The 57,671-nt window shown below is 38.2% G+C and carries 51 protein-coding genes (2 of these 51 cut by a window edge); 21 read left to right on the plus strand and 30 right to left on the minus strand.

Translation table 11 applies throughout. The annotated features are described in order from the left end of the window. The 6 genes from celB to EKM65_RS01400 all read left to right on the plus strand — a co-directional run. Positions 1-176, plus strand: partial view of a PTS cellobiose transporter subunit IIC gene (gene celB, locus EKM65_RS01375; RefSeq protein ID WP_125604743.1) — the 3' portion only. The gene continues 1,096 nt to the left of window position 1, outside the view; only the last 176 of its 1,272 coding nucleotides appear in the window; its start codon lies off the left edge, out of view; its stop codon occupies positions 174-176. A 97-nt stretch (positions 177-273) separates the two neighbouring features. Next, positions 274-990, plus strand: coding sequence for a GntR family transcriptional regulator (locus EKM65_RS01380; protein WP_191987308.1), 717 nt, complete (start codon positions 274-276; stop codon positions 988-990). 400 nt (positions 991-1,390) lie between these two features. Then, positions 1,391-2,317: an AAA family ATPase gene (locus EKM65_RS01385; protein ID WP_164506766.1), complete on the plus strand. Its 927-nt coding sequence runs from the start codon at positions 1,391-1,393 to the stop codon at positions 2,315-2,317. A gap of 29 nt (positions 2,318-2,346) precedes the next feature. Continuing rightward, entirely contained in the window at positions 2,347-3,030 is a 684-nt protein-coding gene (locus EKM65_RS01390) for a type 1 glutamine amidotransferase (RefSeq protein ID WP_125604749.1), read from the plus strand. Positions 3,031-3,496: 466 nt separating this feature from the next. Further along, positions 3,497-4,282, plus strand: a complete 786-nt coding sequence (apf, locus tag EKM65_RS01395; RefSeq protein WP_125604751.1) for an aggregation-promoting factor — start codon at positions 3,497-3,499, stop codon at positions 4,280-4,282. 335 nt (positions 4,283-4,617) lie between these two features. Continuing rightward, positions 4,618-5,475: a GRP family sugar transporter gene (locus EKM65_RS01400; protein ID WP_125604753.1), complete on the plus strand. Its 858-nt coding sequence runs from the start codon at positions 4,618-4,620 to the stop codon at positions 5,473-5,475. Positions 5,476-5,549: 74 nt separating this feature from the next. On the opposite strand, the gene EKM65_RS01405 is transcribed toward EKM65_RS01400, so the two are convergent. Further along, positions 5,550-6,530, minus strand: a complete 981-nt coding sequence (locus EKM65_RS01405) for a ribose-phosphate diphosphokinase (protein WP_125604754.1) — start codon at positions 6,528-6,530, stop codon at positions 5,550-5,552. A gap of 235 nt (positions 6,531-6,765) precedes the next feature. Between EKM65_RS01405 and lepB the strand changes: the two genes are divergently transcribed. Next, positions 6,766-7,335, plus strand: a complete 570-nt coding sequence (gene lepB / locus EKM65_RS01410) for a signal peptidase I (RefSeq protein ID WP_125604847.1) — start codon at positions 6,766-6,768, stop codon at positions 7,333-7,335. A 106-nt stretch (positions 7,336-7,441) separates the two neighbouring features. Here lepB and efp read toward each other — a convergent pair whose 3' ends face one another. From efp to EKM65_RS01435, 5 genes are all read right to left on the minus strand, one after another. Beyond that, positions 7,442-8,008 carry an elongation factor P gene (efp, locus tag EKM65_RS01415; RefSeq protein WP_263853602.1) on the minus strand — a complete coding sequence of 189 codons (567 nt, stop codon included), beginning with the start codon at positions 8,006-8,008 and terminating at the stop codon, positions 7,442-7,444. A 192-nt stretch (positions 8,009-8,200) separates the two neighbouring features. Then, complete coding sequence (locus tag EKM65_RS01420) at positions 8,201-9,373, minus strand: MDR family MFS transporter (RefSeq protein ID WP_125604756.1); 1,173 nt, start codon at positions 9,371-9,373, stop codon at positions 8,201-8,203. Between the two features lie 330 nt (positions 9,374-9,703). Then, a complete protein-coding gene (locus tag EKM65_RS01425; protein ID WP_125604758.1) occupies positions 9,704-10,267 on the minus strand; it encodes a ferritin-like domain-containing protein in 564 nt (187 codons plus the stop codon). A gap of 28 nt (positions 10,268-10,295) precedes the next feature. Beyond that, a complete protein-coding gene (locus EKM65_RS01430) occupies positions 10,296-10,526 on the minus strand; it encodes a heavy-metal-associated domain-containing protein (RefSeq protein WP_125604850.1) in 231 nt (76 codons plus the stop codon). Between the two features lie 127 nt (positions 10,527-10,653). Continuing rightward, the gene (locus EKM65_RS01435) at positions 10,654-12,528 is read right to left on the minus strand and encodes a heavy metal translocating P-type ATPase (protein ID WP_125604760.1); all 1,875 of its coding nucleotides are present in this window, start codon (positions 12,526-12,528) and stop codon (positions 10,654-10,656) included. 399 nt (positions 12,529-12,927) lie between these two features. Here EKM65_RS01435 and EKM65_RS01440 point away from each other — a divergent pair, with 399 nt between their 5' ends. After that, positions 12,928-13,152 carry a P8 family protein gene (locus EKM65_RS01440; RefSeq protein ID WP_225420359.1) on the plus strand — a complete coding sequence of 75 codons (225 nt, stop codon included), beginning with the start codon at positions 12,928-12,930 and terminating at the stop codon, positions 13,150-13,152. Positions 13,153-13,285: 133 nt separating this feature from the next. On the opposite strand, the gene EKM65_RS01445 is transcribed toward EKM65_RS01440, so the two are convergent. After that, complete coding sequence (locus tag EKM65_RS01445) at positions 13,286-14,218, minus strand: DUF7916 family protein (RefSeq protein WP_125604764.1); 933 nt, start codon at positions 14,216-14,218, stop codon at positions 13,286-13,288. A gap of 66 nt (positions 14,219-14,284) precedes the next feature. Next, a complete protein-coding gene (gene trhA / locus EKM65_RS01450; protein ID WP_125604766.1) occupies positions 14,285-14,950 on the minus strand; it encodes a PAQR family membrane homeostasis protein TrhA in 666 nt (221 codons plus the stop codon). 177 nt (positions 14,951-15,127) lie between these two features. Here trhA and EKM65_RS01455 point away from each other — a divergent pair, with 177 nt between their 5' ends. Continuing rightward, positions 15,128-15,685 (plus strand): NADPH-dependent FMN reductase, encoded by a 558-nt coding sequence (locus EKM65_RS01455; protein WP_125604767.1) that lies wholly within the window; start codon positions 15,128-15,130, stop codon positions 15,683-15,685. Between the two features lie 65 nt (positions 15,686-15,750). Here the strand turns inward: EKM65_RS01455 and EKM65_RS01460 are convergent, their stop codons facing one another. Next, on the minus strand, positions 15,751-17,415 hold the full coding sequence (locus tag EKM65_RS01460) for a peptide ABC transporter substrate-binding protein (RefSeq protein ID WP_125604769.1): 1,665 nt from the start codon (positions 17,413-17,415) through the stop codon (positions 15,751-15,753). Positions 17,416-18,406: 991 nt separating this feature from the next. Next, positions 18,407-19,453, minus strand: coding sequence for an oxidoreductase (locus EKM65_RS01465; protein WP_125604771.1), 1,047 nt, complete (start codon positions 19,451-19,453; stop codon positions 18,407-18,409). A gap of 355 nt (positions 19,454-19,808) precedes the next feature. Here EKM65_RS01465 and EKM65_RS01470 point away from each other — a divergent pair, with 355 nt between their 5' ends. Further along, positions 19,809-21,251 (plus strand): amino acid permease, encoded by a 1,443-nt coding sequence (locus EKM65_RS01470; RefSeq protein WP_125604773.1) that lies wholly within the window; start codon positions 19,809-19,811, stop codon positions 21,249-21,251. A gap of 670 nt (positions 21,252-21,921) precedes the next feature. Here EKM65_RS01470 and EKM65_RS01475 read toward each other — a convergent pair. Further along, positions 21,922-23,076, minus strand: a complete 1,155-nt coding sequence (locus EKM65_RS01475) for a cation:proton antiporter (protein WP_125604775.1) — start codon at positions 23,074-23,076, stop codon at positions 21,922-21,924. Between the two features lie 296 nt (positions 23,077-23,372). Here EKM65_RS01475 and EKM65_RS01480 point away from each other — a divergent pair, with 296 nt between their 5' ends. After that, positions 23,373-23,696 (plus strand): ArsR/SmtB family transcription factor, encoded by a 324-nt coding sequence (locus EKM65_RS01480; protein WP_125572183.1) that lies wholly within the window; start codon positions 23,373-23,375, stop codon positions 23,694-23,696. A gap of 196 nt (positions 23,697-23,892) precedes the next feature. Here EKM65_RS01480 and EKM65_RS01485 read toward each other — a convergent pair whose 3' ends face one another. Beyond that, positions 23,893-25,122 carry an IS110 family RNA-guided transposase gene (locus EKM65_RS01485; protein ID WP_125572182.1) on the minus strand — a complete coding sequence of 410 codons (1,230 nt, stop codon included), beginning with the start codon at positions 25,120-25,122 and terminating at the stop codon, positions 23,893-23,895. A gap of 299 nt (positions 25,123-25,421) precedes the next feature. After that, on the minus strand, positions 25,422-25,586 hold the full coding sequence (locus EKM65_RS01490) for an HAD family hydrolase (protein ID WP_125572181.1): 165 nt from the start codon (positions 25,584-25,586) through the stop codon (positions 25,422-25,424). Between the two features lie 106 nt (positions 25,587-25,692). Here EKM65_RS01490 and EKM65_RS01495 point away from each other — a divergent pair, with 106 nt between their 5' ends. After that, positions 25,693-26,571: an AraC family transcriptional regulator gene (locus tag EKM65_RS01495; RefSeq protein WP_125572180.1), complete on the plus strand. Its 879-nt coding sequence runs from the start codon at positions 25,693-25,695 to the stop codon at positions 26,569-26,571. Between the two features lie 171 nt (positions 26,572-26,742). On the opposite strand, the gene EKM65_RS01500 is transcribed toward EKM65_RS01495, so the two are convergent. Then, entirely contained in the window at positions 26,743-27,288 is a 546-nt protein-coding gene (locus EKM65_RS01500) for a helix-turn-helix domain-containing protein (RefSeq protein WP_125572179.1), read from the minus strand. A 378-nt stretch (positions 27,289-27,666) separates the two neighbouring features. Between EKM65_RS01500 and EKM65_RS01505 the strand changes: the two genes are divergently transcribed. The 3 genes from EKM65_RS01505 (at position 27,667) to EKM65_RS01515 (ending at position 30,418) form a co-directional block, all read left to right on the plus strand. Next, positions 27,667-28,947, plus strand: coding sequence for a replication initiation factor domain-containing protein (locus tag EKM65_RS01505; RefSeq protein ID WP_125604777.1), 1,281 nt, complete (start codon positions 27,667-27,669; stop codon positions 28,945-28,947). A 77-nt stretch (positions 28,948-29,024) separates the two neighbouring features. Then, positions 29,025-29,288 (plus strand): DUF3173 family protein, encoded by a 264-nt coding sequence (locus EKM65_RS01510; protein WP_225420360.1) that lies wholly within the window; start codon positions 29,025-29,027, stop codon positions 29,286-29,288. Then, entirely contained in the window at positions 29,285-30,418 is a 1,134-nt protein-coding gene (locus EKM65_RS01515; RefSeq protein ID WP_125604779.1) for a site-specific integrase, read from the plus strand. Before EKM65_RS01510 ends, EKM65_RS01515 begins: the two co-directional genes overlap by 4 nt. A gap of 354 nt (positions 30,419-30,772) precedes the next feature. Here the strand turns inward: EKM65_RS01515 and EKM65_RS01520 are convergent, their stop codons facing one another. From EKM65_RS01520 to dnaA, 16 genes are all read right to left on the minus strand, one after another. After that, positions 30,773-31,846, minus strand: coding sequence for a M42 family metallopeptidase (locus tag EKM65_RS01520; protein ID WP_125604781.1), 1,074 nt, complete (start codon positions 31,844-31,846; stop codon positions 30,773-30,775). Positions 31,847-32,333: 487 nt separating this feature from the next. Continuing rightward, positions 32,334-32,645, minus strand: coding sequence for a hypothetical protein (locus tag EKM65_RS01525; RefSeq protein WP_125604783.1), 312 nt, complete (start codon positions 32,643-32,645; stop codon positions 32,334-32,336). 87 nt (positions 32,646-32,732) lie between these two features. After that, positions 32,733-35,405: a TOTE conflict system archaeo-eukaryotic primase domain-containing protein gene (locus EKM65_RS01530; RefSeq protein ID WP_125604785.1), complete on the minus strand. Its 2,673-nt coding sequence runs from the start codon at positions 35,403-35,405 to the stop codon at positions 32,733-32,735. An 861-nt stretch (positions 35,406-36,266) separates the two neighbouring features. After that, on the minus strand, positions 36,267-37,574 hold the full coding sequence (locus tag EKM65_RS01535; RefSeq protein ID WP_125604787.1) for an adenylosuccinate synthase: 1,308 nt from the start codon (positions 37,572-37,574) through the stop codon (positions 36,267-36,269). Between the two features lie 163 nt (positions 37,575-37,737). Beyond that, positions 37,738-39,132, minus strand: a complete 1,395-nt coding sequence (gene dnaB / locus EKM65_RS01540) for a replicative DNA helicase (RefSeq protein ID WP_125604788.1) — start codon at positions 39,130-39,132, stop codon at positions 37,738-37,740. 82 nt (positions 39,133-39,214) lie between these two features. Next, the gene (rplI, locus tag EKM65_RS01545; protein ID WP_125604790.1) at positions 39,215-39,667 is read right to left on the minus strand and encodes a 50S ribosomal protein L9; all 453 of its coding nucleotides are present in this window, start codon (positions 39,665-39,667) and stop codon (positions 39,215-39,217) included. 32 nt (positions 39,668-39,699) lie between these two features. Continuing rightward, positions 39,700-41,712 (minus strand): DHH family phosphoesterase, encoded by a 2,013-nt coding sequence (locus tag EKM65_RS01550; protein ID WP_125604792.1) that lies wholly within the window; start codon positions 41,710-41,712, stop codon positions 39,700-39,702. 350 nt (positions 41,713-42,062) lie between these two features. Continuing rightward, positions 42,063-42,299: a 30S ribosomal protein S18 gene (gene rpsR, locus EKM65_RS01555; RefSeq protein ID WP_057756309.1), complete on the minus strand. Its 237-nt coding sequence runs from the start codon at positions 42,297-42,299 to the stop codon at positions 42,063-42,065. A gap of 39 nt (positions 42,300-42,338) precedes the next feature. Beyond that, the gene (gene ssb / locus EKM65_RS01560; protein ID WP_125604794.1) at positions 42,339-42,839 is read right to left on the minus strand and encodes a single-stranded DNA-binding protein; all 501 of its coding nucleotides are present in this window, start codon (positions 42,837-42,839) and stop codon (positions 42,339-42,341) included. Between the two features lie 28 nt (positions 42,840-42,867). Beyond that, positions 42,868-43,170: a 30S ribosomal protein S6 gene (gene rpsF, locus EKM65_RS01565; RefSeq protein ID WP_125604796.1), complete on the minus strand. Its 303-nt coding sequence runs from the start codon at positions 43,168-43,170 to the stop codon at positions 42,868-42,870. A gap of 206 nt (positions 43,171-43,376) precedes the next feature. Further along, complete coding sequence (gene gyrA, locus EKM65_RS01570; RefSeq protein WP_125604798.1) at positions 43,377-45,986, minus strand: DNA gyrase subunit A; 2,610 nt, start codon at positions 45,984-45,986, stop codon at positions 43,377-43,379. 20 nt (positions 45,987-46,006) lie between these two features. Further along, positions 46,007-48,019 (minus strand): DNA topoisomerase (ATP-hydrolyzing) subunit B, encoded by a 2,013-nt coding sequence (gene gyrB / locus EKM65_RS01575; protein WP_125604800.1) that lies wholly within the window; start codon positions 48,017-48,019, stop codon positions 46,007-46,009. 5 nt (positions 48,020-48,024) lie between these two features. Then, positions 48,025-49,143: a DNA replication/repair protein RecF gene (gene recF, locus EKM65_RS01580; protein WP_125604802.1), complete on the minus strand. Its 1,119-nt coding sequence runs from the start codon at positions 49,141-49,143 to the stop codon at positions 48,025-48,027. A 1-nt stretch (position 49,144) separates the two neighbouring features. Next, positions 49,145-49,360, minus strand: coding sequence for a S4 domain-containing protein YaaA (gene yaaA / locus EKM65_RS01585; RefSeq protein WP_125604804.1), 216 nt, complete (start codon positions 49,358-49,360; stop codon positions 49,145-49,147). A 306-nt stretch (positions 49,361-49,666) separates the two neighbouring features. Then, a complete protein-coding gene (dnaN, locus tag EKM65_RS01590) occupies positions 49,667-50,803 on the minus strand; it encodes a DNA polymerase III subunit beta (protein WP_125604806.1) in 1,137 nt (378 codons plus the stop codon). Between the two features lie 163 nt (positions 50,804-50,966). Next, the gene (gene dnaA / locus EKM65_RS01595; protein WP_125604808.1) at positions 50,967-52,301 is read right to left on the minus strand and encodes a chromosomal replication initiator protein DnaA; all 1,335 of its coding nucleotides are present in this window, start codon (positions 52,299-52,301) and stop codon (positions 50,967-50,969) included. A gap of 512 nt (positions 52,302-52,813) precedes the next feature. On the opposite strand from dnaA, the gene rpmH reads away from it, so the two are divergent. From rpmH to mnmG, 6 genes are all read left to right on the plus strand, one after another. Next, entirely contained in the window at positions 52,814-52,954 is a 141-nt protein-coding gene (gene rpmH / locus EKM65_RS01600; RefSeq protein WP_057756286.1) for a 50S ribosomal protein L34, read from the plus strand. Between the two features lie 66 nt (positions 52,955-53,020). Beyond that, the gene (gene rnpA, locus EKM65_RS01605) at positions 53,021-53,377 is read left to right on the plus strand and encodes a ribonuclease P protein component (protein WP_125604810.1); all 357 of its coding nucleotides are present in this window, start codon (positions 53,021-53,023) and stop codon (positions 53,375-53,377) included. 93 nt (positions 53,378-53,470) lie between these two features. Then, the gene (gene yidC / locus EKM65_RS01610) at positions 53,471-54,262 is read left to right on the plus strand and encodes a membrane protein insertase YidC (protein WP_125604854.1); all 792 of its coding nucleotides are present in this window, start codon (positions 53,471-53,473) and stop codon (positions 54,260-54,262) included. A gap of 23 nt (positions 54,263-54,285) precedes the next feature. Then, positions 54,286-55,119 (plus strand): RNA-binding cell elongation regulator Jag/EloR, encoded by an 834-nt coding sequence (jag, locus tag EKM65_RS01615; RefSeq protein WP_164506767.1) that lies wholly within the window; start codon positions 54,286-54,288, stop codon positions 55,117-55,119. 231 nt (positions 55,120-55,350) lie between these two features. Beyond that, positions 55,351-56,658 (plus strand): tRNA uridine-5-carboxymethylaminomethyl(34) synthesis GTPase MnmE, encoded by a 1,308-nt coding sequence (gene mnmE, locus EKM65_RS01620; RefSeq protein WP_404803117.1) that lies wholly within the window; start codon positions 55,351-55,353, stop codon positions 56,656-56,658. Positions 56,659-56,673: 15 nt separating this feature from the next. Next, positions 56,674-57,671, plus strand: the 5' portion of a protein-coding gene (mnmG, locus tag EKM65_RS01625; RefSeq protein WP_125604856.1) for a tRNA uridine-5-carboxymethylaminomethyl(34) synthesis enzyme MnmG. It continues 904 nt past the right edge of the window; the window shows 998 of its 1,902 coding nt (coding positions 1-998); the start codon lies at positions 56,674-56,676; its stop codon lies off the right edge, out of view.

Here is a 57,671-nt window from a genome sequence, read left to right on the forward strand (position 1 = left end):
CTGCTCCAACTGGTGTCTCTGTTCCTTGGACCGTTCCCGTATTTGCCAGCGGTATTTTAGCAACCAATTCAATTTGGGGTGGCGTTTTACAATTGGTCGATGTGGTCATTGTTGGTCTACTATGGTTCCCATTCATGAAGTCATTAGATAAACAAGCGTTGATGAGTGCAGAATAGCCAGTTTCTTCCTTATCAAATATCAAAGTAGAATCGACTGTCAAATAAGAGGTATAATAAATCAGGTAAATATAAAGATTAGATTAAGGAAATAATGATGACAAAATATGAATCAATCGCTGGAGTACTCAAGCAACGTATTCAAGATAACATCTACAAAACTGGAACACTACTTCCTAATCAAACTGATTTAGCGACCGAATTTGGCGTTAGTCGCATGACGATTAACAAAGCGATTAACATTTTAACAATGGAAGGCTTCGTTTCTTCTCAACGTGGTTTTGGAACTAAAATTTTAAATCACCCACTTTGGAACAAAGACGTCTCACCTGTCAATGAATACCGCGGCCTCTCATTTCAAATGGGCCAACAGCAACGCAAAATTACTAGCCAAGTCATTTCTTTTACCGTTGCCTTTCCAGATTCAGATATGCAAAAGCGACTAATATTAACGGCTCAACAACCCGTTTATCAAATCGCGCGGTTAAGAATTGTTGATGACGAACCCTTTATTCTTGAACGCACTATTATGCCGGTTGACTTGATTCCTAATTTAACTGACAGTATTTTAAAAAAATCAATTTATCGGTATATTCAAGTTGATTTAGGTCTACAAATTGCGGGTGCTTATCGAAATATTCAAGCATCGCGTGCAGACGACTTTGATATTAAATATTTAGATTGCCAACCAACGGATCCTGTTCTAGAAGTTGAGCAAGTTGCCTATCTCAAAAATGGTCGTCCCTTTGAATATTCACGCAGTCGCAATCGCTATGATAAACGCGGCTACACTGAACTAGATATGCGAAATTAAAACAATTATAAAAAAGGACCGTTCAATTAGTAATGCACACTTCCATGTGCTAATTGAACGGTTCTTTTTAGAACAGTTGCTTGATTGCTAACTACTTACTGAATCTTTAGTTCTGATTTTTAAATTGCGCTTATTTACACGGATAAATACTTTGGATCATGTCCACACGGGCAAACACAATAACGTTGTTCTCCTGAAAAATAGTTGTAATTGATAACCGCTACCCAGTCCTTTGGCGGATTAACAACAACCATTTAACGACTTTTCCTGACTTACTATATATTCTGACTACTAATTTGTGTAAAATAGTAATGAGTTTATTTAATTGCCGACACCTTTTGCACCGATTAAATCATGTTTTTAATCTAGGTTGCACAACTTTTATTTAGGAGTTCTAATTTTGAAGAAAATATACGTGTTGCGTGGCGTTCCCGGTTGCGGTAAGTCAACTTTTATACGTCACTACCATTTGGAACCTTACACAATCTCAACTGACAATCTCCGTTTACTTTACGGAAATCTGAAGTACATTTACGATGAAAAACAGGAGAAGATGCGACAGGTTATTCCCCAGAAGTATAATGAACAAACTTTTAAGCTACTCTATAGTTTAATTGACAATAAGATGCAACGGGGCGAAACAATTTTCGTTGATGCAACTCATCTTTACCCTGATGCTTTTGAAGCCTATCATGAATATGTTGAAAAGTACCACTACGAAATGATTTGCATTGACTTTACGAAAGAAATTAATCTAAACGAATTATTAAAACGTAACTTGACACGAATTGATTTTCGCTGGGTTGATCCAGAGGTGATCAAACGTATTTACAAGTTCGCCAAAAGCCACCCTCGCTTACCACGTTGGGTCCACCAAGTTACACCCAACCAATTTGCCAACACGTTATATATAGGAGAAACTGATCTTTCCACTTATCGAAGCATTGCCATTATTGGTGAAGATGCTGATTTCCGTGGTTCCTTGAAACCCCACGAATTTTATATTAGTTATAATCACGATTTTGCCCGTAAACATCATCATTCAAAAGATGTCATCTTCATTAATCGCGATCTTTCCACTTGCCGAGATCGCAATGCTTACACTGTTTTTCCTTTTAATTTTAAAGAAACCCATTACCTAGCAACTAGTCGAACCCTACGCGATGAATTTATTGGTTATATCAAGAATATCCACGGTCGCAATCTTTACAACTTTGGCTTAGCTAACTTAACCGACTTCATGCAAGAATTTCCAGTGAATTCATCACGGATTAAGCAGATATCTTTGAATAACTTTAAACAAAGTAGTATTAATAGACTAGCGTAATTGACGGAACAATAACTAAGGAGTTAATCATGTCAGAACCAGTTAAAATTGCTTATCTATATGAAGATCTTATGAATACTTACGGCGACAGTGGTGACGTTAAGATTCTACGTTACCTACTTGAAACCGACGGCTATCAAGTTCAAGTTGACAATGTGAGTCTCGGTGATGAATTTGACAGTAATGATTATGACTTTATTTTCTTTGGTGGTGGTCAAGATTTCGAACAAACGATTGTTGCTAAAGATTTACAACGTCATCAAGCAACCTTGCGTGATTATATCGAGGCTGGCAAACCGATGCTAGCTATTTGTGGCGGTTATCAATTACTTGGCGATTATTACATGACCAGTGATGGCGGCACGATCAAAGGATTAAGCATTCTACCCCTACACACCATCTTTAAAGCGGATAGTCGAATGATTGGTAACACTAAAATCAAAACGCCCTGGGGCGAAATGACAGCTTTCGAGAATCATAGTGGCCGTACTTATTTCGATAAAGACTCTGATTTACAACCACTTGGTCAAGTAATTGAAGGTTACGGTAACAATCCTGAAGATAAACAAGAAGGTGTTCATTACAAGAACACTATTGGTAGTTATTCTCATGGTCCAATATTACGTAACCAAAATGTTGCTGAAGCAGTTAAAAAGATGATTATCGTCAATCATCAAACTCGGATTACCATTCCAACCATCAAAAATAATTAAATGACAACTCGTTAATAGCTTAAATTAGTTTAAACGCAGGTTTCAATATGTGGTCAAACTAATTTAGGTTATTTTTTTGACATTGAAGCAAATATTTCCGGTAATATGACAAGCTATTTTTTAAAAAAGCTAAGTTTTAAGTCTTTTTTTCTAAAAAAATGTAAATATAATGTTATTTCTTCAAGAAAAGGTCTCGAAACAATAAAATTATTTTACGAAAATAGTTGAATAAAAAGTCTGTATGCGCTTTAATAATGAATATTCCAAAAAAATACGCCATTTTATGCAGTTTAGTAATGATTTCGATTTCTATCATTACAGAATCATGTCTTTTCTTACAACGGTCTCTAATTTTGTAACTTAACTGAAACCGGATAAGCATAGTCGTATGTTAATCTATAAACATCGATAAATTGATAAGCGCGCAGCAATCAATTAAAAAAATAAAAGGCAGGTTCTTCAATCTATGAAATTCACTAGTACACTCAAGAGAAACTTTGCATTAGGTTTAGGCGCAGCAGTTCTTGCAGCTAGTATTGCATTCTTGAATCCAGCACAAACTCACGCCGCAACTATTACTGTTAAAGCTGGCGACACAGTTTCTGCATTGGCATCAACATACAAGTCAACTATTTCAAAAATCGAAAAAGACAACAAAATTAGCTCTAACCATATGATCTATGTTGGTCAATCATTATCTATCAATGGTACAACTAATTCAGCTTCACAAGTCACTGTTAAAGCTGGCGATACTGTCAGCGGATTAGCTGCACAATATGGCACAACTATTGCTAACATTGAAACTTTAAACAACATTGTTGGTCATGTGATCTATGTTGGTCAAGTACTGAACATCTCTAAATCAGCTACTACAGCAGTTCCTGCTAAGACAGCTACCGTTGCTAAAACAACTTCTACAAGTTCAGCTCGTACTACTACTACGGCACGTACCACTACAACACGCTCAACCGCTGCTGCTAAAACAACTACTTCTACTCGTAGTACTACTTCATCTTCATCCGTATCTGGCTCTGAAGCAAGTGCACGCGCAGTTATCGCTGCACGCGAATCTGGCGGTAGCTACACTGCTCGCAATGGTCAATACATTGGCAAGTACCAATTAACTTCAAGTTACTTACATGGAGACTATTCAGCAGCTAATCAAGAACGTGTCGCTCAACAATACGTTACTTCACGTTACGGTTCATGGACTAAAGCATTGGCATTCTGGAATGCTCATGGCTGGTACTAAGATATAGTCATCTTATAAATTTCAATCTAGTTTCGAAGCATACGAGATAAATAGCTCGTATGCTTTTTTGTTGTTTTTTAATCATTAGATAGCAATTCTCATATCGACGTTATGACTAACTATTAATGTACTTGCTTGTTCTTATCACACACTGTGCTCGAAGCGCTATAACGACTCACTATTTAAAGTCGCTCTATCTTATTCATTTCAGTACCAACCCATCTGAACAATTCATCAAAAAGTTTTTAAAAATTTAACCCACAGTGGCCTAAACCAATATTTTCTGATAAAATACGTTATTCTAGTATTTAGTTTAAAATTATCGGAGGATTTTTATGACAATCGTTTGGCTTTTCGTACCAGCACTCGCTTGGGGTATTCTGCCACTAGCAATTGCCTACATTGGTGGTAATGCAAAGAATCAAATTTTTGGGACTGCTATCGGAACATTAATTACTAGCTTTTTCGTCTTAGCCTTTAATGGTTTTAATATTTCAGCACACAATTTTATACTCGCCATGCTAGCTGGTGCCTTTTGGATTGGTGGGCAAATCGGCCAATATACGGCGTATCAAAATATCGGTGTATCAAAAACTATGCCCGTCTCAACCGGTCTTCAATTAATCGGAACGTCATTAATCGGTGTACTTATTTTTGGCGAATGGTCAACGATAGCTGCTAGAATTCTTGGCTTCATTGGTATTGCACTCTTAGTTGCGGGTGTCTTTTTAACCGCCTATACTGAAAATAAAAATAATGCCAACCAGAAAAACTCGCGCCAAACTTACCTCGTTTTAATATCGACAACGATTGGTTATTTGATTTACAATACACTTCCCAAGGCGATGTCAGCCTCCGGACTAGCAATCTTCTTCCCTGAGTCCATTGGGATGGTCTTAGCCGTTTTGAGCTATTTGCTCAGCACAAAAAGTCTTAGAATTGTTACTGAGAAAAAGAGTTGGTTAAACGTTATTTCTGGCTTAATCTTCTCGATCGCTGCTATTACTTATATTTTCTCCGTTCGAGATAATGGTGTTAACACTGCTTTTGTTGTTGGTCAGCTCTCGGTTGTCCTTTCAACAATTGGTAGTATGATTCTGTTAAAAGAGCATAAAACAAAACGTGAGCTATCTGCAACCATCCTAGGATTAATCGTCATTGTGACCGGCGCGATTATTACAACGATTGGCTAAGCCATTACAAAAAGAGGTAGCGCTGAAATTTTCATCTCAGTGCCACCTCATTTACTATCTAAAACTGTTTTTGTTTAGTCTTCCTGGTTCCCTGAAGTGAAGAGCGAGTGAATTGACTCGTTGTTATAGATTCGTTTAATTGCGTTAGCTAATAAGCTGCTGACAGATAAACGAATAAGTTTAGGAAATTGCTTTTCTTCAGGAATTCGAATTGAATCTGTCACAATAACTTCTTTCAGTACAGAATCTTGTAGCTTCTCAGCTGCACCCTTAGAGAAGATGGCATGAGTTGCACAACCGTAAATTGCTTTAGCACCGGCTTCATGTAAGGAATTAGCAGACCAGACCATCCGACTTGCTGTATCGATTAAATCATCAGCAATAATACAAATCTTACCGTCAACATCGCCGATAATATCAAGTGGATCAACACTAGGGTTGCTATCACGTTTATCGACGATAGCAATTGGACAATTAAAATATTCTGCTAATGCGCGAGCACGTTTCGTTGAACTATGATCAGGTGCAACAACCACAATCTCGTCAGCAGTTCCTAGCTTTTTATCCAAGAAATACTGCGCTAAAATGGGTAAAGCTTGTAAGTGATCAACCGGGATATCAAAGAAACCTTGAATTTGATCAGCATGTAAATCAAGCGCCACCACGCGATCAGCACCACCGATTTCAATCAGGTTAGAAACTAACTTAGCTGTGATTGGTTCCCGTGAACGTGTCTTGCGATCAGCCCGCGAATAGGCAAAGTAAGGTAGAACAACGTTAATTGTGTGCGCACTTGCACGTCGTAAGGCATCTAACATGATCATCAGTTCCATAAAATTCTCGTTAACCGGATCATTAATTGATTGGATAACGAAGATATCATCACCACGAACAGTTTCATCAATATTAATTTGAATTTCACCGTCTGCGAAATGTTTAACTGATGTTGTTAAGAGCGGCACATTTACATGCTCAGCGACCGATTTTGCCAAATCAAAATTACCATTTAACGCGATTAATTTCATTGGATGACTATTATTACATCTAGTTGCCATTTGTTCCTCCAAAAGTTTTATCTATTTAATTTACTTAAATCGTTGTTGTTACTCTTATTATAGTTGAAAGCGCCAGCGCTGACCACAAAAAATCTCTTCTCTTAACGAATTACTCGATTAATCAAACTTATTTTGCTAATTATTACTATTTTGAAAAGATAATTCTTAATAATTGCTTTTTCTTATACAAAAATAGACAATTGAACATATTAAGATTAAATTTCGAGGTTGAATGATGGGTAAACAACAAGCAAAACAGCAAACTGAGACTAGTTTCGGTAAATGGCTCATTGAGATGATTATTCTCGCCGCCATTTTATTCACTGGGGTGCAATTGATTTTTTATTTTGTCTTAGCAAAAGACGTTGTCTCTGGTCCATCGATGGAAACTTCTTTCAATGATGGTGATCGGCTCATTACTTATCGGCTCGGTAAGATTAAACGCGGTTCTGTCGTCGTCTTAGACGCACCAGATGAACCAGGTACATTGTATATCAAACGGGTAATCGGCTTACCAGGTGACACTATAGAGGCCAAAAATGACACTTTATACGTGAATGGACAGAAAGTTAACGAATCTTATTTGACAAAATACGCTACTGGTCAAAACTTCACTGAAGACTTCTCTCTTAAGTCAAAATTAGGCGTCAATAAAGTTCCTGCGAATAGTTATTTCGTCATGGGGGATAATCGACCGATCTCTAAAGACAGTCGCCGCATTGGATTTATTAAGAAATCAGCAATTAAAGGCGTTGTGCGTTTGCGTTATTGGCCATTGAATAAAATTCAAATTTTCACCAATTAATTAAATTAGCTAGACAAAAAGGAGCCGGGCAAAAACCCAGCTCCTTTTTTGGTATTGTTGATTATCGGACGTAATCCCATTTTTGTTTCACATTTTTTTGCTACTTTTAATTAGCCGCACGGCCTTTATATTCACCATTTGAAGTATTAATGACTAACTTCTCACCAGCTTGAATAAAGTCAGGAACGCTAACAATTAAGCCAGTTTCCATAGTAGCTGGTTTACCACCACCGGTAACTGAACCACCTTTAATTGAAGGCTGCGTTTCAGTTACCGTTAATTCAACCATGCTTGGCAACATAACGCCGATTACTTCTGCACCATAGAATTGAATTTGAACATTCGTATTTGGTAACAAGAATTTCAATTCCTGTTCAATACTGTTCGTAGCAATTTCATATTGATCATAAGTTTCTAGATCCATGAAATAAGCCAATTCATCCTGCGTATAAAGATATTGCGCTTGTTTCAAATCGATAATTGCTAATTCGATTTTTTCACTCGGACGCATCGTTGTTTGTACAGTAGAACCTGCCCGAACATCGTATAATTTCATTTGCATAACGGTATTGCCTTTGCCGGGTTTATGATGATTACTCTCCAAAACCTTGATCAACTTGCCATCCTTAATAAACGTCATACCAGCTTTTAACCCAATTGCTTCCAAAAGTATCGCTCCTTTTAATCACTTATTTATCTGCGTACAAAATAATCTTTCGTTCAAATCACCGATTAGTTCTTACTTTTACTAATTTTCAATTATTTTTAAACGCTATCAATTGTCATTGTAACATATAATGTAAGTGGAACCTATTAACTCATAATAACCGTAATTGGTAATATGTTTTAGACAAAATTGTCAGAATTATAATTTTACCTTTTTAGAATCAGAGCTCGCAAAAATTAGCGCGAATACTGCAATTAAAACCGCACAGAAGATAAACAAAATTGGATACGAGAACGACTCAATGATCAATGCACCAATTAAAGGTCCGATTGCACGACCGGCAGAAGCAGCAATTGTCACCATGCCTTGATAACGCCCCTTCTCTTTGAAAGACGCCCGTTCATTAACAAAAGTGGAAACCGCGGGAAATGCAATAATTTCACCAATTGTCAATACTGCCATGCCTAAAACAAACCAGGAAAACTGATGTGCAAAAATCAAAATTAGAAATGAACTGCAGAAAAAGGCAAATCCTGTATATAAACGACCTCTTAAATGTTGCAAGAGATAATCATCGAAATGGGTCAATAACGGCTGCAATAACACAATTAAAACCGCATTGATCGTCCACAGGTGACTGTAAAGTTTAACATCCATCCCTAAGTGCAGCATATAGGCAGAAATATTACTTTGCCACTGCTCATATGCAATCCATGCAACAAATAACGTTAGTAATAGTAATAGAATTGGCAATTTATCGCGAGTTTTTTGATGATCATCAGCAATAACTTTACTCTTACTAATATTTTGCTTGGCAGCATCCAAGTTATGAAACGTTATAGCGGCCATCATAAAAAAAGCGACAAACATGCTAAAAGCAATTGCAAAAATATATTCGATACCCAAAGGTAAAATATAACCAACAATTAAAGAACCAAATACCAATCCCAGGTTACTAGTAAAATAGAGAACATTAAAAACATAACTAGGTTGTTTACTGCGAATTAAAGTCGCAATGGAATTAATACATGTCGCTACCACGCCGTTGCCCAGACCCAATAGCACTAACAAAACAGCATAGATTGGCCAGCCATGCCAAAAAATTAATAGTCCAGCTGAGACAGTCGCAGTAAAAATACCAATTAGAATTGTCGGGTATGGTTTCCAGTTGTCAAACAACCAACCGCCCAAATAATTCCCGATAATTGTAAAAACTGAATTAATCAACAAAACAATCCCCGCAATTGTTAATGTTTCATGTAAATACTCATGCATATAAATTGTTGTCAATGGCCAAATAAAACTAATACCTGTGTTGGTAATCAATGAACCTAAAAAGAGCCATTTTAACTTAATCGGATCTCGTCGCAACCTGTTACACTCTCCCTCATGAAATCTTATAATCTAGCCTATCACGAGTAGTAGTATAAAAGCAACCCCTTTTTACGACGTATATAACATTCATTGTCCCCTTAACAAACATTTAGTTGCTAGCCATATTTAACTTTTCCTTTAACAAGTGCCGCATAGCGACGTTATAAACAAAAAATAACAGGAACTAGGATTTCTGTCCTTGTTCCTGTTATTTTTATTGTTGTGAACTAAAGGTCCAAGCATCAATGTCGTAACTAGCAATGCCATTCACCAAAAATCTTAAGCGAACAGCACGTTTTGACTAATCAGCAGACCTGGTTTAACTATTTAATCTTCGTCTTCGTCGTCATCATCGACTTCAACTAAATCTTCCCATGCCGTTTTACCTAGCTGTGCTTGTAACAATCGAGTTTGGTGGTTATTATAGCCACGCAGTTTTGTCAAAAAGTCTGCTAAAACTGGTCGATTCTCTCGTTGCGCTAAGATAATAGCCCGATCAATAAACATGTTAGCCGTGGTAAAATCATGAGCTGTTTCATTAACAATGGCACTTGCAGTTTGATATTTTAACCGTGGTTCTTCTGAGATCTTCGTATATTGCGTATACTCTGCAACAGTTGCTGGTGGTAATTCATTCTCATCGAGTAAAATTGTACCAAGTTCGTCTAATTGTTTGCGATTTTCTGCAATTAAATCTTGATAGAAACCTTGTAATGAAATAGCCTCTGAACCCTTTAAATACCATAATGCTTGATGAAGTTTAACATCAAAATACCAGAGATTAGCAACAATGTGACCACTCATTGCACCAGCTGTTGGTTTATGATGATCAATGTCGGCCTGCTTTAATTCTGCTTGATATTTTGCTTCGATTTCTTTTGTATTTTCCATGGAAAGTCCTCCCAAATAATTAATCGTTTTATAAATCCTTAACTTTAACTTTTTCGACTTCGTAGCCTAACTTAGTAACAATGTCGCTTAATTTTTCAGCATTAGTTTGACTATCATCAATATCTGCTTTAACTTTACCTGCGTTGAATAATACTTTGACTGTGCCAACACCAGGTTCAGCCTTAATTGCTGTTTCGATCTTTGTTAAACATGATGGGCAAGTTAGGGCATCTAATTGTAAAATTACTTTTTTATTCATCATGAACAACCTCTTTTCATTTGATACTTAAAGTATAACTAATCTTCCGTTTTAAAAAATTGATTAATATCAAGTTTTGTTAAAATAAACTATTTTTCTTACTTTTTATTTTTAATACTAGTTTTAGTTACAACTCTTTACTTTTACCATAACTGATTAAGCGCATGGCATTAAAGATAACAACCAAGATACTAGCTTCATGTACAAACATACCACTTGCCATATAAATGAAGCCTGCAATTAGTCCAAGTAGTAAAAATGCGACAACGGAAATGGCAATCACAATATTTTCTCGTGTATTTAAGACCGTCTTCTTGGCTAATTTATACGCATGAACTAAGGCACTAAAACTAGATTGCATTAAGACAACATCAGAGGTTTCAATCGCTACATCAGTTCCACTACCCATGGCAATACCAATGTCTGCCGTTGCTAATGAAGGACTGTCATTGATACCATCGCCAACAAAAGCCACTTTTTGACCGGCCGCTTGGAATTCTTTGACGAAATTAACCTTTTGATCTGGCATCAGTTCAGCACGAACTTCATCGATTCCTAGTTGTTGGGCGACATAATCTGCCGTTTTTTGATTATCACCAGTTAACATCACGAGATGCTTAGCCCCTGCTTGTTTTAACGCGGCTAAAGCAGCTGCGGCTTCTGGTCGAACTTCATCAGAAATACCGAAGATTGCTGTCACAGCTTGATCAATTGCAACGATGACCACTGAACTGCCTTGCTCCTGTAACTTGGTTAAATCAACTTGTTGCTGTGCAGTCAACACGATCTCACTGGCAGTCATTAACTTAAGATTGCCCACTGCGATTCGCTGACCATTAATCTGAGCAATGATACCTTGCCCTTTAATCGTTTCACTATTATCAATTTTTAAATCATGATACTGCAGCTGTTGTGCTGTCGCGTATTGTTCAATCGCACGACCTAAGGGATGATCTGATAAACTTTCCACTTTAGCGGCCATCAATAATGTTGTGTTTAAAGTATCGTTATAGCTTTTAACTTCAGAAACCGATGTCGTACCCTTAGTTAACGTTCCAGTTTTATCAAAGACGAAAGTATCAATCCTAGCGAAAGTATCCATAACTTCGCCGCCTTTAATTAAAATACCCCGTTTTGCACCATTACCAATTCCTGCAACGTTAGAAACAGGCGCACCAATTACTAAAGCACCTGGGCATCCTAATACGAGAACCGTAATTGCTAATTTGAAATCACGAGAAAAAATAAAGACTAATAATGCAATGATCAAAACCGCTGGCGTATAATATTGGGCAAAACGATCAATAAACTTTTCAGCATGAGATTTGGTATCCTGTGCATCTTCAACAAGTTCAACAATTTTTGCAAAAGTTGTATCATCACCAACTTTTGTCGCTTTGATCTTTAAAAAACCATTACTTAAAATGGTCCCTGAATACACTTTATCTGTCAATGTTTTGTTTACTGCACGTGATTCGCCTGTCACTGCTGCTTCGTCAGCATAACCATTACCTTCAACGACAACGCCATCAACTGGAATTGCTGCACCGGTTTTAACTAAGACAACATCATTGACGTCAACATCATCAACATCAACTTCTTCAATGCTACCATCTGCTTGAACTACTTCTGCTGTTGTTGGTGCCATTTCAGTTAAGGACTTAATTGACGCCCTCGTCTTTGATAATGTCTTTTGTTCTAGATAATTACCAAATAAGAATAAGAAAGTGACAACTGCTGACTCATTATATTCTCCAATAATAAAGGCACCAATTACGGCAATCGTTACGAGTAGTTCAATACTGATTGTCTTAGCCCGTAAAGCTTGATACGCGTGCATAGCAATTGGTATAACTGCGATTATTGAAGCTACTGCCAAACTTACTTGATAAATCAAATTATTTCCCAGGAAATATTTACTGAGGTAACCCAAAACAATCAGTGCTGCTGTTGCTCCGGTAATTTGATTTGTGTGCTTTTGAATAAATAATTGAAATTTCATCTATGTCTACTCCCTTTCGACTTGATGATTTAAGTGTACCTGCTAGCAACATAGAATAACTTGACGTAGATCAACTTTCTGAAATATCTTTAAAAAATTATGTCGAATATTTTTTTGATGCAACTTACTAATAAGGGTATGTCGGAAAATCAAAAAATATTCGTTACTGTAGAAAGTTTACTTATCTTTTGGAGATTAGTTGCCTATTTCCCTAAATCTTCTTAATGATAAACACTAAAATCTCATTAATCGAATTGATTTATCGACTTCTTGACAACACCTAATTGATTACAATTTAATTGATAAAGCTTACCGTGACAATTACCAAGGCGTTTTTAATGCTACTTTTTTCTGGAGGCCTTATAATGAACTTGTAAATAATTAATGGAGGTAACTATTATGGCTGATAAAAATATTCAAACTGAACCAGAAATTTTGAATTTACGAATGAATGCAGAGTTCGATTGGAGCGATGATAAAAACATTGTACGTGACGCAATTTGGAATCACATCATGGAAGCAAATGCTCACGACACAATCAAGACCGAAGAAGCCATGAAACCATTTCTAGATTACACAGATACCCAAGTTCGTGACTGGGTCGAAAAGAACTTGAAAAACTAATTCATATTTTTAACAGAACTCATTATATTGGTGAGTTCTGTTTTTATTTGCCATAACACTCAATAGCACAAAAAAAGCCGTGAACAAAATTAATATTTTGTTCACGACTTTTTATTTAATCGGTTTAGAATACTTAACGGTTGATCGAACGGGCCATACGACTAACAGCATGACGTTGACCACGAATCGTCTTGCTTAACGTAAAGATGTTTTCAACTGGTGCCATACCGCCATAACCTGCATCGCCGATATGCTGGATGTCAACACCACAAATTTTATTCCGAATACCTATATTTTCAATATATGACGTTGAACCACTTTCTTGACTAGTTCCGATGGTCGACATAACCAAAGCATCAGCATCATGAGCGATTTTAACAATTTCAGTTAACTCACTGTCAGTAAATCCTGGCACTGTTCCTACTGCAGGTACTAAGATAACATCAGCGCCTGCAGCAATAAATTGCTGAACAATCTTTGGATTAACTAATGGTTCATTCACGCCAGCAGCATGCATTTTACCTGCAATAACTAAGCCGGAGAATTCTTTTTTAGCAACTTTAATATTTTTGACGATTTGCTCATTAGTCACTCCTGTACCGGGATTACCTGTTAATACGACGAAATTAAATCCTAATCGTTCTAACTCGGCTAAAGTTTCTGGTGTTGCTGTTCTACCCCTTGCAATTTCTAAACGATCCTCTAACATATCGGCATCCGTATCAATTGGTTCTAGATTAACCCCGATTGGTCGACCGACTAAACGCTGCAAATCTTTAATAATTCGACCATCATGACGTGGTTTAGCTGTTGCCATTGTTTCTTCACCAGCATATAACCCCATAATAGTTGGGTTCATCACATCCATATCATTCAGAAGAATTAAATCTGCGCCGAAAGCAGCTGCAACTTCGGCATTGGTAATATCTTCACCTAATGGTTGACTCGTCACAACATCTTCACTGAGAATGACACGCCCCTCACTTGCTTTAATACTATCTTTTAGCTCAGCAGCTTTCATTGTTAAGATTTCACTCGTATTAGCGCTAATCAAACGTTTAACCATATTTTCCTCCTTAGAATCTTCAGAAATTAACTCCATTGTAACCCATTACAACGATTTGAAAAACGATTAAACATATAAATACACTGAAAAGAACATTAGAATAGAACCGATCATCACAAAAATATGCCAAATTACATGAATATACTTAATCCCGCGCATACTGTAAAGCAATGCACCGAAGGTATAGGCGATACCACCAGCGATTAACAACCAAAGACCTGTTTGACCTATCGCCTTGGCTAACGGTTGCGATGCTAAAATAATCATCCAACCCATTAAGACATACAAAATCGTTTCATAAAATTGTGGTGCATTTGTAAAAAGAATCTTCATCAAAATCCCAGCAATTGCTAACGCCCAAATAATACCGAAAATTGTCCAACCATGCCAACCGCCAATCGCAACTAATGTGTAAGGCGTATAAGTTCCGGCAATTAAAATAAAGATTGAACTATGATCGAAGATTTGAAAAACATGTCGTGCTTTGGTAAAGAACAAACTATGATATAACATTGAAAACAGGTACAACAAAGCCATACAGGAGCCATAAATAGTAAAGGTGACAATTCGCAGTACATCATGAGTTGCACTTGCTTTAACAACTAATAAAACCAATGCGGCTACCGCTAATAGGAAGCCCACACCGTGAGTGATTGCGGAAAAAACTTCATTTAACAATTGATCATGATGTGTTGGATGAGCTGGTGATGTGAACAATTTTTTGATCGTCATAATAGTACCTCTCAGATTTAGTTAACTATATTATAGTACACAATACCAAATATAGTTAATGAAATGTTTATTACCTGGTTTTTAATATTAGATAATAGCTTAAAAACGTATTATTTGCTTTTTTAAATATAATTTTGTAAAATTTTACTTATAAATAGTAAGGAGGAACAAATTATTATGACAAAAACAATTGGTTTATTAATTGGTAGTTTACGTAAAGGATCATTTACTCGCGCTATTGCCGAACAAACTGCGGCTCTGCTACCTAGTGATTATACAGTAAAGGAAATTTCAATCGGTGACTTACCTCTGTACAATCAAGATTTTGACGATGAAGATCAAGTCCCTGAAGAGTGGCAAAGATTTCGTAATGAAATGAAAACTGTTGATGCTGTAATTTTTGCAACACCAGAATATAATCGTTCTGTTCCAGCCGTCTTAAAAAATGCCCTTGATATTGGCTCGCGTCCATATGGACAGAGCATTTGGGATAAAAAACCTGCAATTATTTTAAGTGTTTCTCCTGGTGCTATTGGCGGTTTTGGCGCAAACCATCATTTACGTCAGTCATTGACATTCTTGAATATGCCAATCGTACAACAGCCCGAGGTCTATATCAGTAATGTTACCAACATTCTTGATGAACAATTAAAGATTTCTAATGATGGCACAGTTAAATTCTTACAAAGCGCTATGGATACATTTGTTGATTTAATTCAACGCTTTGATAAATAATTAAATATTCACGCCAAGCAAAAAGACCACGATGAGATTTCGTCGTGGTCTTTTTTGCTCTAATTTTATTTAATATATGCGTACTTGTAATTCCATTGTGTCCCAGCAGTATTATGAATAATACCTTTAACATCGGACTTTTGCATAAATGAATAAACGCTTTGGTATAGCGGCGTTATGCCTTGATCATTTGATAATAATTTACTTGCTTGAACCATATCTTCCCAACGTTGCTCAACATTATTCGCATCTGTTTTAGCGGCTTTTTCTAACAACGCATCATACTCACTATTATGGTACTTGCCATAATTATAATCAGTACCAGTTTCAGGAATAGTCAGGAATGAAATTGGATCATTAAAATCAGCACCCCAACCCGCTAAAGCAATATCGAATTTACCTTCACGGCGTTCACTAGTAGCGACTTGTGTTGGAACGGCCCGGATCTTAATCGTTAAACCGGATAAAACCTTTTCTAATTGTCCCTTTAAATATTGGATAACAATCCCGGTTGAAGGATCATCGCCGTTATCATTACCAGCAAGAATTGTTAACGTAATTTTGTGAATACCCGTGGCTTTTTGTGCAGCTTGCCACTTCACTTTGGCTAATTTAGTATTGTAATCCATTGTATTAGTTGTTTTTTGCTCTACAGAGAAATCTTGACCTGTTTTAGGATTCTTTGCTAAGTCTGTTGATACAAAACCTGTTGGCACAAGTGAACCATTACCTAATACTTTCTTAGTCAGTTGCTTACGATCAAGCGCTAATGAAATTGCTAAGCGCGCATCACGATTGGCCAAAAGTTTCTTTTTATTTGCATCAGTATTAGCAAAATTATAACTTAGAAAACTAACATATGAATATGGATATTGAATGTATTCTTTATCATTTTCATAATTAGCAACTTGCTCTTGAGATAATTTACTTAAATCAAGCTGATTATTTTGATAAAGATCTAAACTAGTTTGGGCATCGCTAACGACTTTATAACTAATTGTCTGTAGCTTAACTTTTTTAGCATCCCAATACTGATTATTTTTAACAAACTTCCAAGAATTATTTGTTCCCTTCCAACCGCTAATTTTAAATGGACCACTATAAACCATATACTTTGAATTGGTAGCATATTTTTTACCATATTTCTCAACAACTTTTTGATTTTGCGGTGCAAATAACGGATAAGCCATCAGAACTTTGAAATATGAAATTGGCCGATCTAAGTTCACAACAACCGTCTTTTTATTCGGTGCGCTAATTCCTAATTTATCTGGTGTTAGCTTGCCTTCACTGATTGCTTCTGCATTCTTAATGCCATTAAACAGATAAGCATATTCTGACTTGGTCGCTGGATCAATCGTTCGCCGCCAAGAATAAACAAAATCATGAGCAGTAATTGGATCACCATTACTCCACTTAGCAGTACGTAAAGTGAAAGTGTAAGTTTGACCATCGGCACTTACCTTAGCAGATTTGGCTAAACCCGCCGCAGGTTTACCGTTGTTTCCTAAACGATAAAAACTTTCATAAACATTACCCGTCTGGCCATAACCTGATGAAGTAGAGATATCAATTGTGTTTAATTGAGCTGCAGCAGCCAATTTTAGCGTTTGTGAACTGGTACCTGATTGATTAGACTTCTTCGCACCACATGCTGTTAAAACCAACGTTAGTGCTAATAAAAGACCGTAACCCAATTTCTTAATTAATAATTGCTGTTTTACTTTCATTCTTTATTCCCCCGCTATCCTTCTTCTAAAATTAAAAAGAGACCGTGCCTAATTGCGCACAGTCTCTGCTTATTTACTTACTCATCGATTTACGGACTAACATCGATTTGCAGATAAGAGAGTTTCCCGACATGTGCACACAAATAAACTGTTATTTGGACAACAACAGTGGCCCATCTTTGTTTTTGCAAGTCTTAAAGTGTTAACCATCTTATCCACCCCTTTTCTCTCAACCATCATACTTGGTAAAAGTAAGCCTGTCAATGGTGAACTCTCTTAATATCCAAAAATTATTCTTAATCAGCTATAATCGTAAGTACAACATCCCTTGTTGCTACAATTAAAATATATTTATAACTAAGATAACCAAATTCATAATTAAAATATAAATATAATAGTGAAACGACCAAGTATATAATCGTTTTTTAAATTCAATTAGAGCTTTAGTACAAGGTGATATCTATGCATATCGCCGTTATAACTCGTTGTATTGATCTCAATACTGAGTATAATCTTCGCATCAGTGATTGTCCTATTCTTGGCGTTAATATCGGCAATTCAATGACACAAATTAAAATTCCTCGTTTAATTCAAGCTGATTACTAAGGTAAGTTTAATTTTGATAAAGCATAAGAGCTCTATCAATTTGCCGACATTACTTAAACTAATGAGGATTAACGAATAGTTAAAACAATTAAATCAATTAAATCAATCTTAACTATTGATGAAAATTATCAACCCGACAATAACCAAAACACGCTTCAATAAGGTGCGGCTAATAAAGAACACATTTATATTGATTCACGACCAATATAAATGTGTTCTTTTTTATAGTGAAATATGTTTCGCCCAAGTTCTATTCATTTTATAAAAAACTGGGACTGAGCTCTAAGACAAATGAACAGACTCGTTTCATTTTATCATGAGATAAAGGTACGAGACGGATGCACTAACTTACCCGCCCCCTATCTTTCATCCTTTTAAAAATTATTCAAAATGAACTAACGTGTGGACCAGACTCAGATACGCCTGCTTCAAGAATCTTAATATCTGTCAATAATTGCTGGTCAGTTACTAGTTTAGATTGTTTATCTATAATTGCCGCATACATTGCGTCATATACTCGGCCGTAGTCACCTTGTGGCGTTGGTAAGTCCTTTTCAATCCAATCTCCGTTACTATTTAAATACTTTAAATGACCAAAGGCACTAGGTGTATCAATACCAAAGTTAGATTGACCTGGCATAATGCCTGCCTTTAAATCATTTTCTTGTTGATCAATTCCATATTTAATAAAACTTCCCCTTGTCCCGTTTAAAACAAAAGATGGATAAGTATACGCAACAAGTGGGCTGGATGTGACAACCGCCTTTAATTTCGAATAGAAAAGCTGAGTTTCATAATAATCATCCAGCGTACCTTGATTTTGCTGTGCTCGAACATCATAAAAAACATGCTTTGGTTGCCCAAATAATGCAACAATTTGATCAATCGTATGAATGCCCAAGCCATAAAATTGACCATTAATTGGCTCACTATTAACAAATTGGTCACTAGGACGAAAATGATCCATATGTGATTCAAGTGTTAGTGGTTCGCCAACATATCCAACTTCTAGAACCTGTTTAAGTGCTAAGTAATCACTATCAAATCGTCGATTTTGAAATGGCATCGCAATCAAACCGGTTTCTTTAGCAAGCTTCAATAATTCTGCAGCTTGTTCAGACGTCTCACAAAATGGTTTTTCAACCAAAACATTTTTGCCATGTAATAGTACTTGTTTAGCCAAATTATAGTGTGTTGCGGCTGGTGTTGTAATTGAAACCATTTGAATTTCAGGATCTTCAAGCACGGCGGTAAAATCTGTGGTTAATTCAACACCATCAGCACGCAAATCGTCTTGCTGTTTATGATAATGTCTGAAACGATGGTCATAAACCATTTTAACCTTAATTTGAGAACGTTGTTTTAAATAAGGCAAGTGATACCGATTGGCACTTTTACCAAATCCAGCAAAGGCAATAACTAATTGTGTCATTTGATTTCTCCTTAATTATTTCTTACAGATATTCTAATCATATCATTATTATTAATAATTTCACCAATATTTATTTAGCAATTAGTAAGCCTGTGATGATTTATCTACGATATAAACTTTGAACAAGATAAAAATTCAAAATTTATATATTTTTTTAATTATTTTAATTAGAAAAACTATAAAATAAACAATTATTTCTAATTATTTAATCGCTATCATATCAACATTTGTAACTCATAAAATTCATTATGAGCGATTCATTAAACCTTGTATCTCATTAACCTTTCATGAATAAGTACGCGTATGGGTTTATAATGCTTTCATAGACTATTTTTCTCTCAGAAAGGGGAGTACTATGGCTGAAAAGCAGAACTCGAAGCAATTATTTTGGTATAATATTGCATTGCTCGCATTCGTAGCCGTCTGGGGATTGGGTAACGTCGTAAACAACTTCGCACAAGAAGGTTTAGTCGTTGTCGTTTCTTGGATCTTAATCATGATATTATACTTTGTCCCATATACTTTGATGGTAGGACAAATGGGCGCGACCTTCAAGGATGCTGAAGGTGGTGTCTCAAGTTGGATTAAGGAAGTGTCGACTAAACGATTGGCCTATTTTGCAGCTTGGACTTACTGGGTCGTTCATATCCCTTATTTAGCGCAAAAACCTCAAGCAATCATGATTGCTCTTAGTTGGTTCTTTAGCGGTAATGGTAATTTTGTTAACATTACTTCTTCTATGGTTGTTCAGGGATTAAGTTTAATTATCTTCTTAATCTTCCTATATTTAGCATCTCGTGGTATTACGACATTGAACCGCATTGGTAGTATTGCTGGCATGTCAATGTTTATTATGTCAATTCTTTTCATTATTCTTGGTTTATCTGCTCCTGCAATGACTGGCTCTTCTATTGCGACAGCAAACATGAACCATATCAGCACCTACATTCCAAAATTTGACTTTAAATACTTCACAACAATTTCAATGTTAGTCTTTGCTGTTGGTGGTGCCGAAAAAATTTCACCATATGTTAACAAGACTAAAGATCCTTCGAAGAACTTCCCTAAAGGTATGATTGCCTTAGCTATTATGGTTGCTGTTTCAGCAATTCTTGGTTCATTCGCAATGGGTATGATTTTCGATGCTAAGCACATTCCTTCTGATTTGATGGCTAACGGTGCCTATGTTGCCTTTCAACGTCTTGGCAAATTCTATCATGTTGGTAATGTTTTAATGTATATCTACGCTATTGCTAATGCCATGGCATCTATCGCCGCTTTTGCGGTTTCAATTGATGCACCATTACGTATCTTGTTAGACGATGCTGATCCTCAATTCGTACCATCAGCATTACGTAAAAAAAACGCTGATGGTGTTCCAGTTAACGGTTATAAATTAACTGGTGTTTTAGTTGGTATTATCATTATCATTCCTGCATTAGGAATTGGTGGTACAAACACACTATATAACTGGCTGCTCAACTTAAACTCAGTTGTGATGCCACTTCGTTATCTTTGGGTATTCTTCGCCTTCATGCTTTTAAACAAGCATTTGGACAAATTCCATTCAGATTATATGTTTATTAAGAATTCCAAACTTGGTTTTGGTATTGGTTTATGGTGTTTCATCTTCACAGCTTTTGCTTGTATCTTAGGTATGGTTCCAAAAATCACCTATGCTTCAAGCCCTTCAGAGTGGTGGTTCCAATTAGCATTAAATATTGCAATGCCTATCTTCCTAATTAGTTTAGGCTTAATCTTACCTGCAATTGCTCGTCGTCAAAAAAGTGAACTTTAATTTCTAGAATATTCAAAGGGAGACAAGTATTGTCTCCTTTTTTTATACGCTAAAATTCGTTGAAATGTTTTAGATTATTTCCCGGGAAATAATATTCTCGAATGCTTAAATCTAATAATCGCAGTATAACACGCTTTTTAGAGCGTATTGTTGTCCCAACATTATTTAAAACGCTATTGGAATGTGCCACTAATGTGCCATCTCAAGTATAGAGTCTACTGATTTTCAGTAGGCTCTTTTTGTTGAGATTAAGTGCTACAAACACTTCTTCCTTGCATTATAGGTCCAAACTAAGGTCTTTCCTAAGAATACGCTCAAATGAAAGCGCGAAATTTATGATCGCCGAGTTGCTGGATGAGCCGTGCTGAGCCAACGTATTGTGGTGGCCGCCGTGTCATTGAACATAGAAATCAGTAAATTCCTCACCAATCCCAGCTGGCGATCTCATAATGGATTGGAGCGGATCAATGCGACGTTGCCTCTGATCGTTGCGATGGCTTAGTTCTGGCGCAATCACGATTAGCATACGCGTCAAATCGGTTTCAGGTTACAAACCGCCACGGTATTAGACGAAGATACGCTGTGGCTACAATACCGCGTGACTGATCCGCAAGGGTAGGCAAACAAATACCGCTAATCCGTGATTTAAGGATTGACCGTATCTTTGTATCTAGGCGTTAATGCGACGCGCAGCATGTTTGAGCAGAAACGGTGCCAATAACGTTGTTAAGATGACTGCGGTGATGATTGCTGAATAGTAATCCCCGCTGATCAGCTTGGCTTGATAGCCGATCTGCGCAATAATCAAGGCCATTTCTCCGCGTGAAACCATACCTGCACCGACTAAGTATGATTCATCTAAAGCAAACCCGGAAAATTTGGCGCCGCTACCTGCACCCAAAAGCTTAGTCAGCGTAGCGACAACGGTCAAGACGACGATCAATAATAAGTCGTGTTCGATTCCGGCTAACGACATGTTCAGCCCAATCGAAACGAAGAACACGGGAATGAAAATCGCGTAGCCGATCGGTTCAATACTTTGATCGACTTCATGAGCGACATGCGTCTGGGCAATCGCAATCCCGGCAAAGAAGGCCCCGATAACTGCACTCAGCCCGATCAGATCCGCGATATACGCCATGCCAAAACATAAGATCATAGCCATCAACGTCGGTCCGACTGGAATCAGTAATTTGGTCCCGAGCTTGGCGAGAATCGGGGCGATGAAGCGCACGACGAAATAAATCGCGACAAAGTAGATCAACTGCTCCAAAAAAGTCAGGGCCAGTGGGATTTGCGTGGTCGAACCCGTCGTCGTACCCATTACACTGACCATAATGCTGAGTAAAACGACCGCCAACACATCATCGACCACCGCCGCGCCAAGAACCGTCGAACCACTTTTGCTATCAAGTAAGTTCAACTCCTTCATCACGGCCACCGAAATTGAAACAGATGTGGCGGCAAAGATGACACTTAAAAATAGGCTTTCAAACTGGGTCAGTCCGAACCAAAGCCCGACTGGATAAATCAGCGCCATCGGGACCAAGACGCCCAACAATGCAACAATCACACTAGGACGTAAGTATTTTTTCAACAACGTAAGGTCACTCTCTAATCCGGCAATGAACATCAAGATAATGACCCCGATTTCTGAAAAAATATGGATAAACTCATTGGGATGCACCCAATTCAACAATGCTGGGCCAAGCACGATACCAACGAGCAACTGACCGATCACTGCCGGAATACCAATCCGCGCTGCCAAGTGGCCGATTAAACTGGTAGCAATCAAAATGATGACAAGTGCGCCTAAAAATTCCAAACCAAAACCTCCTCATACAAAAAACGTAAGCCAAGTACCTCTTTCACACCCCTGAAAGAGAAAACCTTGAGCTTACGTCAACCGATTGATCTATTTAAGTTTTAATAACATCTTTTAAATTTTAGCAAACCGTGCCGTCATTTTCAAGCGAAGCACACATCGAGCCTGGGTTACGGTTCTTGAAAAAAAGCTGATTCTCTATGTTTATGTCCTCTAAATTGTACTTGACAAAGACTACAGAATAAGTTTTAGTGTTTAAGATGTTAAACGTTAGAACTATTATACGGGAGATATCGATGACTAAACATAATTCAGAGGAAACGCTGGCGATTTTTCAAAAAAGCGCTCCGGTATTATCTATCTTACTCGATGAGAACCGACAGCGGATTTTGCTGATGCTTTGCCAAACCGATCAACTTACCGTCAGTGAAATCACAGATCGATTATCGCTGTCACGCCCAGCAGTCTCGCATCATCTCAAGTTGATGCGTGATGCTGGAATATTAGCGGTCAACCAAGTCGGAACAGAGCGCTACTACCGCACCAACATGGCAGACGCACTCGGACTACTCAAACAACTGGTCACCGCGCTTGAGGCAGATGTCGCAGGCAAAAAATAGTCGTTTTGGACGACCATTTTTAAGGCCTATACGTTTAAATGTCTAAACGTTAAAAAATAGTCTTGTGGTAAAGAGTCAAGGAGTTGAGGCAAGATTCTAAGATCTATTTTTGAAAGTTGAGCGTACACTTCCCCCAGCCCACAACTTTCTTATTTTTCGGTTGCGGGGAAGCGTCCGTTAAACTTCGCCAGTCACGCTAGACCATTTTCGCAGGTTGGTACAATTCATGGTTCTTCATCAAAGTGAGAACTAAGCGTACAAGCTTGCGAGCGGTCAATAGACAGGCGCGACGATGTTGATACTTTGGAACCTCCCGATATTTCTTGTCGTAGTAGCGGGCAAATGTGGGATCGTACGTTCTTACTTTGTTGGCAGCTTCAACTAAGTAATAACGCAGGTACTGATCTCCGCTGTGAACACGTGGCGTCGCTTGACGCTCCGTGTTGCCTGACTGACTTCTTTGCCAGACTAGGCCGGCGTATTTGGCTAAACTTGCTTCATTCTTGAAACGCTCTGGTTGTGCCACCTCGGCGACAATACCCGCCGCGTATACTGGTCCAATGCCAGGAATACTGCGGAGGCACTTCGCTTCAGGTGTGGCGTCGCATAAGGCGGTGATGCTCTTATCCAGCTCTTTAAGCTGTTTGGCAAACATGCGGATCTCGTTGGCATACATGCCCAAGACAAGATTCACAGAATCCATCACTTGCTTATCGAGTCGGTATGAGTCACGTGCTGAACGCTTGAGCGCCTGGGCGACTGCTTCGGGATCGCCGAAGCGGCCACGACCAAGTTTGTTGAGATCATCGGTGAGCTGTTCTAGCGGTATCTCCGCAAGCTCGTCCAATGAGTACCGCTCATCGGTCAAAACGGTCATCATGGTGGCGCCAAAGACTGAAGTCGGTAGCTCTGCGTCGATCGTGTTCATCTTAAAGTACAAGTTATTGAGGAAGTGGTTCTTACACCAAGTCATTTCCTTGGTCAGATGAAACCTTTCACGGGTTAGCCGTTGAAGCGCGATGTGACGCTCATCGCGAGGCACTGGCACTTGATAACGGCCTACTCGAAGAAAGTCGGCGATGTTACGGGCATCAACCTTATCCGTTTTATCCTGATCGTACACTTGGCTGAAGCGATGCGTCATCTTGGGATTCAAGGTAACGACTTCAAGACCGAGAGCCTGAAGCTCATCGTCCTCTTCTAAGGCACGAGAAGGCAGAACGTTGTAAACAGAAGTTGCTTCAAGGCCAATGATAGTACGTTCATAGTCGTGCTTCTCATTGGCATCTAAGATGCATTGCTTGATGGCATTTGTGCCAGCTGGTCGATTCAAGACAGAGTCCTGAAAGATGACCTTCTGATCACTATCCATACCACAAAAATCAAGCTTAGCTTTTGAAACATCAATACCAACATTCAAGTTCATAAGACTGGACCTCCTTTCTTTGCAAATTGGTCTGCTTTATCAGGTGTTGCACTTCGATTTTAAACCGAGGGAATAAAAATACTCGAGGTGATTAAGTGAGGCTTCAAAAATCTTTGGAATATACGCTGAGTTCAGGCCGCACAGAATTGGAATTCCAGCTGTTTGTTGAAGTGTAAAGCTGATCATCTTCTGATAATCTTCTGTTTTTAACCTTGCTTGATGAATCAATTCTCCGTGAAATTCAACAACGCCACCGTTGTCTGCAATGAAAGCCAAAGGCAAATCTGGAAATTGAGCTTTCAGTGTGTACAGTGGCCGTACAGTGGCCGTCCACTGGCAATCGCTGTGACAACGCCGACATGATCTAACTGACTTACAAGTTTATAAAATTCTTCTGGAACGTGTTTGTCTGATGTTAATAAAGTTTCGTCCATATCTGTAGCGATAAGTTTTACGGATCTCATTGAACTTCACTCCTAGTATCAGTATAGTTCCATTATAAGGCGCGAAATTAGCGGTAGAATGTTAATATTGCGCGGATGAATATAAAAATCGTACAGAGGCGACAAAATGGAAATAAAGGTATTCTCAGATTTTTCTGAAGAAATGCAGTATAACATCAACGACTTTCCACTCTATGTGCGAATCAATAAACTTTCCCAGTTTGGATATTGGGGCGCGTGTCACTGGCATAGTGGGGTCGAAATTGTTTCTATTCTTGATGGAACTATGGATTTTTTTATAAATGGTCAAATTGTTACACTCTTACCAAAAAGTATTCTCCTTGTTAACAGTAAGAGAATGCACTACGGATTTTCCGACACCAAAGATGAGTGCACGTTCATTGACATGATTGTCGAACCAAGCCTTTTCGATAGTAGCTGTAGCTCTATTCAAAAGCAGATAGATAATTCATTTGGACGGTCATCAGAAGATTACCTGTTGTTTGATTGTAAAAGCGAGGCAGCACAAGAGCTTGCTTCCGCTGCGCGGATAATTCATGGGTTAATGAGTACCCCCAAGCCGAATATGATAGATGTTCAGGTAGAATGTATGAAAGCCATGAGTAGGTGCATCAAATTTATGGGTCACTCAACGCGAAATACTGAACATACTGTAAATAATCAGGAAATTTGGAAAATGGTTGACTATATACATCGCCATTATTTTGAGACAGTTCAGATCGATAATATTGCCGATGCTGGCAAAGTTTCTCGAACTCGATGTTTTAATATTTTTCGTAATTATTTGGCACAGACCCCAACCGAATATCTCACACGATACCGCCTCGACATCAGTCTAAAGTTACTTGCAAAGACAGATATGTCAGTAAAGGAAATTAGTTCTAATTCTGGATTCCAGTCGGTCAGCTATTATTGCGCAACTTTCAAAAGACTTTTTGGTTGTACTCCGTTGGAATATCGAGAGAGTATCTCAAACAAAAAATAGAAATTGGCAATAGAATTCTGTTGGGTTTCTGGAAAGCATAAAGGCCTGGCATACATACCCGTGGATTGCAGTGGGCATGTATGCCAGGCTTTTTTAGATGCCGGCGGTGATAATCCAGTTGTTACTTTGCTTGGAAAAATCGAATTGTATCTAGTCCCTTATTGTTATCAGTCAATCCCGTTTCTGCTGATCATCCCGGTATGATTGTATGGCCTTAAGCTCCTGGTAAACTTGATGAATTTCCTTAATAGGTATATCTCGATACTTGGATTGTTTCGTGATTTTTCGACCATTCTGATCCGTTTCCGGTTCACCGTCTTCATCAACAGGTGTGTACGGGCGAAAGTATTGCATGATTTGATCAAGCTGTTCCGATAATCCATCTAATTGTCGCGGTGAGAAATCCTTCATCATATGCATAACCCGACGTATTTCCGTCACCTTTGGCATATATTCGTCAATTCGATCAAGAATGGCCGTAGTTTCTCCAACTGCGGTCTCTTTTTCTGTTCTCAAAAGTTCTGAAGGCATAACATTGAAAAATTTAGCAATGCCGATCAAGTTCTCGTAGGTTGGGTGGTTATTCTCACGTTCCCAGTTAGAAATAGCTTGTCCGTTAACCGGAGTATCCAAAGCAGCTCCAAGTTCTGCTTGGGATAACCCGCTTTGAATACGGAGCCGTTTTAGATTTGGGCCAAAATAGTGCACTTTTGTCATATTAATCACCTCGTTATCAGATTACCAAACAGCAATACCTATACCAAGTTGCACAACTATATTTGAAAGTTATGTAGCTATGAAAAAGCTAAGGAAATCTGTTGAAAGTCTTGATATCATTGCGTTAACGTATAGCTTGTCAATACGATTAGTGATGAAAGGAGGAACCCTCGCCGCCGTGCGCGGCGTGCAGCGCGAAAGCCGCTAGCGCGAGCGGCGGCGGTCGGCGTTAGCCGGCCGCTGTAGCCCCCAGTGTCTAATAGGGGGGCAAATACAAGTAACAAGAAATCCGACGGTAGGCATAAAACGCCCGTGGCAAGGCCTTGCCGCACAGGCGGAACGCCAAATTGCTGTTAGGACGCATAGAAAGGAGCTAACATGCTCAAAGACTTAAACTTAATTGGCGGTATGACCAACAAAGATTGGCTTGATCAAGTCCACGACGAGATGCGCGACAATGGTATTACACAAGGCCAGCTCGCCGACATGGCTAATTACAGCCGGTCACACCTGAATCAACTGCTGGGTCGCAAGAAGCCACTCAACGATAAAGCCCGATTAGAACTATCATTGGCGTTGCGTGCGTTGACCGGTCAGAATAATCTGGACGTCTGTATCGACTATCTCGGCATCACCTTCAAGACGCACGACTACGAAGAACTGATCAACGAACTGTTCCAAATTAGCCCGATCCATTTCAATCTTCACGAGGGCGCTCACTACGGTTATTCAGCAACCCTGATATGCGGTGAAATCAATATTATGTTATCGCCTTACCAAGACGTGGATGCCGAAGACTACAATCCGAAAGACGACAGTGGCACAATGATTGAACTTAAAGGTCAAGGGTGCCGCTATGTCGAATCATATCTGCGATCACAGAACCGGACTTGGTATGACTTCTTGGAAGCGTGTATCAAACTTGAATGTCACTTCACCCGACTTGACTTAGCCATCAACGACCGCAACGGGTTACTAGATGTGCCAACACTAATCGAGAAGTGCGACCGTGATGAATTCAGCTCGCGCTTTCGCGGGTTCAGGGATAACCGCACCAAACAGTGGCACGCCTCTGGACGTACGTTGTATCTCGGCTCACCACAAAGCGAAGTCAATTTCTGTATCTACGACAAGGCGTTTGAGCAACATCAGAAACACCCAGAAATCGCCATCGAAGAGCAACCAATCCGTACCCGCTTTGAAGTACGCCTACGCCGCGAGCGTGCCGCCACAGCGGTTGAGCATCTATTAGCGACACGTGATCCTGAGCAAGTCGTGTTCGGCATCATCAATCAGTATTTGCGTTTTCTCACCCCCAGCCACAAACCGAAAAGCGAGTGGGCGTTAGATCCCCGCTGGGCAGCATTCATCGGTAACAATCGGGATAAGTTGCGCCTGTCCACTAATCCGGAGCCGTTGAACTATGACCACATTACGCGATGGTTAAGAAAGCAAGTCGCACCCTCGCTCAAGATGTTGCAGGTGATTGACCAGTACAACAACACGAACGAACTCAAGGCTATCATTGACAGTGGTAAATTGACGCAACGCCACTGGGACGTGATCCACCATTTTCAGCATCAACGCAACGGTATTATGACAGATTCAAAGCAACGTGAGAAATCAAAAAAGAGCGACTACGCCGACCAAAGCAAGTAGTCACCCTTCACAGATAAACTATGGGTTCTATCTGGTTTGATTATCTCACTCCCACCAAACTTTAGGAAGTGATTTGATTGAATATTAATGCACCAGAACAGCCAGTCTTCCTGACGATGACAAGAGCTGACCTTATCAAGCTGGGATACAGTCCATCGCAAGCAAGCCGTATCATCAAAATGGCAAAAGAGTTGTTGCTCAAACAAGGCCTCGGATGGTACGGTAAGAAAGGCGTAGACCGTGTTCCAGTGGAAGCAGTAGACGCAGTATTAGGCTTGAAACTAAGCCAACTTGAGGGTGCACCAAGTGGCCTTTCCGCAGTTAAGGAGGAACTATCTTGACTACGAAAGACCCAATTACAAAACAAGCGGATGGTACTTTTAGCTTCCGCGTAAGCTTAGGAACTGACAAACGGACTGGCAAGCGAATTCAAAAGCGTGCCAGCGGCTTCAAAACGAAAACGGAGGCGAAAAAAGCACGAGTTGCAATGTTGGTGGCGGGGGTCGCCGATGATGAGGACATCAAGAAGACTAAGTTTGGCGAATTTATGGAAGACGTGTTCAAACCTTGGTATAAAACCCAAGTGAAACCACGTACCTACCGCCAACGGCTAGTCTTGATGAACAGTGAGTATCTGACTAGATTCAATGACATCATCATTGACCAAATTCGGCCGATTGATGTGCAACATTGGCAAGTCAGCGTACTCAAAGGCTGTAAGCAATCTTATGCGCGTACTATCAACATTATGTTAGGTCAAGTGCTAGGACGGGCTAAGGCGCTAGGTATCATCACCGAGAACCCAGTCCGGGTCGTTGGCCTCATCAAAAAGAAGAAAGCGAAGATCCAGTTCTGGACGCAAGCCGACTTCCAAAAGGTGCTCGCCAAGACAAATACCGACACGTACACGGGCCGCTTTGATTACACGATGTTGTGGTTCATGTTCATGTCAGGCTTGCGTAGCGGTGAAGCACGAGCGTTGAAGTGGGCAGACGTTGATCTCGAAGCTAAGACCGTGAACGTCAATAAGACGATGGACTATCACAACCGCAACTGGTTTGAAACACCAGCGCCAAAGACCGCCGCTAGTCGCCGTACCGTGGCACTTGATGATGATACCGTGGCGTGCTTAGGCGCGTGGCAGACCGCACAAGCGGCGATGGTGAATTCCGAGTGGGTATTCTCACGTGATGGGATTCCGTGCTCTGACCAGCAATTCATTGATATTGTGGACGCGTACAGCACACTCGCTAAAGTTCAGCGAATTACCGTGCACGGGCTTCGCCACTCGCATGTGTCGCTGTTGATCAGTCTCGGTGAAAATCCGCTCCAGATCAAAGAACGTCTGGGACATGAAGACATCGAAACGACGCTTGGCACTTATGGTCATCTCTACCCCAACAGTAACTTTGAAGTCGCAAAAAAGCTCAACGGGATCTTCTCCGAGGAGGCGCCCAGTGAGCCAAAATAATTTGAAAAGGGTCAAAACTGTGCCACCGTAAAATCGGTGGTGCTAGAAACGTTGATACCACGGGACGGGTGCGAGATGTGCCATTGTTCCCGGGAAATAATCTTTTTAGTTCAAGCCAAAAGATATAGATTGAGGCATGTTAGAAATACTGATAACATCAATGATTTTAGGCGATAATATTTTATTAACATTTCAATCTTAAACTAACTAGATTTTTTATTTTAACAAAACACCATAGTTTAAAAATTCAAATTCAGTTTTTCATTTCATGGTAGCATAAAAAAAGCAGGAAGGAACCCGGATTTTTATCCAAGTTCCTTCCTGCTTTTTCTTAACTAATATTCTGGTTACTGTCTAGAAGTTGCTTAATACATTGGCGTTCAATTTTTTAATAATTAATTTTGCTAACTCTAATGCATTTTGATAGTCTTCCAAAGCAATAAAACAATACGGCGTATGCGCATATCTTACCGGTACACTAATGACGATGGTAGGTGCCCCATTATAACGATTAATAATTGCACCGTCTTGTCCGCCACCAGTTCTAACTGATCGCTGAACTGGAATATTGTTTTCAGCAGCAACATCTAACGCAAAACGTTGAAAATGTGGATTAGTAACAATAGTTGAATCAAAATCACGTAGCATTGGGCCTTTACGTAACCCAGATTGAATTAAATAATCCGGCATAACAGTATCATCAGCTGGTGCACCTTCAAAAACGATTGCTAAATCTGGTTTGATTTTACGAACGACAACTTCTGCACCGCGATCGCCAACTTCTTCTTGAGAAGAGAGTCCAGCAACAACATCAACATCCAATTGTTCAGTGGCAATATCATTCATTGTCGCAGCCAACAATGCCGTCCCAATTCGATTATCAAATGCTTTTCCTAAGAACAGCCCAGACTTCTCATTGTATTCACAAGTAACATCAGGAACGACTGGTGCACCAATTTCAATTCCATACACGTCACGAACTTCTTGAGCACTTGAAGCACCAACATCGATACTCAATTCATCCGGCTTAGGTAACCGTGTCCGCTCTTCAGCTGTCATGAAATGCGGTGGTGTACTACTTACAATTCCAGATAGCCATTCACCATCGTGATTACGAACTTTAACCTTTTGTGCAGGAACCGTAACCATGGCCCAGCCGCCAACATTAACGAACATCATTTGACCATTTGGCTTAATTGCTCTAATCATAAAACCAACTTCATCTGAATGGGCGTCCAACTCAACAACTGGTCGATCACCACTGTTGAATGGTTGGTTGACGAAAACATTCCGCATATGATCTTCAGTAACCGTGCCCGCATCTTTAACCTCATCTTTGAATAATGCCGTCACTTCATCTTCAAATGAGGATATACCACGTGCATTGGATAAGTCTTGAATCAATTGAATCGATTTTTCTTTTTTCATTTTTTTTGCCCCTTTGTCATTGTTTCACGTGAAACTTTCTCTTATATTTTATCATTTTATAGTTATAAAAGGTCAAACACCCTAATTGTTTATATTAACCCGTTCAACTATTTAACTAATGTCCAGTCATTCTCATTCTTTAATTGTAACTAACTGTTTATATTGTCAAAATACAAAAACAATCCAGCTTCATTAATGTTTTTCACAACTACCTCGCTAGTTATTGTAAAAGTACCAGCCTTTTCTTGCCATAACGGTGTTGCAAAACGAGACGAAAAGCCTAGCTCAGCATTAGCATTTAATTCTGGTTATGATTTCAGTTTTGCACCTGCGAGGATCACGGCTTTGCAGCGCTTACACCAATAAACAGCTGCTCTGATGCCAGCGTAGTTAGTCGTAAATGCTATTTAAACACCCTCTTTATTTCAACGCTGTTGTGCCTTAGCAGAACGATTCTTAGCTAACTCAATATTAAATCCTAAAGCTGTCATGATTGGTATGTGATTCTACCAATAGCTCTGCAGAATCCGCCATTGATTACGCGCAACTTTTCTGGATCTAATTCATTAATTTTTAACCCGTTCTCTCGGGCCTGTTCCACAATGAAGTGCGTAAAATACTTAGGCTCCATCGTCTCTGGCATTTTGATCTGAACCGCCCATATTACTCCCTTGTCATTAGGAACAACCTGAACGCCGATTAAAGCTAAACCAACATGGTATAATGCAACTGTTCCAGACTGTACTCTTACTTTATCGACATTTAGCGTAATTTTACCAACTGTATTACCGAAATCCAATGATAATTGTTCATTTTACTAGCTACCTTCAATTTTCCTCACAATACTCTCCTTTATAGAAATAATTTAGAATAGATAAAAATTGCACTAATTGAGTACATTACTTGAATCTAACTCCATTAAACGTTGAGCAAGTTCTGCATTGACAATTCGCAATAAAATAGCATTATAATTGTTAAACGCTTTACCAATATCGCCATACCAAACAATATTATCAATAATTACGTATTCTGTCCGTGTAGATTTTGCGATTATTAAACGCATATCGTGATTTTTTGACATACTTTTAATCCATTTGACTACTTTGACACTAGAACTAATGATAATTTGCTTATCAACATCGTTAATATCATCCTTTAATTGCACCAAAAAATTATTCTCTTGATATAACAAGGAAAATCTATTTTCCCCGTCGTCAAACAAACGATAATTTAACTTTGCATATAACTTTAATCGCTTTTGATACATCTTGTTAAACATTGGAATAGCATAATCAACATAATCGTATACACGTAATTCTGATTTAGTATCCAAATCACGGTTCATTCTGCCGATATATTGTTGCAATCTTCCTGACCAAGAAATAGGCATTGTTAATATTAACGTATCAATTGATGGAACATCAAATCCTTCACCAGCATACTTTCCTGTTGCAAGGATAATATAGGTATCAGTATCATTTTTTATATTCTCAATAATAGTTCTATTAAGCTTATCCTTCTGACGCCCAGAAAGTTCATAATAAGATATCTTTTCGCGTCTTAGTAACTCAATTAATCGATCAATATGAGTTAAACGTTCAGTTAAGACAATAATATGTCTTTTGTCATGATAATTTTGTTTAATGTCGTTAATTATCTGTTCATTTCGATCTTTACTGTTAACGATGAGTTTATAATTCTCATTAATTGTATTGTTCAATGCTTCATTACCCAATTCATTAATACTAGTAAATCTTGAGTGGAGCACGTAACTAACACTATTGAGATATTTTTCATCTATTTTTGCCGTTTCATACTTAATATCTCCAATGCGCATATACGTGATCTTTTCTAGTTTGTCACTACGTTTTACTGTTGCCGAAAATCCGTATATATATTTGGCTGGAATCCTTTCAATTAAATGTTCATATGTCTTGGCAGCAGCATGATGAACTTCGTCAATTATAACCATTCCATAGTCAGATAAAATTGCTTCTAAATCATGACGCTTCACCAACGACTGAAATGTAGCAACATCCACATTACCACTTCGCATAAACTTTTGACCGTACATTTCACCAATCTTGGGTTTCTTCTTAACTCGCCCTTTTGGTGTATATTCTTGGAATGGTTCATTTTTCAAATCTAAAAAATTTTCAAGTGAGTCCTTCCATTGTTCTGCTAGTTGTGTCGTATGCACTAATATCAGCGTACTTACTTTTCTATCAGATATTAAAGCAATTCCCAATATAGTTTTGCCGAATCCAGTTCGTGCCGAGATTATCCCGGTCGTCTCATTTTTCAAAGCATTAAAAGCATGTTGTTGATCAGATTTTAAGACACCTTTAAATGTCATCTGTAAAATATGACCCGAATTGGTTTTATCAATAATCTTTGCCTTCGTCAAAGCTACTAAACTACCTTCGAGGCCACGAGGAAATGATAATTCATTCTCATTCTGAGAAAAAGTCGATAGATATCGTGGAACTCGATAGGTTGAACGTCGTTGATTTTGTAATTTATAAAATTCTGGGTTTGAGAAAGTTGCCATACGCTTCAGTTCTGCAATCTGGTATGCTGATAACTTTTTAGTTGGAATATGTAATACGGCATCCTTATTTACTTGTAAATCTGGATATTTTTCATCATCTGACTCGCGCAAATCTTGTTGCTCAATATTTTTTGTCAATTGACACTTTGCGCTCAACGTTCCTTGAAATTCATTTACCTCATCAAGAGTATACTGTTTCACTTTAGATAAATATTCCCATTGATTTTGAATGGGCAATAATTGGTCATCTAGAAATACAGAACAATTTTCTGCAGCTCGCTTCCCTTGTAATGGAGCCGAGATCAAATTGCCAAAACCACCACGCGGAATAAAATCCTGGTTGGGAAACATGCGATCAAATGCATCAAAAGACATACCTGGATTTTGATACATTGCAATATTAAGAATTGTTGAACCCAATTGTCTAGCAGTCTTGGCAGAAATACTTTCTGAGAATAAAATCCACAAATGACTACCATTTCCAGAACGGGACAGCTCAACCTCAATTTGTAAGCCGACCGATTTTGCAATACTTACAATACTTTTGGTAATTGCCTGCCAATTCACTTTATCTATATCGAGCACAAGAAAATTACAGGTACTATCCTTGTCCAGTGGGAAAAGTCCAATCATTTTTTTACCAGTTAAATGATCCCTAATTACTTGATCAGTTAGTTGTTTATATTGATCACGCTTTCCGAACACTCTATCAGGCGTAAATTTACGCTCACCATTTTTAAAATATTCAATCGCATACACATCATGTCGTGACCTGAACAATTTTTTAAACAGCATAACTTGCTCATTTAAATGACTAAATTGAGAGCTTTCAGTCTGTGGTTTAACCATATTTGCCATAAATCGTGTTTTAGATATCACGTAAATTGTATCGTCTTTCTCCACAACAAATACGACGACATATTGCTTTTGCTCAAGATCATACGCAATGTGTAGCACATCAACTATCTTACAATTTTTTGAATAATAGCGTCCTTTTTTTATTTCCACGAATTATCACCTGAGAGTAATGTCATATTTAAGCTACACTTAATCTGAATCGAGTTTAAAACCCCCACTCAAGTCTTCACACTAAGCATAGCATTATCTCGTTATTATTCATAATTAACCTTATTATTTTTGCACCACTCGATTGCAATTTTACGATATGTCAAATCCTTAAAATCATACCACTATTGCAACAAGCCTAATCTTTCAACCGTATCACGAAAATTACGAAATGCACCTCGACAGCATATGCTGCGATCGAGCCGATCCCGATCTTCTTCTGATGTAACCAAAATGAATTTTTCCATGATGTGATAATCATTTATATCATATTTAGATGGTAATTCTAAATACTGCTCAGAATTTTCTTCAACATTATCAAGTGACCCGTCTTCATCACTATAATCACTAAATCAGAGCACTTGGTCAGTAACCTTATTAAAGCATTAGGTATCATCATCCGTCATTTAGAATCTCATTTAAGAAGCTTTCGTTTTAGACCTGGCGAATGAGGTAATTAGACCTTCTTTCAAACTGATCATTTTCATATTCACGTGTGTCTTATTAAAGTCAATTTTAAATCTATATCATCATTTTATATCTTATTATCTTAGTGAGCAGTATTCTGATTATTTATTAAGAATAATTTTGCATATCACAATTATTATGCGTCCTACATTTTATGTGTTATAATACTCTACGGTGCCAAACCCATGAGAGCGAAGATTGCTGGCGTGTAATACGTTTTGAAAACAATCTTGCGTTCTCTTTTTTATGCGAAAAAATAGAGCTGGAATAAAAATCCCAACTCTATTTTTCCGTTGTAGCGGGACAAAAGCCTGAGCCTGTTTTTAACTATATTCTTTAAATATGTCCGTTAAGTACTGATTGTTTCCAAACATCTTTTAAAACAATTGTTTGTTCACGATCCGGGCCAACAGAAAATGTAGCTAATGGTAATTTGACTAATTCTGAAATACGTTGAACATAACGTTGAGCATTTTCTGGGAGATCAATTAAATTTTGTGCGTGCGTAATATCTTCTTGCCATCCCGGAAATTCTTCATAAATTGGTGTGCAATCTGCAATATCTTTAAGACTAGCAGGATAATAATCAATACGCTGGCCATGAAGCTCATAAGCAACACAAATTTTAATTGTCTCTAGCCCAGTTAAAACATCAATTGAATTAAGGCATAGTTCGGTAACACCGGCAACTTTACGAGAATGATTCAAGACAACCGCATCCAGCCAACCAATTCGTCGAGGCCGCTTGGTAACAACACCATATTCGTGACCAGCATCACGCAGATAGTCCCCTATTTCATTGGTTTGCTCGGTAGGAAACGGGCCGTCACCAACTCTAGACGTGTATGCTTTAGCTACACCAACGACATGATTAATTGCCTGTGGTCCAATGCCTGCGCCGACTGAAACGCCACCAGCTGGATTAGAAGAAGTAACATAAGGGTACGTTCCGTGATCAAGATCTAACATGATTCCTTGAGCGCCCTCGAACAATAAGTTCTTACCATCTTCAATAGCATGATTCAATAATTCACTACTATCAACAACATACTTCTTTAATTGTTGACCATACTCAAAAAATTCACTAAAAATAGTGTCATAGTCTAAAGCATCTTGATGGTAAATTTTTGTTAATAATTCGTTTTTAAACTTCAAGTTAATAGTAAGTTTCTTAGCAAAAACATCTTTGTCAAGTAAATCAACCATACGAATTCCAGAACGTTCAGCTTTATCAGTATATGCCGGTCCAATACCACGATTAGTGGTGCCAATTTTATTATCATGACGATAATTCTCTTGTGCTTGGTCAAGAGCAATATGATAAGGCAAGATAATGTGAGCACGATCAGAAATCACGAGATTATCAATGCTAACACCAGCCTCATGGAGTCGTGTAATTTCTGCAACAAGAGATTTAGGATTGAGGACAATACCATTTCCCAAGACGCATGTCTTATTTGCACGCAAAATTCCTGAAGGAATCGTCCGCAAATGGTAAGTTTGACCGTTTTCTTTAATCGTGTGTCCTGCATTATCGCCGCCTTGATAGCGTGTCACGATATCAGCATCTCGACTCAAAAAATCTGTAATCTTACCTTTTCCTTCGTCGCCCCACTGCATTCCCACTACAACTGTTCCAGACATTTTTCTGCCACCTTTTAAAATTGTTAACTACATCATGGATTCTATCATTAATAGTTCTTATTTTCAACGTTTTGAAAATTATTAATGTTTTATAAGTTAAAAAAAGTTGTAAAAGACGGACAATTGTCTTTTGCAACTTTTTTATTTCCCGGAAAATAATTCTTTATTGTGGTATCATATCTCGGTTTGAAACGGATGCAAATTTATTATATGACTTAACAAAGAGTAACTGTACAGTTCCTCTTGCACCAGCACGATTTTTCTCAATGATAACTTCCACAGGTCCAACATTTTGATCGTCATCATCTTGTTGAGCAGGAGCAGCACCAGTGTCCCCATCCTCATCTTCTGAACGATAATAATCTTCACGATAAAGAAAGGCAACAATATCAGCATCTTGTTCAATTGAACCAGATTCACGAATATCAGACAAAACTGGTCGTTTATCTTGACGTTGCTCCACGCCACGAGATAACTGAGATAAGGCAATGACAGGAACATGAAGCTCTTTAGCTAACATTTTTAGTTGTCGAGAAATTGCTGATACTTCTTGTTGTCGATTTTCTTGCCCACTACCTTCAATTAACTGCAAATAGTCAACGACAATCAGACCTAAATTCTTTTGTTCTTGTTGTAGTCTACGACACTTGGCACGAATTTCTGCCATTTTAATACCAGGAGTATCATCAATATAAATCTTAGCCTTTGACAGACTGGCCATAGCTACCATTAAATGATCCCATTCTTCATCAGTTAACTGACCTGTTCGCAAATGATTCGATTCAATATTCCCTTCTGCACAAATCATTCGATTCACTAATTGTTCAGCGCCCATTTCCAAACTAAAAATAGCGATGGAAACATCTTCATTCTTGGTGCCGATGTTTTGCGCAATGTTTAGCGCAAAGGCAGTTTTACCAACACCAGGGCGGGCTGCCAAAATAATTAACTCATCTTCATGTAATCCGGCCGTAATTTTATCTAGGTCAGCATAACCTGTCGATAAACCTGTAATCGTACTATCTTGTTTCGTTAGTTCATCAATGTTTGCCATTGATTCCAACAAAACATCACTGATTTGTTTAAAACCGTTGCGATTACGATTTTGACTGACGTCCATAATTTGTTTTTCAGCGTCATCAAGAATCGTTGTTGCATCATCATCTTGCTGATAACTCTGATTAACAATATGCGTTGCTGTACCGATTAAGCGGCGCAACATTGACTTTTCTTCAACAATTTTGGCATAGTAACTAACATTGCGATATGAGGGTGTGTTAGACGCAAGCTCAGCAATATAAGTGGCGCCACCAACATCTTCGAATTGATGATGGCTCTCTAACTCGCTACGCACCGTTACAACGTCAATCGCATCCTGACGATCACTAATGTTAATCATGGACTGAAAAATAACCTGATGTGCTCGCCGATAGAAATCCTCCGGCGTCAGATATTCCATTGCGTCAACAATTGTATCAGGACGTAAAAAAATTGAACCTAAAACAGCTTGCTCTGCTTCTTCACTGTGTGGTGGCAGTTGATTTTGTAAATTATCCATGGGTAACCTCTCAACCTGAATACATGAACCTAGTAAAAAGTTTGGCACAAAATAATGCCAAACTTAGAAAAATGTTACTATTTTATTCAGCAGTAATATGAACCCGAATCGTTGCATTAACCCCATTATAAAGTTTAACAGGGACATTAGTATAACCTAACGTTTTAATCGGTTCGGCTAACGTTAATTTACGCTTATCAAGCTCAATACCAAATTGTTGTTCAAGCGCCGTTACAATTTGTTTACTAGGTACAGAACCAAATAAACGACTATCTGAACCTGCTTTAGATTTAATTGCAACAACCGTTTTATCATCCTCGAGTTGTTCTTTAACTTGCTTAGCGGCCGCTTTTTCATTAGCAGCAACTTTTGCCTCAGCTTTTTGTTGTGCTTCCAAGTGACTAACTGCTTGTTTCGTAGCTTGTTCAGCTTTACCAGTCTTGATTAAGAAATTACGCGCATATCCGTCAGGAACTTCTTTAACCTGGCCACGCTTACCCTTACCACGAACATCTTCCAAAAAAATAACTTTCATGAATAAGTACCTCCTAAGGAACTCTGAGTTTATTAATCTTGTAACTTATTTAAAATATCAACTAATTGTTGTTTAGTAGCAGCAATGGTCGTATCTTTTAATTGCGTCGCAGCATTAGACAAGTGACCGCCACCACCCATTTGTTCCATAACCACCTGCACATTGATTTTACCAAGACTTCGCGCTGAAATACCAATTACATCATCAGAACGGCGGCTAATAACAAATGATGCATCAATCCCTGCTAATTTTAACATAGTATCTGCAGCCTGTGCGGCAATGACTGGATCATAAGAACGATTTTCTTCACCTAAAGCAATAGCCATGTTGCTTGTCACCATTTCTAAATTATCTATTAAGTGATTACGCTGAATAAATTCATCAGTATTTTCTTTCAATAACTGTTGTACCATCCCGTTATTGGCACCGACGGATCGCAAGTAACTAGCTGCATCAAAGGTTCTTGTACCGGTTCGTTGTGAGAAGGATTGTGTATCAACTGAAATACCTGCTAACATAGCTGTCGCTTCGATCTTGTTTAACGGTTCAACATCAGTTGGCTGATATTCAAAAATTTCAGCAATCAATTCGCAAGTTGAAGAAGCATAAGGTTCAATATACGTTAACATAGGATTTTCTGGAAACTCTTCGCCACGGCGATGATGATCAATAATGACAACCCGTTGCTTAAGACGTTCGTATAGCACAGGACTAATGGAAATAGATGGCTTAGAATGATCGACCATAATTAGCATACTATCGCTACTTGCCATCTCCAACGCTTGCTCTGGTGTGACGACACTTTGGTAAATTTCTGGATAGTCTTTAATATCGGTAACCAATCGTTGAACGTCAGTATGAATTGAGTTTTGATCTAAGATAATATGACATTGAATTCCATTCATTTGAGCAATTCTACGAATACCTAACGAAGCACCTACGGCATCCATATCAGGATGATTGTGCCCCATGACAAAAATATCATGAGCAGAAACAAATAAGCCTTGTAACGCATGACTGACCATCCGTGCTCTAACCCGAGTTCGCTTCTCCATTGGATTAGTTTTACCACCGTAGAAATGAGCTTGTTGACCTTTGGCCCTAACAACAACCTGATCACCACCACGTCCTAAAGCCAAATCTAAGTTACTCTGGGAAGTAATGGCCAACTCAGCTAGATCATCACTACCATATGCAAAGCCAACACTTAACGTAACTGGAAAATTCTGAACTGAGGTATCTTCACGAATCTTATCCAGAATTTGAAATTTATTCGATTCTGCCTTAGCTAGCGCCTTAGCATAAGCTAAAATAAAGAAATGATCTTCGTCAACACGCTTCAAAAACATTTGATAATTACTAGCCCAATCTGTTAACCGGTTAGTTAAATAATTGCTGAGATTGGAGACACCTTGATCATCCATCGTCTGGGTAATTTCATCATAATTATCGACAAAAATCTGACCAATTACAATTTGCTGATCATTAAAACGTTGTTCAATATTGGCTGAACGAGTTACATCTAATAGATATAGTGCACCAACTTTTTCTTGAACAGTGATTTCAAACTTTCGTTCATTCCAATCAATAACTTGTGTTACCTCATCGTCTTGATGCTGTTCGATCATTTTAGCCAAGGATTGATCAACATCTTGAACCTTTTTGCCAAGCACCTGTTGATCACCAAGATATTCTTGAAAGGTTGGATTGACCCATTGAATTTCATTCTTTTTATCAAATAACATAATTCCAATGGGCATTTGAATCAGTGCAGCCTGCTCACCTTGCTTAATTCTATAAGAGAGGTCAGAAACATACTTGTTGGTATTTTTAAAAATCACTTCAAAACCATAGAAAACAACACCAATCAATAAAATCATGGCAACTAGAAAAATAATGCCAAAAATTGGTGCAATAATTAACGCGATTATACTGGCTAATACTGTAATACCAACAACTGTTAAAGCAATTATTCGTAATTGGAAATCGGCAAAAAAAGTTGGTAAGGCAACTTTTCCACGAAACCAACTTAATATTTTTTTCATAGTACTCCTTAAAATTATTCATCAGACAATAATCTTCAATAATTCCGACATCATAACACGTCACTTGTGCCTATTTTACCATAAAAGCTTATAAAATTCTTTAGAAACAAACAGTGTTTTATGATCGCGCTCATTACGATAATTTAACTAACCGATTACTATCATCAGTTAGCGTTTAAAGGCCTTGTTTTGACTCCTAACGGATTTAAGGCCACCTTTTAATTTCTCCCTACTGAGAATAGTTAATGCTTAATATGGCTGTAATTTTGGCGAAATCAGCCCTTTTAGTCGTAACTGATTGGTGGGCACAAAAAAAGAACCGCAAATTGCGGCCCTTCTTAATTTACTTTTTAGTCTTCACCAACAAATGGTAATAAGGCCATAATACGAGCACGCTTGATAGCAACGGTTAACTTGCGTTGGTTTTTAGCGCTAGTACCAGTTACTCGGCGTGGTAAAATTTTACCTCTTTCAGAGATAAAACGTTTCAACAATTCTGTGTCCTTGTAATCGATGTACTCGATGTGATTAGCAGCGATAAAATCGACTTTACGGCGACGACGGCCGCCACGACGTTGTTGAGCCATGTGTATTCCTCCTCTCAAGCGTTATTTCGAATTTTCAATTTAGAATGGTAAATCATCATCAGAAATATCAATTGGTTCCCCATTATTGGCAAATGGATCATCGCCAACAGGTTCCTGTTGTTTACTCTGATTACTGTAATTATTATTTGTATTATTTGATTGACTATAACTATTGTTAGAATTACTTGAGCTAGTTGCTTGACCAGAGCCAGCATGTGAACTCTTAGGTTCCAACAATGAGAAATTATCAACGACAACTTCAGTTACATACACACGCTGGCCTTGTTGATTATCATAAGAACGTGTTTGAATCCGTCCGTCAATACCAACTAAGGAACCCTTATGCGTAAAGTTCTTGAAGTTTTCAGCTGACTTACGCCAAATTACACATTGAATAAAATCAGCTTCACGATCACCTTGGGCATTTGTAAATTGACGATTAACAGCAATAGTGAAAGTTGCAACAGCAGCACCACTACCGGTGTAACGCAAATCAACGTCCTTTGTCAGTCGGCCAACAAGTACTACACGATTAATCATTTAAAAATCCCCTTTCGTATTGAAAAAATTAGTTTTTATCATCACGTTTAACGATCATGCTACGTAAAACAGATGTGTCGATTTTTGAAAGACGATCGAATTCATCGATAGCTTTTGAGTTATCAGCTTTTACGTTAACGATATGATAAATGCCTTCGCGGTAATTCGAGATTTCGTAAGCAAGACGACGCTTAGACCAATCTTTAGAATCAACCACTTCAGCACCATCAGCACCTAAAATTTCGTCATAATGCTTGATTAAAGTTGCTTTTGACTCATCATCAAGATCTGGCTTAATGATATAAGTAACTTCGTAAAATGTTTCTGCCATGGTTATACACCTCCTTATGGACTATTGGTTCTTATCTACTAAGAACAAGGAGTAAGCAACAAATAGTCTGCTCACAAACTAGTAGTTTATCATAGATAAGACCTTTAAACAACAAAAAATCGCTCCGACTTTAAAAAGTAACGTTTATTTTGCTACAAATTTAAATACGTCAAAACGACTTATTTTAACTTTTAATTATCTAAAAATTAAGCTTCTGGATCTTGAGGATCATCCGATTCGGACACATCTTGATCAGCAGCTTCAGCCCGATTAACTAATTCTTGAACATCATCAGGTAGCGACCTCGGTGCTTCCGTTTCATCACCTACAACAGGTATTGAAGCTTCAGATGCAGTCGTGGTAGCAGCTGTCTGTTCATCTTCTGGATCTTCATGATTAACTTTAGCTAAAGTAGCAACTCTAGCGCCATTATCAACCTTAATCAATCGAACACCCAGAGTCGCCCGTCCTGTTTGTGAAACATTTTGAACTGGGAAGCGAATTAAAACACCCTCTGTGGTAATCAACATTAAATCTTCACTACCATTAACAGCAACTAATCCGGCTAATGGACCGTTTTTCTCTGTAATATTAGCTGTCTTAATCCCTTTACCACCGCGACCCTTAATTGGATATTCACTAACAGCAGTTCGTTTACCATAACCATTCTCAGAAATTGTTAAAATTTCTTGGTCAATGGTTAAAATTGCGGAACCAATCACATAATCGTCAGCGCGTAAGCGAATACCGCGAACGCCTGCTGCAGTCCGCCCCATTGAACGAACTGTCTCTTCGTTGAAAGAAACTGCATAACCTAAGTGCGTTCCGATTAAAATATTTTGTTTACCATCAGTTAGTAAGACGTTCGTTAACTCATCACCATCACGTAGCGTCAACGCGCGTAATCCGTTGCTTCGAATATTGGAGAATTCATTAACCGGTGTCCGTTTAACTGTACCTAAGCGCGTGATGAAGAATAAGCTATCATCGTCATCAACATCATGAACATTAATTACTGTTTCAACATTCTCGCCAGTGTCAACGCCCAATAAATTAATAATAGGAATTCCTTTAGCCGTTCGTCCGTATTCAGGAATTTCATAACCTTTGGCGCGATAAACTTTACCCGTATTCGTAAAGAACAACAGTGTGTCATGAGTTGACGTATAAATTAATTGTTCAATGAAGTCATCATCATGAACACCCATACCTTGAATACCCCGGCCACCACGATTCTGAACTTTAAATTCATTTGCTGGTAGACGTTTAACATAACCGTTATGAGTAAGTACAATCATAACTTCTTGCTCTTCAATTAAGTCTTCGTCTTCAAGACTCAATTCTTCGCCCACGAGTAATTCAGTACGACGATCATCGCCGTAACGTTTCTGAATCTCTAATAATTCCTCATAGATAATTTGATCAATACGTTCAGATCGTGCCAAAATATCTTCCAAATCAGCAATTGTTTTCATCAATTCGGTATACTCAGCTTCAATCTTGTCGCGTTCCAAACCAGTTAAGCGAACTAACCGCATGTCTAAAATTGCTTGAGACTGCTTATCACTCAATTCAAATTGACTCATCAAAGTATTTTTAGCAATTTCACCGGTTTGAGACCCACGGATAATTCGAATAATCTCGTCAATATGATCTAAGGCAATTCGTAACCCTTCAAGAATATGAGCACGAGCTTTAGCCTTCTTAAGATCAAATTCCGTTCGCCGCCGAATAACTTCTTCTTGATGAACCAAGTAATATTGCAAGATTTCTTTAAGGCTTAGTTGTTTTGGCGCACCATTAACGATAGCCACCATATTAAACCCGAAAGTCGTTTGCATTGGCGTTAACTTATAAAGATTATTCAGCACAACTGAAGCGCTTGTATCACGGCGAATATCAATAACAACTCGCATACCTTCACGGTCAGATTCATCAGTTAGATCGACAATTCCATCAATACGTTTGTCACGGGCTAATTCGGCGATTCGCTCTACTAATTTAGCTTTATTGACCATATAAGGAATTTCACTAACGATAATTCGTTCTCGACCATTTTTTAGCGTTGTTACTTCAGTCTTAGCCCGAAGAATAATCGTCCCCTTACCTGTTTCATAAGCTCTACGAATTCCAGACTTACCCATAACAATTCCACCAGTTGGAAAATCAGGACCAGGTAAAGCCTCCATCAAATCAGCAGTAGTCGCATCTGGGTTATTCATCAATAAATGTAACGCACTAATTGTCTCGGATAAATTATGTGGTGGAATATTAGTTGTCATACCAACAGCAATACCAGTAGCACCATTAACTAATAAATTAGGAAAACGTGATGGTAAAACAACAGGTTCACGTTCACTCCCATCATAGTTAGGCTGATAGTCAATTGTATTTTTATTAATATCGCGTAACATTTCAACGGCAATTTTGCTCATCCGCGCTTCGGTATAACGCATAGCGGCTGCACCATCACCATCAACTGAGCCAAAGTTACCATGACCGTCAACTAACATATAACGGTAACTAAAATCCTGGGCCATTCGAACCATGCCTTCATAGATTGAAGAATCACCATGAGGATGGTATTTACCCATAACATCACCAACAATACGTGCCGATTTTTTATATGGTTTATCTGGCATAACGCCTAGTTCGTTCATCCCATATAAAATTCGCCGCTGAACTGGTTTTAAGCCGTCACGAACGTCTGGCAAAGCCCGCGCGACAATGACACTCATTGCATAATCCAAAAATGAATCACGCATTGTTTTAGATAAATTAACTGTTTCAATGCGATGGTCTTCAAATTCTGCCATTTACTTCGCAAACTTCCCTTCTAAACATCCAAGTTCTTAGTATATTTTGCATGAGACTCAATAAATTCACGTCGTGGACCAACATTATCACCCATTAACATTTGAAAGACATCATTGGCTTCTTCAGCATCAGTAACTTCAACTCGATCTAAACGCCGATTCTCAGGATTCATAGTAGTATCCCAAAGCTGTTCGGCATCCATTTCCCCTAAACCTTTATAACGCTGAATCGCTGGTTTTGGTGAAACTGGTAGTTGTCCTATGACTCCATCAAGTTCTTCATCAGAATCAATGTAACGCATAAATTTACCCTGACGAACTTGATATAGTGGTGGCTTGGCAATATAAACATAGCCTGCCTCAACAACCGGACGCATATAACGGTAAAATAAAGTTAAAAGCAACGTTCGAATATGAGCACCATCGACATCGGCATCGGTCATGATAATCAATTTATGGTACCGCGCTTTGGTTAAATCAAAATCACTGCCAAAACCAGTTCCCATGGCGGTAAATAATGTTCGAATTTCTTCGTTGGCTAAGATCTTTTCCATTGAGGCCTTTTCAACGTTCAAAATCTTACCGCGAATTGGCAAAATAGCTTGTGTTAAACGTGAACGACCCTGTTTAGCTGAACCACCGGCAGAATCACCTTCGACAATGAATAATTCAGAAATTTCAGGATCTTTACTAGTATTATCGGCTAACTTTCCTGGTAAATTACTAATTTCCAAACCGGATTTTTTACGAGTTACTTCACGCGCATGCTTGGCGGCTAACCGCGCCTTAGAAGCCAATTGACCTTTTTCAACTACCTGCTTAGCAACTGCTGGATTTTCCATCAAAAACTTATTGAAAGTTTCTGAGAACATTTTATCTGTAACCGTTCGCGCATCAGAGTTGCCTAACTTGGTTTTCGTTTGACCTTCAAATTGTGGATCTGGATGTTTGATAGATACAACAGCAGTCATACCTTCACGAACATCATCACCAGATAAATTATCATCGTTCTCTTTAATTAAACCGATTTTTTTACCATAATCATTAATTACTCGCGTTAATGCTGCCTTAAAACCGGACTCGTGTGTCCCACCTTCATAAGTATGAATATTATTGGCAAAAGTTAACAAATTAGAATGAAAATCATCTGTATATTGAATAGCTACTTCAACATTGATCCCATTTTGTTCACCTTCAACATAAATTGGTGTGGGAAAAATTACTTCTTTACCCTCGTTTAAAAATTCAACATAACTTTGAATTCCACCAACATAATGATATTCAATTCGTTCTGCAGTTGCGGCTCGCTTATCTGTAAAGGTTAATTTTAACCCCTTATTTAAAAAGGCTAGTTCTCGAATTCGTGTATTTAGAACCTTATCATCATAAATCGTTGTCTCAGTGAAGATATCTGGATCTGGCAAGAAGTGTACTTTTGTTCCATGTTCATGTTCAGGTGCATCGTCAATAATTGCCATCTCAGTATTAACTTTACCGCGAACAAAATCCATATAATAACGTTTACCGTCACGAGTAACCGTTACATCTAATCCAGTAGATAGGGCATTAACAACCGAAGCACCTACACCGTGTAAGCCACCAGAAACTTTGTATCCGCCACCGCCAAATTTACCACCGGCATGTAGAATCGTAAAAACAGTCTCTAGTGCTGGTCGACCAGTTTTCTTTTGAATGCCAATGGGAATCCCACGACCATTATCAGTTACGGTGATACTATTATCCGGTTCTACCACAATATCAATTTGCGAGGCAAATCCTGCTAGTGCCTCGTCAATACCATTATCAATAATTTCCCAAACTAAGTGATGTAAACCTTGCGAACTGGTTGAACCAATATACATACCCGGACGTTTACGAACGGCTTCAAGACCTTCAAGAACCTGAATCTGGCTAGCATCGTACTCTTTAGCCTTTTCTTCTTTTTCTTCTAACTCACTCTCTAATTTTGAATCAGAAAGTTGCTTATTTAGTTGTTTGTTTGTTTCATCGTCCACGTTAGATCCTCCTAGCATTAATCTTAATTCTGATGAATAATTTTTCCTGAACTAACGGTAAAGGTGGTGGGTTCACCAATGATGTCACGGGCTACACCATCAAGACTTGTCGTCGTCAAAAAAGTTTGCACACGATTATGAATCGTTTGTAATAAGTGTGTTTGGCGAATATCATCAAGTTCTGATAAAACATCATCAAGTAACAAAACGGGCGTTTCACCTGTTTGCGCTCTCATCATGTCAATTTCAGCCAACTTTAAACTAAGCGCAACAGTGCGTTGTTGACCTTGGGAACCATATGTCTGCACATTTTTACCGTTAACCATGAAACTAATATCGTCACGATGTGGTCCGAGTGCAGTAGTTCCTTGCTGTAATTCGCGCTTTTGTTGTTGCTGATATTGCGCTTTTAAATATTGATAAAGCTGCTCAGAACTTTTAATCTCAACAATTGGTAAAACAGTTTGATAATCGAAAACCAACTGTTCTCGTTGTTGCGTAATTTGTTGTTGCTGTTCATTAGCATAATCGGACATTTGTTGTAAAAAGTCCTTACGTGCCCAAATGATCTCTGCACCAAAACCAGCAAGTTGGTCGGACAAAACTTCCAGATAAACTAGGTCTTTAGCTTGATGTCGTTGTAATGAACGTAGGTATAAGTTACGTTGACGCAAAATTGTCCGATATTGCGTAATGTTATACAAGTATTGATGATTAATTTGGCCAAATTCCATATCAATAAAACGTCGGCGACCAGCAGGTGAACCCTTAACCAATCCTAAATCTTCCGGCGCAAATAAAATGACATTAAATTGCCCAACATATTGAGATAGTCGTTTCTGTTCTAAATGATTAATCTTGGCACGTTTACCTTTATGGCTTAATACGATTTCGAGTGGTAATCGACCGACTCGTCTTTGAATCACACCTGAAAGTTTAGCGAAATCGTTTCCCCATTGAATTAATGACTTATCATCATTAGTTCGATGCGACCTTGCCAACGACAAAACATAAACAGCCTCTAACAAATTAGTTTTACCTTGAGCATTCTCACCAATCAGTACATTGGTTTTAGGCGAAAAATCAAGTGCTAGCGAATCATAATTACGAAAATGTGCTAATTCGAGGTGTTCTAAATACATCTTAGGCCTTCACAATTTCGTAAATTTCGCCACTATTTAATTTGATAACATCGCCTTGATACAGTTTTTTGCCACGACGATTTTCAGCTTGACCGTTTAAAATAACAGGTTGTTCTTGCAAATAGAATTTTGCCTGACCACCACTGCCAATGATGCCCTCTTCTTTTAATAATTGCGTCAAAGTCAAATAATCGGCGGTTAATTTAAGTTGTTTCATGACAATCGCTCCCACCAATATAAAAAGATAAGTTTCACTATTAAATTATACCTTTTTTAGAGTGTTAAAACAACGATATTAGAATTTTAAAGCGATTTAAGACAATTTGAAGCAAGATAATATCTTTTGACCAAAAAAACTAAAATTGCTGAAAATGAATTATATGACGATATAAGCTAATTCACCGTAAAATCATCATTTTTCGTAAACAATAAAAACAAACAAGAATTTTAAAATTTTTTCGACGTTCGAATTAATTTCAAAATCCTTGTTTGCTTTTTTAATTACTTATTTTGATTAACTTACTTAAAATGTTCTAACCGGCGTAATCAATTGAATGTAGTGCTCACCATCTTCAGACGGCATTAATGTAAATGGCCGTAAGTTAGTCGTGAAGGCTAACTTAATTTCCGTTGAACCAAAAGCACGTAAAGCATCTTTCAGGTAATCTGGATTAAAGGAAATATCTAACGCGTTCCCTGATAAAGAACTTAAACTTAACTCTTCTTCAACATTACCAACGTCAGGAGAGTTACTTGATAAAGTGCCAGTATTATCGTTTGGGTTTAACTGTAGTCGCACCACATTATTGCGGCTTTCGTGTGAAAGTAACGAAGCACGTTCAACAGATGCCAATAAAGTTGAGGCATCAATTTGAATGGTTGTTGTAGAATCGGTTGGAATTAAACGTGTCGTGTCAGGATAATTACCTTCTAGTAGTCGCGAATAGAATTGCGTTTGACCAAAAGTAAAGAGAACTTGGTTATCGGTAATCTTTAATTGAACATCATCTTGATAGTCAGCTAACATTCTTGCTAATTCAACTAAACTTTTCCCAGGAACAACGAAATCAAAATCACCTTCAATATCTGGTAAATCAATTTTGCGTTGTGCCAAACGGTGGCTATCAGTTGCAACGGCCATTAAACCGTCAGCATTGATCAAGAAATGAACACCAGTTAAAATTGGCCGACTTTCTTGAGCAGAAACAGCTAAAACTGTTTGATTGACTAAACCACGCAATAACTCTGCAGAAAATTTTAATTGACTGGCGTCACTAACTTCAGGTAAATGTGGGTAACTATTCGCATCAAAACCAATCACCGTAAATTCAGATTTGCCTGAAGTTAAAACAACCTTAAAATTGTCTTTAACTTCAAAGGTAAATGTTTCTTCTGGTAATTTCTTAATAATTTCACTAAAGAAGCGAGCAGTAATGATAACTGATCCTGTTGATTCAATTTGTAGTTTTAAAGATTCATCGCTAACCGGCAACATACTTTCGATAGAAATATCAGCATCGCTACCAGTTAACTTTAAACCCGCTTCTGTTAAATCAAACTTAACTCCGGTCAAAATTGTAATAGCCGTTTTTGATGGGACTGCTCTTAAAACATTGTTGAATTGTCGAATAAAACTAAGACGATCAATTGTGAATTTCATGAGAGAACCTCCTAGGTAGTTTTATATAAATAAAAGATTTTAAAGTAATAGTAATAGTCCTTGTTGATTATGGGGAAAAGAGTGATTGTTCTACGAGAACTCATCTTTTCCCTGTGGATAACTTGTGGATATTTTTGGTGATAGCTAAAAAGTTTTGCACAGGCTATCCTTTAAGTAATTTTTTCAAGTCACTGATTTGCGAACGTAATTCAGAATCGCGTTCTTGATCTTGTACAATTTTCTCGTGAGCATGAATGACAGTCGTATGATCTTTCCCGCCGAATTCTTTCCCAATTTTTGGTAGCGAGTTATCGGTTAATTCACGAGAAAGGTACATGGCAATCTGCCTAGGTACGACAATATTTTTAGTTCTTTTCTTGCCAGTAAGGTCCGAAACTTGCAGTCGATAGTATTGGGCGACGACTTCTTGGATCTTACTAATAGAAAGTCCGTGTTGTTGCGAAGCGTCTTTTAAACCCCTTAAAGCAGCAATAGCGGTTTCTAATGTAATATCGATTTTATTAATTGTGGCGTAGGCTTGCACCCGAACTAAAGCACCTTCGAGTTCACGAATGTTAGTGTCAATTTGCCCGGCGATATAATTCAGAGTTTGATTATCGATTTCTAATCCTTCAGCGACAGCTTTGTTGCGTAAAATCGCAATTCGTGTTTCCAAATCAGGTGGGGTGATATCAGCAGAAAGTCCCCATTTAAAACGAGAAATTAAACGGTCTTCTAATTTAGGAATGTCGCTAGGAATCCGATCAGAAGTTAGAACGATTTGTTTTTTATTCTCATACAATTTGTTGAAAGTATGGAAGAATTCTTCTTGAGTAGCTTCTTTATCTGCAAAAAACTGAATGTCATCTACTAATAATAAATCAACCGATCGATATTCTCGACGGAATTCTTCCTGACGTCGCGTTCTAATAGAATTAATGAAATCATTAGCGAATTCTTCACTAGTAACATATTTAACTTTCGCTTCGGGGTTACGTCGTAAAACTTCATGACCAATTGCTTGCATCAAATGAGTTTTACCCAGTCCAACGCCACCATAGATGTTAAGCGGATTATAAACTTGGCCAGGTTCCTCAGCTGCTGATAACGCGGCTGCCTGTGCTAAGTAATTACCAGATCCAACCACAAAACTATCAAAAGTGTACTTATCATTTAAATGCGTATCGTGAGCATAAACTTGTCCTGAGGTATCATCATTGTAAGTTGGGGGATCAACAACATCATGATTTTCATTAGGAACTGTTAAATTCAATTGAATTTTTTGACCAGTATAATCTTGAAGAATTGCTTCAGATTCAGAGACTAAGTTACGATCCCAGTAGTCACGATGAAAGGCAGAAGGTAATTCCAAAGTTAACGTGCCATTATTTAAAGATATTGGTTGTACAGGCGCGATCCAAGTATCATAACTGACAGACTCGAAATTTTTTTGTAATTCAGAAACGAGTTTTTCCCATAGTAGTTTTTCATTTGCCAAGTTGACATACTCCTTTCTTAGGAATAAAAAGATAAATTAAGTTTAGCATTCTAAAAAAAAGTTTTCCACAGGTTTTAAATAATTATCAAAATTTAATCACAGGATAGGGCTAAGTAATTCACCGGCTGTGGATAAATTGTAAAACTAAATAAAAAAATAAAGAAACAAACAATCAATTGTGGATAACTTATTGTAAAAGAGGCCTTATTTTCAATAAAGATAAAATTTCCACAGGCATTGTGGATAACTTTAAGAGATAAATGTGAGTTGTTTAAAAACTTGTGGATAATATTGTGCATTTAAAATGACTGTTCACAGATAAATCACTTTTAATTGATTAGTTGGGGATAACTTTTTGAAAGAATTTAATGATTTGTAGATAAAAAAAGTAAAAGACAGTTTCTTTTTAGTTAGGTATATGCTAGTATATTTAAGTAATTGCGCTTGAAGAAGTCGATTTAACCGATCTTCATGGTGTATCCACTGCATTATATTTAGGAGGTGTAGCACACATGACAACTAAAAGAACATATCAACCAAAGAAACGTCATCGTGAACGAGTTCATGGTTTTATGAAACGAATGAGTACAAAAAACGGTCGTAGAGTATTAGCTAGACGCCGTGCTAAAGGTAGAAAAGTATTATCTGCTTAAGGGCCACTGGGATCAGTGGTTTTTTTTATTAATTTGATTTGAAATGATGGAGATTGGACAAGTCAGATGCGTAAGTCTTATCGGGTAAAAAAAGAAAAAGAATTTCAACAAGTTTTTGAGGCTGGTCGTTCAGTTGCTAATCGTTGTTTTGTTATTTATCGGTTAGATAAACCCGGGCAGGCTCATTTTCGTGTCGGTATTTCTGTAGGTAAAAAGATTGGTCATACCGCAGTTAGCCGTAATCGTATCAAACGTTATATTCGACAAAGTCTTCATGAATTAGACGGTGACCTCAAGCAAGATGTTGACTTTTTAGTGATTGCGCGAAGAAGTGCTAAAAATTTAACAATGGCAGAGACTAAAAGTAATCTGGTTCATGTGTTAAAATTGAGTGAGCTACTAACAGCTGAGCATGAAGATTAAAGTATCGACTAAAATTTGATTCGTGAGGAAAAATTAGTGAAGAAACGTTCGCATTTAAAAAAGGTGTTATTGGCGGTTTCATTATTAAGTCTAATGTTGTTTTTAACAGCATGCAGTAATTTAAACGCGCCAATTACAAGTAAGAGTACTGGTTTTTGGGATCATTATGTATTGTATTCATTCTCGCGCTTTATTTTGAAGTTAGCTTCACTGTTAGGTGGGAGTTATGGTTGGGCAATTATTGTCTTTACAATTATTGTTCGAATTATTCTGTTGCCTTTAAATCATTTCAGTACCAAGAATATGAAGAAACAAAGTGCAATTCAACCAGAGTTGCAAGCTTTACAGAAGAAATACAGTGGGAAAGATGTTGAAACACAACAAAAGCTTCGTGAAGAAACACAGAAGTTAATGTCTGAAGCTGGCGTTAATCCAATGTTAGGTTGCTTACCAATGTTGATCCAGTTGCCATTCATGTATGCCTTGTATCAAGCGATTTGGCGTACTTCAGAATTACGTCAAGGGACATTTTTATGGATGCAGCTGGGTGAACGTGATCCTTATTACATTATGGCAATTCTGGCAGGTGTGTTTACCTTCTTAAGTACTTGGATCAGTAATATGTCCATGCCACAAAGTGGTTCTACTGGTAAAATTATGATGTATGTGATGCCATTTATGATTATGATACCGGCGTTTACAATGGCTTCTGCAATTACGCTTTATTGGGTTGTTTCCAACGCATTTCAGGTTGTTCAGACTCTGATTTTGCAAAACCCATTCACAGCTAAACGTGAACAAGAAGAAAAAGAAGAAGCACAACGTGAACATGATCGTAATTTGCGGCGTGCTCGTAAGCGCGCCTATAATAAACGTAAGAAATGATTGAAGGGAACGGAGTTGACGATATGGCTCAATATGAAGGCGAAACAATTGAATTAGCTATCCAAAAAGGACTAGCAGACCTGAAGATTGAACGTGAAGAAGCTGACATTCAGGTCGTACGTGAAGATTCACATGGTTTTCTTGGTATTGGTAAAAAAACTGCAATCGTAGAAATGCAAGTTTCTCCAGAGGTAATTGCAGCAAAGAAGGCCAAGCAAGAAGTTCGTGACCGAAAAATCCAAAAGACGATTAAGAATGATGCTCAACAAGATCAACAAACCGTTTCTGACATTAAAGATAAAGTTGCTGCGGAAGTTGAAGTTCAAGGTCAATTTGAATCTGCTTCAAAGGCTGTTACAACCGTAGAAGCCCCTAAATTTGAACGTAATGATAATCAAGCCATTAAAGATTTATCAGTTTATTTGATGGATTTAACCAAACGCTTAGGTGCACCTGCATTAATTCGAGTTGATCAGCAAGAGTCAGGAATTGTTTTTCATTTGGAGACTGCTAAAGAAGGTCTATTAATTGGTAAACATGGCCGCTCAATTAATTCATTACAGTATTTAAGTCAAACTTTCTTTAACCATCATGGTCGTACTCGCCAAACAATTGTTTTAGATATTGGTGATTATCGTGAGCGTCGCGAACGTGCCTTAACGTCATTAACGAAACGAACGGCACGTAATGTCGTGGCCGATCATAAGGCAATTTTTCTTGATCCAATGCCATCTTTTGAGCGTAAATTGGTGCATACGTTATTGGCGGAGAGCCCATATGTTGAAACTTTCTCAGAAGGAACTGAACCAGACCGTTATGTTGTCATTGCGCCACGAAAAACGGTTAAGCTACCTTAGTTTTTGACAAAATAGGTTAGATGAGCTATTATTTTCACAACTTAACTTAATAGATAAAGTAGTCAAAGTGCTTTGTCCATCGATTAATGTTAGTTTAATCGGTGGATTTTGGGCACTTTTTTTATTGGCAAGAATTTGAAAGGAGTATTATCAATGCTGAGTGTGACAGAATATGATACGATTGCTGCTATTTCAACACCACCTGGTGAAGGGGCTATTTCAATAGTGCGAATGTCAGGTGAGAATGCGATTAGTATTGCTCATCAAGTTTTTCAAGGTCAGGACTTAACTAAAGTTGCCAGTCATACAATTCACTATGGTCATATTGTCGATCCTCAAACTAAACAAACACTTGATGAGGTAATGGTTTCTGTTATGCGAACACCGAAGACATTTACTCGCGAAGATATTGTTGAGATTAATTGTCATGGTGGTATTGTGCCAACAAATAAAATTTTACAGCTCTTGCTGGCTCACGGCGCCCGAATGGCCGAACCAGGTGAATTCACTAAACGAGCTTTTCTGAACGGTCGAATTGACTTAACACAGGCCGAATCAGTTATGGATTTAATTCGAGCCAAAACTGATCGCTCGATGCAAGTCGCATTGAATCAACTAGATGGTAATTTACAGCATTTGATTCATCATCTACGTCAAGATATTTCTGATGTTTTGGTTCAGGTTGAAGTCAATATTGATTACCCTGAATACGATGAAGATGAAGTAACAGCGAAATTGTTGATGGAAAAGGCGCTTGAAGTTAAGACGCGGATTCAGCAATTATTAGCAACTGCCCAACAAGGTAAGATTTTACGAGATGGGTTGGCAACAGCAATTATCGGCCGACCGAATGTTGGCAAATCTTCACTTTTGAATTACTTGCTGCAGGAAGATAAGGCAATTGTTACTGACGTTGCTGGCACTACTCGCGATGTACTAGAAGAGTACGTTAATGTTCAAGGTGTGCCATTGAAGTTGATTGACACGGCCGGTATTCATGAGACCGACGATAAGGTTGAAAAAATTGGGGTTGAACGGAGTAAGAAAGCATTAGCAGGTGCCGATTTAATTATCCTAGTTCTTGATGCTAGTGAACCATTAACCATTGAAGATAAAGAGCTATTAGAAATGACGAGCAAACAGAAACGGATTATTATTTTAAATAAATCTGATTTACCACAACAAATTAAGCCTGAGCAGTTAGTAGCGTCTGACGTAATTGAAGACCCTATTGTCGCCTCTGTCAAAGATAATCAAGGAATTGCAGCAGTTGAACAAGAAATTAAAACCTTATTTTTTGGTGGTATTGAGAATCGCCAACAAGATGTTTTAGTTTCTAATAATCGACAAATCGGTTTGCTAGAGCAAGCAGAAACTGCTTTAGACAGTGTTGTGGCGGGGTTAAACAACAATATGCCAATTGATTTAGTACAGATTGATATGACCACATGTTGGGAAAAGTTAGGTGAGATTACTGGAGAGAATGCACCAGATCAATTAATAACACAACTCTTTAGTCAATTTTGTTTAGGAAAGTAGGTTTAGATTTTGAATTTGGAAGTTAAACAATATGATTCACACGAATATGATGTCATTGTTGTCGGTGCAGGACATGCGGGTTGTGAAGCTGCACTAGCTGCTGCCAGAATGGGCCAAAAAACACTGTTATTAACCATTAATCTGGATATGGTCGCGTTTATGCCATGTAATCCTTCTGTAGGTGGTCCGGCGAAAGGGATCGTCGTTCGTGAAGTTGATGCTCTTGGTGGTCAAATGGCCAAAAATATCGATGCAACCTATATTCAAATGCGGATGTTAAACACGAGTAAAGGTCCGGCGGTTCGGGCATTGCGTGCCCAAGCTGATAAGAATGATTATCATTTGGTTATGAAAGATGTTATCGAAAATGAACCAATGCTAACCTTACGCCAAGGGTTAGTTAATGAATTGATTGTTGAAGACGGTATTTGTCAAGGCGTTATAACGGCAACTGGTGCGCGTTATTTAGCTAAGAGTGTCGTTTTAACAGCGGGTACATCTTCACGAGGCAAAATTATTATTGGTGAATTAACTTATTCATCCGGCCCTAATAATTCGTTACCATCAATCAAATTATCAGAGAATCTAGAAACATTAGGTTTTAAATTACGTCGTTTTAAGACGGGAACACCACCGCGAGTTGATGGTAATACAATTGATTATGCTAAAACTGAAGAGCAACCAGGTGATAAAACACCTAATCATTTCTCTTACGAAACACCTGATACCGCTTATTTAAAGGATCAGCTTTCTTGCTGGATGACTTATACGAATGAAACGACTCATCAAATTATCCGTGATAATTTAGATCGTGCGCCCATGTTTTCTGGCATTATTGAAGGTGTGGGTCCTCGTTATTGTCCATCGATTGAAGACAAAGTGGTTCGTTTTGCAGATAAACCACGACATCAATTATTTCTTGAACCTGAAGGGCGCAAAACAGAGGAATATTATGTTGGTGATTTCTCGACCTCTATGCCTGAAGAAATTCAATTAAAGATGTTACATTCTGT

This window comes from Lapidilactobacillus bayanensis (assembly GCF_003946695.1).
Classification (GTDB): Bacteria; Bacillota; Bacilli; order Lactobacillales; family Lactobacillaceae; genus Lapidilactobacillus; species Lapidilactobacillus bayanensis.

Excerpts from the sequence above, each read along its gene's own strand:
- EKM65_RS01380 (WP_191987308.1), top strand. The coding sequence starts at position 274 with ATGACAAAATATGAATCAATCGCTGGAGTACTCAAGCAACGTATTCAA.
- EKM65_RS01390 (WP_125604749.1), top strand. The coding sequence starts at position 2,347 with ATGTCAGAACCAGTTAAAATTGCTTATCTATATGAAGATCTTATGAAT.
- apf (WP_125604751.1), top strand. The coding sequence starts at position 3,497 with ATGAAATTCACTAGTACACTCAAGAGAAACTTTGCATTAGGTTTAGGC.
- EKM65_RS01400 (WP_125604753.1), top strand. The coding sequence starts at position 4,618 with ATGACAATCGTTTGGCTTTTCGTACCAGCACTCGCTTGGGGTATTCTG.
- EKM65_RS01405 (WP_125604754.1), bottom strand. The coding sequence starts at position 6,530 with ATGGCAACTAGATGTAATAATAGTCATCCAATGAAATTAATCGCGTTA.
- lepB (WP_125604847.1), top strand. The coding sequence starts at position 6,766 with ATGGGTAAACAACAAGCAAAACAGCAAACTGAGACTAGTTTCGGTAAA.
- EKM65_RS01425 (WP_125604758.1), bottom strand. The coding sequence starts at position 10,267 with ATGGAAAATACAAAAGAAATCGAAGCAAAATATCAAGCAGAATTAAAG.
- EKM65_RS01430 (WP_125604850.1), bottom strand. The coding sequence starts at position 10,526 with ATGAATAAAAAAGTAATTTTACAATTAGATGCCCTAACTTGCCCATCA.
- EKM65_RS01435 (WP_125604760.1), bottom strand. The coding sequence starts at position 12,528 with ATGAAATTTCAATTATTTATTCAAAAGCACACAAATCAAATTACCGGA.
- EKM65_RS01440 (WP_225420359.1), top strand. The coding sequence starts at position 12,928 with ATGGCTGATAAAAATATTCAAACTGAACCAGAAATTTTGAATTTACGA.
- EKM65_RS01445 (WP_125604764.1), bottom strand. The coding sequence starts at position 14,218 with ATGGTTAAACGTTTGATTAGCGCTAATACGAGTGAAATCTTAACAATG.
- trhA (WP_125604766.1), bottom strand. The coding sequence starts at position 14,950 with ATGACGATCAAAAAATTGTTCACATCACCAGCTCATCCAACACATCAT.
- EKM65_RS01455 (WP_125604767.1), top strand. The coding sequence starts at position 15,128 with ATGACAAAAACAATTGGTTTATTAATTGGTAGTTTACGTAAAGGATCA.
- EKM65_RS01460 (WP_125604769.1), bottom strand. The coding sequence starts at position 17,415 with ATGAAAGTAAAACAGCAATTATTAATTAAGAAATTGGGTTACGGTCTT.
- EKM65_RS01465 (WP_125604771.1), bottom strand. The coding sequence starts at position 19,453 with ATGACACAATTAGTTATTGCCTTTGCTGGATTTGGTAAAAGTGCCAAT.
- EKM65_RS01470 (WP_125604773.1), top strand. The coding sequence starts at position 19,809 with ATGGCTGAAAAGCAGAACTCGAAGCAATTATTTTGGTATAATATTGCA.
- EKM65_RS01480 (WP_125572183.1), top strand. The coding sequence starts at position 23,373 with ATGACTAAACATAATTCAGAGGAAACGCTGGCGATTTTTCAAAAAAGC.
- EKM65_RS01485 (WP_125572182.1), bottom strand. The coding sequence starts at position 25,122 with ATGAACTTGAATGTTGGTATTGATGTTTCAAAAGCTAAGCTTGATTTT.
- EKM65_RS01490 (WP_125572181.1), bottom strand. The coding sequence starts at position 25,586 with ATGAGATCCGTAAAACTTATCGCTACAGATATGGACGAAACTTTATTA.
- EKM65_RS01495 (WP_125572180.1), top strand. The coding sequence starts at position 25,693 with ATGGAAATAAAGGTATTCTCAGATTTTTCTGAAGAAATGCAGTATAAC.
- EKM65_RS01500 (WP_125572179.1), bottom strand. The coding sequence starts at position 27,288 with ATGACAAAAGTGCACTATTTTGGCCCAAATCTAAAACGGCTCCGTATT.
- EKM65_RS01505 (WP_125604777.1), top strand. The coding sequence starts at position 27,667 with ATGCTCAAAGACTTAAACTTAATTGGCGGTATGACCAACAAAGATTGG.
- EKM65_RS01520 (WP_125604781.1), bottom strand. The coding sequence starts at position 31,846 with ATGAAAAAAGAAAAATCGATTCAATTGATTCAAGACTTATCCAATGCA.
- EKM65_RS01535 (WP_125604787.1), bottom strand. The coding sequence starts at position 37,574 with ATGTCTGGAACAGTTGTAGTGGGAATGCAGTGGGGCGACGAAGGAAAA.
- dnaB (WP_125604788.1), bottom strand. The coding sequence starts at position 39,132 with ATGGATAATTTACAAAATCAACTGCCACCACACAGTGAAGAAGCAGAG.
- rplI (WP_125604790.1), bottom strand. The coding sequence starts at position 39,667 with ATGAAAGTTATTTTTTTGGAAGATGTTCGTGGTAAGGGTAAGCGTGGC.
- EKM65_RS01550 (WP_125604792.1), bottom strand. The coding sequence starts at position 41,712 with ATGAAAAAAATATTAAGTTGGTTTCGTGGAAAAGTTGCCTTACCAACT.
- rpsR (WP_057756309.1), bottom strand. The coding sequence starts at position 42,299 with ATGGCTCAACAACGTCGTGGCGGCCGTCGTCGCCGTAAAGTCGATTTT.
- ssb (WP_125604794.1), bottom strand. The coding sequence starts at position 42,839 with ATGATTAATCGTGTAGTACTTGTTGGCCGACTGACAAAGGACGTTGAT.
- rpsF (WP_125604796.1), bottom strand. The coding sequence starts at position 43,170 with ATGGCAGAAACATTTTACGAAGTTACTTATATCATTAAGCCAGATCTT.
- gyrA (WP_125604798.1), bottom strand. The coding sequence starts at position 45,986 with ATGGCAGAATTTGAAGACCATCGCATTGAAACAGTTAATTTATCTAAA.
- gyrB (WP_125604800.1), bottom strand. The coding sequence starts at position 48,019 with ATGCTAGGAGGATCTAACGTGGACGATGAAACAAACAAACAACTAAAT.
- recF (WP_125604802.1), bottom strand. The coding sequence starts at position 49,143 with ATGTATTTAGAACACCTCGAATTAGCACATTTTCGTAATTATGATTCG.
- yaaA (WP_125604804.1), bottom strand. The coding sequence starts at position 49,360 with ATGAAACAACTTAAATTAACCGCCGATTATTTGACTTTGACGCAATTA.
- dnaN (WP_125604806.1), bottom strand. The coding sequence starts at position 50,803 with ATGAAATTCACAATTGATCGTCTTAGTTTTATTCGACAATTCAACAAT.
- rpmH (WP_057756286.1), top strand. The coding sequence starts at position 52,814 with ATGACAACTAAAAGAACATATCAACCAAAGAAACGTCATCGTGAACGA.
- rnpA (WP_125604810.1), top strand. The coding sequence starts at position 53,021 with ATGCGTAAGTCTTATCGGGTAAAAAAAGAAAAAGAATTTCAACAAGTT.
- yidC (WP_125604854.1), top strand. The coding sequence starts at position 53,471 with ATGTTGTTTTTAACAGCATGCAGTAATTTAAACGCGCCAATTACAAGT.
- jag (WP_164506767.1), top strand. The coding sequence starts at position 54,286 with ATGGCTCAATATGAAGGCGAAACAATTGAATTAGCTATCCAAAAAGGA.
- mnmE (WP_404803117.1), top strand. The coding sequence starts at position 55,351 with ATGTCAGGTGAGAATGCGATTAGTATTGCTCATCAAGTTTTTCAAGGT.